The sequence below is a fragment of the Aeromonas sp. R2-1 genome (assembly GCF_040908425.1).
Lineage (GTDB): Bacteria > Pseudomonadota > Gammaproteobacteria > Enterobacterales > Aeromonadaceae > Aeromonas > Aeromonas caviae.
The window spans coordinates 111,836-169,506 of record NZ_JBFODR010000021.1 but is presented as its reverse complement, the minus strand read 5'-3'; the positions used below and the strand labels follow the sequence as shown (position 1 = coordinate 169,506).

Below are 57,671 nucleotides of genomic sequence, written 5' to 3'. Positions count from 1 at the left end.
CCACGCCTTCAAAACCCAGTTCAGCAATCCTTGCAGAGCGTCTTCGATCCTCAGCTGAACAGCCGGGCAAGACGCTTCCTGCGCAGCGCCAAAGCCGACTCCACCCTCAATGCCTATCAGGCAGATACCCGCATCTTTGTCTCCTGGTGCCAACTCCACGGGCTGGATCCCTTGCAGACGACACACCACGACATCATGAATTTTTTGGCGGATCAGGCCGACGGCATCCTAGCCAACTGGGTCTGGCTGGACAAAGAAGAAGGGAAGGGGGAGCTTCGCAACGGGGAACCTCGTAAACCGGCCACCCTGGTAAGACGGCTTGCCGGCATTCGCTATGCCTTCAAGCAGAAGGGGATCCACCCCATGCCGACCGAGCATGCGGAGATAAAGGAGATGATGCGGGGCATAGTACGGCTCGGTGATAACCGCAAACGCAAAACGGGGGCGCTGACCCTGAAACCATTGGCCTGCGTGCTGGACGAGATAGATACCAGCAACCTGGCGGGACTTCGGGATTACACCCTGTTGCTCCTGATGTTCAGTGGCGCCTTGCGCCGGTCGGAAGCAGCCAGGATCGAGGTGAATGACGTGCAGTTTGTGGGGCAGGGGATACGCCTTCGTCTCAAACCAAGCAAACATCAGCTCCATGAATCGGAGATAGCACTCATTCCAGGTACCCGGTATTGCCCAGTGTCTGCACTGCAACAATGGCTGAAAAAAAGCCGAATTGCTGAGGGCCCCCTGTTTCGCCGGATGAATCGCTGGGGCCAGCTGATGGCAGATCCCCTGGGGCCGCAAGGTATCAACCTGATGATCAAGCGGCGAACTGGTCAGGCCATCGACGATCTCCACGTCAGTGGCCACAGTTTGCGGCGGGGGTTCATCACCTCGGCGGTGACGGCGGGCAAACCGATGAACAAGATCATCGAGGTGACAAGGCACAAGGACATGCGCACCTTGCAGGAATATTTCGATGATGCACACAAGTTCTCCGATCACGCCCTGGATGGGTTGTTATAGCAAACCGCGCCCCTGCTTTTTTTATGTTAAATGATATCCTGTTGATCTGATGGTATATTCAATCCGTCCTCCACAGACATCATGACGGTGGGGGAGTCGTAATCCGATTTACTTTCGTAGAAGATGCCAACGAAAAATGAGAGATAACATTCACGATATAGACATGTCGGAAGGTCACGATAGCCAGGAATTGAAGAAAAGCGCCGCTCAAGAGAACGCCGAACGCCAGCGTCAACATGTAAAGCGCAAGCAGGAAACCCACAGCCGGTTGCAATGCTGGATAAGCAATCGTCATGCAGAGCGGTTGGCCATGCTGGGGCAACAACTGGAAGACAGTCAGGCCTCCATCATCGAGCAGGCCATCGATCTGCTCTATCAGCACGAACTGCAACAAACGACCAACGCGCAGCAGAGCGATATTCCCGAGTCGGCAGACATGCTCGAATAGACGATGCTATCGTGCCGTGCCGGTGTGATTGAAAAAGAAGACAAAAAAAGCCAGGTACGAATTCCTTGTACCTGGCATAGGGGAATTGGCTCCTTGCAGAGCCGTGCGCTAACTGGTATGCGGATAGCCTTAAGCTTAGACAAGGCTCTAGGCATTTCAAGAACCGGATAAAAGTTCAACCAGAGTGGGGGTTTTTCAGACTCGAACAGGCGCTGTTTTTGCTCGAGCAACCCCACTCTCATGCATTGAACAGGTTGTTGTCCCGTACCAGCTCCCGGGGCAGGGCATTCTTGATGCGACTCCCCACCCATTTCCCCATGCCGAGCGGGTGCCCCTGGTAACGAACGATCACTTCCCCAGTCCCGGCATCCTGCTCTGGCCAGACATCTCGTCCCATCATGAATTCACGGGCATTGGCGGCATCCAGCTCGACGCATCCCTTGCTCGCCTCATGGCCGTAAGCCAGAGCCCATTCATGGGTCAATCGATATCCCTTCTTGAAGGTTTCAGCCAGCTTGATGCCGATGCGATCGAAACGCAGCTTCCCCTGTACCTGCTCGAAGGCGTGAGGGAAGAGCCAGATCTCGTCATTGCGGCCAAACAGTTGGCCATGGGGCACGATGCCAAAATTCCCTTCAATCTCCCGCAGCATGGGGCCGGCCTCTTTCTCTGGCAGCGGTGAGAAGGGGAACTTGCCGAGCTTGCCAGGTTTGAACATGGTGTTGGGCACGGAGTGATGCTTGTGCAACCGGGCAACGAAAAAGCCCTCACTGTCGAAGATCTGGGGCCACACATGCAGGTATCCCTCCGGCGTACAGGCTTTCTCCGCTCCCGGAAAGAGATCGGCCAACGAGTCAAAGCTGAAGGCATCGCCGAACTTCTCTTGCAGTGACTGACAGACGTCCTGGTTCTCTTGCAGGCTCAGGGTGCAGGTGGAGTAGACCAGTACGCCGCCGGGTTTGAGGGCGTGAAAAGCACTCTCCAGCAGGCCACGCTGCACCGTGGCGATCTCCTCGATGCTCTCCAGGCTCCAGTTGCGCAGTGCGTCTTCATCTTTTCGCACCGTCCCCTCCCCGGAGCAGGGGGCGTCGAGCAGGATGGCGTCGAAGGTTTCCGGCAGCCATTGGCCAAAGACCTTGGCATCGAAATGGGTCATGCCGACGTTGGTCACACCGCAGCGCTGGATATTGGCGCTCAGCACTTTCAGCCTGCTGCTGGAAAACTCGTTGGCGATCAGCATGCCGCGGTTCTCCATCAGCGCCGCGATCTGGGTAGTCTTGGAGCCAGGGGCGGCGGCCGCGTCCAGCAACATGCCATCCCCTCTGGTTTGCTCACTGGCAAAGAGCGCCGTCACCGGCAACATGGAGCTCGCTTCCTGAATGTAGAAGAGGCCGCACAGATGCTCGGCCGTGTTGCCAAGGGGAACGCTCTCATCACTGCGGGTGAGCCAGAAGCCGGTTTCACACCAGGGCACGGGATCCAGTTGCCAGCCAAGCGGCGCCATGCGGGCGACAAACTCGGATACCGTAATCTTGAGGGTGTTGACCCGGATGCTGCGCCGCAGCGGCTGCCGGCAACTCGCCACGAATGCCTCCATGGAGAGATGGGATGGCATGAACTCCGCAATGTGACGCAGGAAGTGATCGGGGAGGTAGGTGTTGTCGTGCACGGCGCAATCTCGCTGACCCAAAATGAGGGGCGACATCTTACCACAGTGCGCGGCCCTTCTTGATGGGGGAGTCCATGAGGCCATAAAAAAACCGGCACAAGGCCGGTTTTTGACGAGCAGGGGAATAACTCAGGGCAAGATGCGGGGGCTCCACTCCAGCCACTCTTTTTCCGCCTTGGCATGAAGCGGATAACTATGACCCGCCTTGACGGTCGCGCCCATCTCCCGCTCCGGCGTATTGAAGGCAATCCCGCCCGCCAGCAGGCTTTGCACCGTTTCGACCTCGATGGTGCCACCGGTCAGCCCGATATCGGCCTTGACCCCGGAGACATTCCAGAAGCGGCTGTTGGCGCGTATCAGATGGGCGTACTGTCCATCCACATTCACATCGATCAGCACCTCGCTGCCATCCCGGGCCAGGGTCACGCCGGTGACGCTGCCCACCACCATCTTGCGAAACAGCAGGGGGCTGCCCACGCTGATGCCATCGACGGAGGGGCTATTGAGGGTCAGGGCAAGACCGGCGGGGCCACTCTGGCTCAAGGGGAAGGTCTCCTTGCCAGCCCCCCGGCCCGGTGTCGCCTCCACAAAGGCCCCCTTGATCAGGGTATCGAGGTGGGCAACGCCCCCCAGCCCGACCTTGGCCTGCACCAGGGCATAGCGCGCCCCGGATTGCAGGAAGCGCGCGGCATATTGCTCATTCAGCTCGGCCTTGAAGCTTACCTGGCCCAGGGTCGGATCCAGTTCCACCTGCTCCACCTTGCCGATGTCCACTCCGCGATAGCGGATGGGGCTGCCGACCCCGAGACCCGGGTTGTGATCCGCCGTGAGGGTGAGGGTGCGCACCTGGGAGCTTGCCTGCTCCTTGCTGTCAAAGAGCTGATGACTGCTGCGACCTGTCCCCAGCTTGTCGAATTCGATGGCGCCACGCAGCAGGGTGGCGAGGTTCCCCATCTTGACCTGCACGCCGTCGAGCCGGATCTTGCCGTCGATGGCGGCCTTCTTCCAGAACTGGGGTTGCTGCTTGAGCAAAGGAGCATAGATGGCATCGATCTCCAGGGTGATGGCCACACCGCGATCATCGGCATCCAGCGCCTTGACCTTGCCCGCTTCCAGTCCCAGGTAGAGGACGGGGGAGCCCACACCGATACCATCAGCCTGAGCGGCACGCAGCGTCCAGCTGACCGCTTTGGCATGGCGGCTCCCAAGCAGGGCCAGCTCCTGGCTGGGGTAGAGGCGGTCAATCCTGTCACCCTTCGCAGCCTGTACCAGCTTGATGCCCCCCGCCAACCAGGCACTGGCCGGGCTGGTCTCCACCTTGATACCGCTGAGGTCCGCCTCCACCTGCAAGGGGGCGGCGCGATAGAAGCGAGCCCGTTGCAGCAGATGGCGATAACGCTCATTCACCAGCAACTCGACACTGGCATTGCCGCCGGCATCCAGGGTCAGTGCCCCGAGCTGACCTATCTGCAACCCCTTGAACCAGAGCGGAGCCCCTTCGCTCAAACCGGCGAGATCCTCTGCCTGCAGGGTCAGCTTGATGCCGCCGCGCTGTGCCTGGCTCTCCAGGGTCATGGTGTTGACCCGTTCACCGGGTTCATAGTCCAGGCGAATGGCGGGCCCGGCCAGCAGGCGATCCGCATGCTTGATCCCGACAGGGGAGAGAGAGACCGTCTCCCACACCAGACGACTCTTGCCGGTCACCCGGAACGCCTGTTCGGGGTTGATGAGGGCCGTCACGCTCCGCCCCTGTTCGGTGAGACGAATGGGGTCGACTCGTCCAATCTCGATGCCCTCATAGAGGATGGGCATCCCTTCCTTGATGGGCAGAGTCCCCGCCTGGATGGTGATGCGCTCACCCCGGGCGGCCTCGGCCAGCCCCTTGTAGAGGATGAAATTGACCCCCTTTTGCGCCACGGGAGAATCTTTGGGGGAGTCAAACGCAATGCCGCCGCTCAGGATGGAGGTTAGGCTGCCCGCCTCCACGCTGACGCCAGCCAGGCTGAAGGAGCCCTTGATGCCGCTGATGTTCCAGAAGCGGGTATCCGCCTTGACGAGGTGCTCGAAGCGCGGCTCGATCACCAGATCCAGGATCACGTTCTGGTTCTCTTCCCCAAGACGGGTGTTGATGACACTGCCCACCTCCAGCCCGCGGAAATAGATCTTGGCGCCGATGCCCACAGACCCCAGAGAATCGGCTGTCAGGTGCAGGGTTCGCCCCTGGGCCTGATAACCGGGGGGAGGGCCATCCAGGGCATCGAACTCATCCTCCAGCGGGTTGTTCTCCCGTCCGGGTTGCAGGTTGATGTAGTTGCCGGACACCAGGGTGTCTAGGCCGGAGATCTCGGTCAGTGACGCCTTCGGACTCACCAGCCAGAAGTCGGAGCCCTTGCGTATGAGGGTGCGGGCACGGCTGTCCACCTTGGCCAGCACCGCAATCTTGCGACCATCCTGTGCCAATTCCAGCTCCTGGACCACGCCGATGGCGACCCCCTGATAGCGCAACTGGGTCTTGCCCGGCAAGATACCGTTGCCCTGGGCAAAGTTGATGCGAATGAGTTGACCACTGCTCGTCCACTGCTGGTAGAGAAAGCCTCCCGCCAGCAAGAGGGCGATGAAGGGCAGCAACCAGACCGGGGATAACCAGCGGTGCTTCTCAATGACGGGCTCAGCCCCGACCATACCGACTCCTTACATTGGCTGTGATGCACAGCGCGTTCGACACAAAAAACATTAACGGGCCGCCTTGTCCCACAACAGGCGGGTATCGAGCATCCTGGCCGACATCATGGTGAGCACCACCACGCCGGCGAACGCCGTCGCCCCGGGGCCGGCACGCACGTTGAGCAGCACGCCGCGATCCACCAGGGCCACCATCAGCGAGATGACGAACAGGTCCAGCATGGACCAGCGTCCGATGAAATCGATGATGCGGTACATGACGAGCTGGCGTTTGCGGCGCACCGGCTTGCTGCGCTGCAACTGCCAACAGATCCAGCCAAGGCCCAGGATCTTGCCGATGGGCACGATGATGCTCGCGGTGAGCACTATGGTGGCGATGCCGGACATCTTGCTGCGATAGAGCGCCATGATACCGCTGAAAATGGTATCGGACTGCAATAATCCCTTGTTGTAGAAGTGGGTGATGGGCAGCAGGTTCGCAGGCAACAACATGAAGGTGGCCAGCGCCAGCAGGCCCCATGACCAGGCGAGGGAATGGGGAATGCGCATCTGCAAGGGGGTATGACAACGAGGGCAGCTCATGCCGTGTTGATGGCGCACCAGCAACCCGCAGGTATGGCAGCGGCAAAGCCCCAGTTCACGGGCGCTGATCGGGGACATGGTCCGGCTCCCGGGAGGCATGTTGCAGCGGAATCCGCTCCCAGTAAGGGGCAGGATCAAAAAGGATCAGCAGCGTCATGTTGAGCAGCATCAGACAACCCAGGCTCAGCAGACCGCCTCCCAGGCGCACGTCGGCGATGTCGATAAGCTTGAACAGGGCGACCAGCAGGCTGACGATGTACACCTCCAGCATGGCCCAGTGGCGAAAAACCTCGACCGCTTTGAGGGTCCACGCCAGCAGATGCCAGCGCTTGGCCAGGCCGGAGGCGAGGGCAAAGATCCCGAGCAGCAGCCCTGTCGGCGCCAGCACGGCGCACCAGAGCACCAGTGTTGCGACCCAGAGCTCGCTCTCGGCATACAGCATCATAATTCCCTTGATCAGGTTGGCGTCCGAGTTCACGCCCGCCAGACGAAGATAGATCAAAGGCTCAAAAAACGCGGAAGGCAGCAACAGGAATCCGGTGATGGTCAGCGCCATCAACTGGGAAGGGCGAAAGGCATAGCGCCCATACAGATGCTGATGACAGCGGGGGCAATGGGCGTGACGGCGCAGCGGCAGCAACTTGCGTTCGATCAGCAAGTCACAGGCCGGACAGACAATCACCGAGTGCGGATCCGACATACGATTCAACCTGTTGAAGGAATTGATGAAATTTACCTTAAAACGCCTGCCCTGTCTTGCCGCGCTGCACACCCCCCTTTGAAAAGACGTGTTTTCCGCTGTGAACTGGCCGCCGCCAGCCAAGCAGGAGCTGGCGATGCATGCCGACATGCTGAGGGTATTTGCAATACTGTATATACGTACATATACTTGCAATCACTATCATCAGGAGGGCGCCGCGATGGCCGTTGAGATCAAGTATGTTGTGGTACGTGGGGGAGTGGAGAAGATGACCTTTGCCAGCAAGAAAGAGGCGGATGCCTATGACAAACTGCTGGACACCGCCGATGAGCTGATGACACTGCTGGCGGGTGCGCCGGTCGCGCTTGCACCGGAGCAGCAGGAGAGTCTGGCCTTTTATCTGGCCGAGCAGCGAGATCAGTTGCAGCAGGTATTGCGCGGTGGAAAAGGGCAGGGGAATTCCCCCAAAGAAGACAAGCTGGATACTGAACTGCCAAAGGGGAAGCCCCTGAAGAGCGTGGCTTGAGACGAAAGGGCGGGGAAGGGGATGTGAGGCAGAAGCCGCTATCTCATTCATGAAAGTGCAACTTAAGTCATTGTCACGACTCTTTTCCCCGAGAATTTTCCAACCACACCGCATATTTATTGAATATGCCGATTGCTCGTCATCATGGGGTATCACAGCAAGATGCCTCAGGTCGTTGCCCCCAAGGCGCACTGCAAGCCCTGATGCCGATAACCCCATTTATCGGCATCAGGGGGGTGCGGCCCCGTTCAAAACATTCAACCGACATCACACACCATCATGACTCAACCAGCACTTCCACCCGCCATGCCGCTGTTCGATAGCGTGGACCACCTTGAGGCGGGCAATCCCCAGGTCAACCAGTACCTCGCCACCCTGAGTCTTGGCAAGGTCCCCGACGCGGGGATCGTGTATGAGCTGGCCGTCGACTGGCTGCTGGAGCAGCGCCACAGCGAAAACAACTACAAGACCTATCGCAGTGAGCTGACCACTTTTTTGCACTGGTGTTTTTGCGAGGTGGCCATCAGCCCCAGGGATCTCACCAGGCGCATCATGATGCGCTATCTCGACTATTGCCAGGCGCCACCGTCCGGACTGATTGCCTATCGCAACGTCGCCCAGTTCGTGCTCGACAAGGAGTGGGGGGAACGGTTGCCAAACCCCCTGTGGCGTCCGTTTCTTGGCAAGCGGGAACTGGGCCGGGAGCTGCCGTATCGACTGAGTGAGCAGGCAATGAAGACAAAACTCGCCATTTTGTCCGCCTTCTTCCAGTTTCTCATACAGGAGGAGTACATGGATCGCAATCCGGCTCTCCTGCTGCAGCGGGTTAAACGTGCGGGCCCCCAGGAGGCTGGTGAAGACGCGCAATCCTTCACCGAACTGCAATGGTCCTATGTGATGCAAGCCGCCGAACAGCTCGCTGCCGAATGCCCGGCACAACATGAGCGCAGCCGCTTTCTCATCTGTCTGATGTATGCCTGTTATCTGCGGATTTCCGAGGTGGCGGCCAGGCCGGGTTTCAGCCCCGTCATGGGCCAGTTTCGACGTGACGCCAAAACGGGCATCTGGGGTTATGACATTCCCCGCAGCAAAGGCGGTAAACGTCGCACCGTGGCCGTTTCTCAGGCTCTGCTCGAAGCCCTGGCTCGCTATCGTACCTTTCTTGGCCTTTCGCCACTGCCGGCCCCCGGAGAGCAGACCCCGCTGTTCGTACGCCACAAGGCGGCGGCCCATGGCCGCGAACAAGGCGAACTCAATGCCAATCTGGGTATCCGCCAGCTACGAGACCTGGTAATGGCGGTATTTGAACAGGCCGCAAGCCTTGCCGAACAAGATGGTTTTGATCAGGATGCTGCTGAAATGCGAACCCTGACGCCGCACTCCATTCGTCACACCGGCATCACCCATGACATCAATCTGCACGGACGGCCTTTATCCCACGTACAAGCCGATGCGGGACACGACAGCATCGACACCACCTCCAAGTATCTGCACACCGGCAACCGGGAACGTCACGAGAGTGCCAGCCGCAAGCCGCTGGACCACTTGCTCGGCCAGGACCGAAATATGATTGATAACCAGTGGTGAACAAATAAAGCTGCACTCATAACCAAGATGTTGGACCTAAAGGCAATCCTTGATTGACCATGCCTTGGGACTCATAAATCCGACACTGCGCATAATGTCGCGTTTGGTTAAATGCCCATGTGAAGCCCGCCGATAAGCCAGCCCACGCAATTTTGCTGGTTTATCAGGTATTTACTTGGATGGAACGAGAGTTGACCAAAAACTTCATTTTTCGTTGGTTTGAATGCGGTTTATCGGAAGAGGAGACGGCAAATCTATGTTTCGTTTCTGTGAGGCAGGTCACAAATTGGGATAAGGGTAAAGAGATCCCACCTGTCTATAAACGGCTTATGCGTATGGCATCTGGGCGGGAGCTGCCCACGATTTTCAAGGAGTGGCAGGGATGGCGGATGAAGAATGACTGCCTGATCGCACCGAATGGCGTCATGTTCGACAGGAGGAGGATCGAGGCGCTGGCCATCATCCAGGCCGAGCTGTCAGAGAAGCAGAGGGAAGCCTTCCACTGGCGGAAGAAGCTAGGCATCCAGTAGACAGGGGAGGGGGCGCAAGCCCCTTTTTCCTGACCTGGACAGGCTTGCAAACGTTTTCAGTTGAATGCAAGATAATTCAACATACACATAAAAACATGGGAATAAGTTCGGATGGGGCCCGTTATTGCTCATGGCAAACATATCTCCAGCATTTCTGAACAAGTGATCCAAAGCCAACTGATAGGGGCGTTCAACTCGGAGGGGTGCAGGATTTGGGTTGACAGCATCAAGACCCTCATCGCCAGCCTTGACGGTCATCCGTTCTGCTTCCTTGTCGATACAAGAAGCTACGAAGGCGGCACCGATGAGGCTCTCAGTACAGCTAATGACTTCAATGGTTGGCTCAACGGTCAGAAGATGGTCGCTAAAGCTCATGTCATCAGATCCCAGGTACTACACGACATAGCGATTGAGCGAGTACCCAACATAAAGCAGCAGAATGTCAGAACCTTCAAGAACCAGGAGGACGCCATGACTTGGTTGATGGAAGAGCTGAGGCTATCCGCAGTCGACCAAGCATGAATACCGCATCCACCTGGGGAACTGCCCAGGAAGGATGGCGGAAGAAGCTAGACAGGGTAGGGCAGGGGGCGCAAGCCCCCTTTTTCATGGGCGCAGCATGATATGTCGTGAAAGCCTGACCAGGTACGCTGGAGCGCAGCACAAACCACTAAAGATGTGATCCGTGGTGTCATCAGGCTCTGTGAAACGAATTCCCCCCGTATTACTATACGGGGGGGCAAACGAAGGAAGCTTTCATGGATATTCTATATAAATATTTATCAGAAAAATTAGATTTAGACCAATATTTAAAAGAACCAACGCTTAGAATATCCCAACTTGTTACATTAAATGATCCGTTTGAAGGTCGAATAAATAAAAAAGCAATTGGTATTCTCTCAGAAAAATTATGCAAGCAAATTTACCCGGATGAAAAATGGCATACTCTATCGATGCTGCTTGCAGAACAAAGCATTGATAGCATAATTAACACCTATGGGGTTATTTCACTCAGTGAGACACATCGAAATCTATTAATGTGGGCTCATTATGCATCCGAGCATCGTGGTGTATGTATTGGTTATAAAAGTAATGTTTTAAGCTCTGATGATTTAATAATCTCAGAATCAGAAAAACTAACACCATATAAGTTAGTAAAAGTTAATTATGATGATATTATTTTTGATCATGAGTATATTGATGCATTTCAAAAATTCGATTTCGATCAAGAAGAGCAATTTCAAAAAATGTCAATGAGGGCATTGACCACAAAAAGTGAAAACTGGTCATATGAAAAGGAACATCGTTACGTAGTTCATCTTGAGCTTTCCGATAAAATAAAATTCTTCAAACCTTTCGATAGCTTACCCGAGAGTATAAAAAAACTAGTAAATGGGAGTGTTATTCACGGCACGCACAAACTTTACAAAGGGGATAAGTATACGCAATTAACTTCCACACTTAGAGATGTAGAAAAGTGTGGATATATTTACAACATTACCTCCGTAGAAAACAAATTCATCAACAATAAAGAAGCATTTTTCTTAAAAGATATAGAAAAATCAAAAATCGCATCTATTTATTTTGGTGTTGAATCAGACCCGTCAATAATTGAACATGTAATTCATAATGTGATAGCTAATGATGAGGAATTAAAACACATAAGGGTTTATAAATATAAGCTCTCTGATGAACGCTATGAATTAGTTCCAATTCAATTGCATCCATTTAAAAAAGATATATAAAAATGCGAAATAATTGGCAGAGTGCTGCGCTGTAGCGGTTATTTTTCTTTGTAACTAGAAACCCTCAAAAGCCGGTTTAGCAGGGAAGGGAAGGGTCACAGTCTCACAGAAGCACTCAAAAGAAGTTTCGGCGAGCCCACCACCTTCCCAACAATGAGCCTCAGAGAATCGCCTTATAGGGGCTCACGCCCCTGGGGTTCAGTGGCCAGCCTTGAGACGCGCGGCAGCAGAGCGGGCACGGCGTTTTGCCCGGCAGTGGTGCTGCCACTTCACCTCCAGCTCGATAAGGTAGCCCCCAAAAAGCCAGAGCAGGGAGGCAGCGAGAACAGCACCACCAGGGCAACGCAGGCCCAACGAGCCTCGGCGGAATAGCTAGGATTGCTCCCTATGGCTATCAGGATGGCAATATCAATGCAGACAGCAATGATGCCAACCACAGTAACCCCCGAGCTGTATTTATGTCCGGTCATCGATAGGCGCCCCGTCATTCTTGGCACCAGCAAAGAGCGCACCATTGACCCGCTTACGCAAAGCATCCCCGTCAGGGTCGCAATAAACGTCCACTGGCTGCCCCTGGTACTGGATAACCGCATGACACGCCGTCATGGGCTTCAAATCGACGAAGAACTGCGGCCACTCCTCGGCGTAGATAGCTTGCTCGTCGTCACCTTTGCGCAGGGCGAAGCAATACTCGACGTTGTAGACGTCTCGATCACTTTTGGTCAGCACATGGCAGTTGATGATCATCCGGTATCCGGCGAACGGGCCTACAGCAAAGACGCCAGCAGCATCCGCAGCAGGAGCGCCACCAGGACGTACACTAGCAGCGGGCGCAGCACCCACTTGCCCAGGAACCGAAACAGCGGCGTCAGCGGGCGCAGAAGCCACCACAGGGGCTTTAGCAGACGAGTCAATATATTCAGGCTTGATGAAACCAAAGAACATACAGAGTCCCCAAATTGCCAGAACAATGAGAACTTTAGGATCTCGAAGCATCGAGCTGCCTGCGATTGTATCCGAGACTTTACCGGTTGTAGTCGAGTCATAAAGTTTGAAAACATATTTTGGCACCTTATTAAATGGCTTGGCTTGCAGCACATCAGACATGGATGTACCGGAATTATCGGAAAGGTGAAGGACGGTCTTATAACGGCCACCGATCCCCAATATCGCCATATTGGTATGACGAATCGCCGTCTCGGCCGCAGCTCGAATAACTTGGTGAACCTTTTTGATGTTCGGGGTTGTTAATACGAAATCCCAGTTATGGTGACGGTGCATATCAAAGGCCACGTCGATTGTTTCCGGTCGGCCATCCTCTTTCGCCTTATCCGGCCCACCAGGATAATCGAGTTTATCCAGGTCACTCTGGCGCCATGCTGGCGGAAATACCCGCTGCACCTCATCGACCAGGAAGAATGCCCCTTTAGGTGCCCAGTGATAGAAACGAGCCAGAAGATCACGCCCTTCCTGGGATTCTGTCTCGACGTAGAGCACCTCAAAGCTGTCTGGCACATCCTTCCCCAGCACTTCACGGCAGCGCTCAACAGAGAAGCCGCGCACGTTGGTAATGATGTAGCGACCCGCCTTGATGGCCGGGATCACATCGGTGTGAATAGCGCCGCTTGATTTATAAGACCCTGGCGCACCGTGATGGATTTTGATGGACATGGATCACCACCCGAAGATATTCAGTAGAAAGCGCGTCACAAACGCCTGAGTAATAACGGACAAGCCCTTATCAAATTTCAGATAGAGCAAGATATCCCGCACCGACGCTGGAAGACTGTTAAAGGAGGACGATATCAAATCGCTGAATTGCAGGTTTATCAAGATTTCCCTGGCAACGTCCCATGAAAATACCAGCAGGAATATTTTGAACTCAACCCATTGAATCGCCAGTTTAACCGAAATCCAGGCCGTTACCTGGACAGCGAGATTATATATATCGTTAAACAACCCACTGAATAAATCACCTAGCCATTCCATCGGTCACCTCTTAGCAATAATCATGAAAGCAACAAAGTAGAAGATAAACATCATCAATGCGGCCAGGAACTCCCAATAGCCGTCAGCATCAGGGCACACTTGATAAGCCTTGCCATACATAGAGAACATATCGAAGCATTTAGGAACAGAGGCGGAGCCATAGAACTGATATTTAAACATATCGGTCATTTCATTTTTAATAGAAAGATACTGGCTTTTTAAAGCCTCCTTATGCTCATCATATACTTTCGTTATCTGCTCCAGGTCAAAGGCACAACTAGCGTCATCCGAGCAAAGCGGTGATTCATATTCAGCCTTTGCAATATGCATAGGATTTGATGCCGAGCCAGGCATTTGAGAATAATCAATATTAAAGTCGCCAGACCCACCTTGCCCACCACCAGAGTTTCCCCAGCCATTCTTTAAACCATCTTGGAGCATGTATTTAATGCCGTAAAGATTGTCATTCATCTGGCTTAGATAACCAGACTGGCTAGATATGTTGGAGTTAACCGAATTAACCGAACCTTGAAGGCTCCCAATAGCACCAAGCATACTCCCCATATTGGATGACATGGAGCTTGTATTGCCGCTAATAGAGCCCAGAGTTGACATAGCCGATTGTTGCATTGCTTTCAGCGAAGCTACATCACCTTTGATTGCAGATAAATCAACAGTAGAAACGGCACCACTTGTACCACCAGAAGAACCCATACTATCAGCAATTTTCTTTAACTGAGCATTAGCTAAATCAAAATCAGCCTCCATACGAGACAAATAAAGATTAGTCCCCTCTATTCGACCAGGAGTTTCCCGTATATAAGTTAACGCCTGATCAAGCTTGTCATTAACGTCAGACAATTCGAGCTGGGTCTTAAATGTATTACCAGCAATCTGATTGGAATAATCCTTCAAACCAGAAAGCCTAGAATTAACCCCCGCAAACTGCTTACCTAAATTAGTATTAATCTTTGAAAGGGTATAACCCACTGTCTGATAACCGTAATGATTAAAATACTGCCAACCAGCAATATTATCGGTATCACCAGGAAGGCTACCATCCCCGCCAGGACTGCCCCCAGTATCACCACCACCGTCGCCACCAGTGCCAGTGCCAGTGCCCACAGTACATTCCACACCGTTAGACTGTATGGGGCCCATGGTGCCCGTAGATGGCGTCTCAACACAGACTCCAGGGCAAACGACCTGACACCCGCCCAGAGTGGAGGACTCCCATTTAACGCAATAGGGCATTGCTGTACCTATAGGCACATTTTGCAGATTGAGCCCTGCCGGACAGCTCGCAAACGCCCCCAGCGGCACCAGGAACAGCAGATAAAGCAATCTCACGCGACCCCCAATAAAAAAGGCGACCGAAGCCGCCTTGTGTCATATGGAAAACGATGCCCTGTACCCTTCAACAAAGAACAGGAACCACAACGTCCCAATGAGCAAAGACACGATTAGGCTTTGCGCATCAGGCCGATCAGGATGCCAGCACCGACGACCGTGGCCACGACCATCATCACCTTGGGCGCGGTGATAGTGACGTCAGACTGGGCATTATCCAGCGCAGCAGCAGCCGCTGCCGCCATGGATGTATCAGCAGCATTGGCACCGACGGCAGCCATAGAACCCACCAGGGCGATACAGCCATTGCGATAATAGTTTTTCATACTCGTTTATCCTCTTTTTGCACCTACAATTACGCGGGCAATAGCGCCCACTTTTAAACCCAAAGCCCAGAGAACAATGCCAGAGCTAAAGGCAATTCCCACATCCGCTATATCGAATTGAAACCAGTTGGATATATCGGTGAGTTTGGAATGCTCCTGGACAGTCAGGAGCACGTATTTACACGAATCCCCCTCAGAAAGGCGGGTATATCCTTCGGAGGTAATATCTAGGCAAATCATTATCGCGCCCTCGTCGTCGGTCGCTGCGCGCCCTCGCTCCTCCTCCTCGTTGCGCGCCGATTACAGCGGCTTTTTAGCGGCTTGGTAGCCAACGACAACGTTACGGGTCGGATTCTGGGGATCCGCTTCCAGAATAAGATCAATCGCCACCAACTTGGGGCAATCAGCCATTTCCTTGATAGTCGGCGCATCATTGCGAAGGGACAACTGGCGAACCTCATAGCCCCAAGAGTTGATATTGCACTCGGGCTTGTTGACGTTGTTTGCCGGAGCCAAATATTCAACTTGGGCAAAGTCGTAAGGCACCGGAGCGCCAGACTTGCGGGAAACACCGTAGCCATGGGTCACGCGAGTGACCAGAACACCAGACAGAATAGACATAGTTATTACCTCGTTGAAGAACCTTGGTTAGGTCGAAAATACTGGCAGCTCATCCAAGTCAGGAGGGAGCGGCATTCTTAATCGCGCCGGAATATCACTTTCTTCCAGGTGCGCAGTTAATTGGTTAACAATCTTCTCCGGCGATAACCCCTCGATGTTCGCTAACCAATTAACAAGGCGACCCGCCATGCGGGACATATTAAAGACGGCATTATCCCTGGACGTTTTGAACTTATTTTTAAAGGTGGTCAGTCTGACGGGCTTTATTTCCGCTTCCTGGATAGCAGCCAGCCATTTATCAAATTGCGGATACATCCCCGCAAAATAGGGGTCTGGGTTTACCAGAACGTCCAGCGGGATAATGCGGTCCTTATTGTGCAGCTCGCCTTCGGCGCGTACCCAATTCGGATACTCTGCCGACTGCATCTGTTTGCCCTTTTCGTATACCCGGGCGCACTTACCGTTGATGCGGCTGCCCACGTAGAACGAGCAGCCCTTGGTCGGCACCATGCCAAAGCGCTTGGCGATGCCCTTGGCAACCTCGGTGATCACGAACTCACCCGATTCAATCTTCATCCAGGACGGAGCGCGGCCCCGCTGGGGATGGAACTCGCCGGCTTCCGCGCCGGCAATGGCACCCTGGTAGGTGATGTGCTCGCCGCTGTAGTCATCCAGGGCGAGATCCACCCGTGTGATGCGCACGCCTGGAATGTGAGAGATAACATCATGCAAAGCCTGGAAATCCAGGGCGGCACAACCCACACCAGAAAAACTCACCATGCAACCATGGTTTGCCGCACCCCAGCCAATCAGGCCGCAGGGGATGCCGTCACACAGCAGGTCAGCCGAATTGGCGTAACCGTGCAGGCCAGAGCGGCGAGGGCGCATCGTGAAGCGCGGCTCGGGGATGGGGACACCAATGCGGGTATTCAGCTCCTCTAACCACAGCTCCAGCTCGTTGCAGCAGAGGGCATCCAGGAACTGGACGCCGTAGCAGTCGATCAAGTCGTTGTAGGCTTCCCAATACTTGGCACCCTCGACAACCTCGAACTCGGAGAACTTGAGCAGGGCAGTGCAGACCGCCTTCAACTCCTTACGAATGTCGGCACGGTCCTTGTAACCGGAATGCAAAGCACGCTCCATCATTTCGGTCATGGATAGCGTCACGACAGGGGCAGGGGACTTAGGCACCCCCTGGAGGCTTAACCGCTCAGTGGTCTTGTCAAATTCAACGGTTGGGGCAGGGGAGACCCCCAGCCGTTCGGCCTTGCCGCACAGGCGTTCTGTCACCTTGTCAAAACGGGCGAGGGGAGCGAAGCCAACCGGACGCTTCCAGAGATAACGCAGCCCCTCGACAGGGGGTTCAGAAATGGCCGCTTGCAGGGCCTTCACCTTGGTATCGAAGCGCGGGATAGCCTTCAAGAGCGCCCCTTGCTTGGCAAGCTCCTTCATCTGGATCAACTCGGTCGGTGCCCAGGTGAAGGACAGATAATCGATCAGGGTTTTGTTGCCGATAACCCCATTTATCGGCATCACGGAGCTATGACCAGCCATCAGAAGAAATCCTCCGGTGCGTCATAGCCTCCGTGGAGCTGCTCGTTAAAACACTGAGGGCAGATAAGAAGGACTACGCCAGGGTTATCCTCTGAGGCCAAGCGGCTAAGGGTGTCGGACTCACAACCGCAGAAGTGGCAGACCCCAGCCAATGGCATATCCGGAGTAACAGGGTTATGACCAGTCATCGAAAAACACTCCCTGGTCATAGAAGCCGCGCCAGGTGTCCTCGGTGACTTCCACCAGTTCGAACACGGTATCGGGGTACGTCATCGACAGATAGACCCGCAGCTCATGCAGGTCGCGGAACATCTCGACCTGACCCGCGATGCAGGCGGAGTAATCGCCAGTCGGCTCTGCCTGCCAATAGACCTTGCGCTCAATGAGCGCGGGCAGATCCTGGTTTTGTGGGCTAGAGTGGGTCATAGATCAATCACTTGAGTTAGTAGGCAAGTGCATTTGATCAATTTCCCAAGTAAGTTTCAACGGGCCTTTTTGACCGCAAAATGGTTATGATACGGCCATTGATAAACTGAGGAGTTAAGGCAAATGGACTCTAAAACGCTGATCCAGGCCTACATGAGAGCCAAAAAGTTCACCCAGTTTCAGGAAGTCGCTGTAGAGCTTGGCTTTACACAATCTCACGTCTCACGCTTGACCAAAGGCAAAGCGCAACTCACTGATGAGACTGCAAAAAAGATTGCCGAGGAAATCGGCCTAGACGTCAAAGAAGTGCTAATAAGCCTTGCGGCTGTCAGAGAGACCGATCCCGAGCTGAAACAGGCTTGGTACGATATCCTGGCGAAGTATTCGAAAGGAGCTGGCACGGCGGTAGCCCTTGCGGCGGCTGTGTTTCTGTCTCCACTGAGCGGGCCTGACCATACCGCGCATAATGTATATTATGTTAAATTGAATATCTTGGTATTCTGTCACCCTCAACCGAACTGTGTATAATGGTGGCAATTGATCCTATCCCCGACCGGATGTCTTAAGTGGCTGAATTAACATCAGAACAATTAAAACCCGCTTTCTCGATTGAGCAGTTCCCCACACTGGGCGAACTCGACCCCATTCCGTTTGCCGCCCTGCAACCCAGAGCGATTTCGGGTATCAAACGGCTGGCCAGTTTTGATGGTGACTGCCCGGTCATGATCCTCAATGGTTTCCCCGGTGCAGATTACGAGAATGTCTGCCAGACCCTGATTGCCTCTTCGAATGGCAAGGATGGCGACCTGTTCGATCTCTGTTATACCGAGAATCTCAACAACCCTTTCAAACCCATCTGGCTGCGCCTGCAACCGGGCTCGGGTTTCGAGTTCTGCGAGATGGTCGGAGAGCTGCTCAAGCTGATGAGCCACCATCTCGACGCCGAGCGGCTGGTCACCCGGATCATCCGCAAACAGAACAACGACCCCAAGATCGTGGATTTCCTCTCCGATCTGGCCGCCCATGTCGCCCAGGGCCTCGAGTTCCAGCACCCGGTACTCATCAACCTGCTGATCCATCATGAGGATCAGCAAGCCCCTGTCGTCTACGGCCGCGACCTGAACTGGGATACCTTGTTCGGTTCCATCAACTATCAGACGGAACAAGGCTCCGTCTACGCCAACCAGCATCTTTTGGAACCTGGTCTGCTGCGGGAAGCCAACGGTGGTTACCTGGTACTTCAGCTTGATGAGCTGCTGGATCAGCCTCATCTCTGGTTCAAGCTCAAGAACGCCATGCAAAAAGGCGAGCTGGACTGGAATGCCTATCAGGAAGGCAAGACGCTGACGCCCTTCTTCACCCCGGAGGCGACCCCGATCCGGTTCAAGTTGATCCTGGTCGGTGACAGGCTGGACGTGGCGGAATTCCAGATGCTGGACAGGGACATGGCGGAGCGTATCTTCCTGCGTGCCGATCTGGTCTCCGAAGTGAGCATCGAGGAAGATCTCCCCGCCTTCCTGCAATATCTCGCCTGGCTGCGAGCGCGCTGGGCGCTGCTGGATTTCACCCCAAGTGCCCTCCTCGCCCTCTGTCGCCATGCCAGCCGCCTGTGTGACCACCAGGAGTGGCTATCCCTCTCCGAGGTACAGCTCGGCGCCATCATGCGCATGGCCGACAGCCTGGCCCGCGAGCTGGAAGCGACCTGCGTCACTGACGAACATATCCTGCTCGCCCTGGAAGAGCAGGATTACCGCCTCAACTATCTGGTGGAGCAATCGGATCAGGGTGTCATCGACGGCCAGATCCTGCTGCAGACCGACGGTGAAGAGGTTGGCCAGATCAACGGCCTTTCCGTCATCCAGGTGGCCGGCCATCCCTATGACTTCGGGGAGCCGGTACGTCTCACTGCGACCGTCCACCTCGGGGATGGCGATGTGGCTGACATCGAGCGCAAGGCGGAGCTCGCCGGGCACATTCACGCCAAAGCCATGATGATCATCCACGGCTACCTCTCCAACAAGTTCGGCGCAGAGAACCCCTCGCCGCTCTCGGCCAACCTGGTGTTCGAGCAGTCATACCACGAGATAGATGGTGACAGCGCCTCCCTGACCGGCCTGTGTGCCCTGCTCTCCGCCCTCGCCCGCCAGCCCATCTACCAGCACTTCGCCGTGACCGGTGCGGTCGACCAGTTCGGCAATGTGCAGGCCGTTGGCGGCGTGAACGAGAAGATTGAGGGCTTCTTCCGGGTGTGCAAGATCCACGGTCTCACCGGCAAGCAAGGCATTCTGCTGCCAGGCACCAACGCCCAGCAGCTCAACCTCTCTGATGAAGTGATCGCGGCAGTAGAGGCCGGCCAGTTCCACATCCACCCGGTGGATCACGTGGAAGAGGCTATCGAGCTGCTCACCGGCTGCGTTGCTGGCGAACCGGACATGCCGGATACCCTGTTTGGTCGCATCCAGGAGAGACTGGACGAACTCAATGGCACGGCAACCAAGAGTGGCGGCCTGCTGCGCAGCCTGCTGGACCGGCTGCTTGGCCGTTAAATGAAGTGATCGGAGTTGTTTAGCGAACATCTGTAAGCTAAATTGGCCCGGCTTTGACCCATATGAAGGATAAACAGCGTGACCCTAGATAACGACACCACTGATCCCCGCCTCTCCCTGTGCGAACAAGGCAAAGAGTCCTTTACCCGTGAAGAGCTGCTTGCCTGCAGCCGTGGCGAATTATTTGGTGAAGGTAACAGCCAGCTGCCCGCCCCCAACATGCTGATGATGGATCGCATCGTCAAGATCAACGACCATGGCGGCGAGCACGGCAAGGGTGAAATCCTGGCTGAACTCGATATCACGCCGGATCTCTGGTTCTTCAACTGCCACTTCCCAGGCGATCCCGTCATGCCCGGCTGTCTGGGCCTGGATGCCATGTGGCAACTGGTCGGCTTCTTCCTGGGCTGGAAAGGGGGTCCTGGCAAGGGACGTGCGCTGGGTGTCGGTGAAGTCAAGTTCACCGGCCAGATCCTGCCGACGGCCAAGAAGGTCACCTACAAAATCACCTTCAAGCGCGTCATCAACCGCAAACTGGTCATGGGCATTGCCGATGGCGTCGTGGAAGTGGATGGTCGCCCCATCTACAGCGCCACCGACCTGAAAGTGGGCCTGTTCAAAGACACCACCGCATTCTGATCCTGCTCCTGGGTGAGCAGAGACAACGTAAAGGGGCCACGATGGCCCCTTTCCTTTTGTAATGAGTGATGAAGTATCGGTTACTTCATGAAGAGGCCTGAGCCTCGCCCTTCCATGGCATCGCGCCAACCACCAAGCCAATGGCCCCTGGCATCCAGGCACTGGTACGGACACGCTTCTTTCTGTTTGCCGACTACGCCAGCCTGATAACCACGAGCGCGAGCTCTCTCCAGACGGTCCCGTTTCTGTCTCTTCATCATCTACGACCCTCTTCGTGGAACAAAAAAAGCGACCAGTTTTTCACCGGTCGCCTTCATCTTTACCCCAGGGGGGAGGCAGGGTCAAACAAAAAATTCCATGCTATTCAGGGGTTGTGACACAAGATACTGAACTGCATTAATTTTTGATGACACTTATTTATCGCTGATAGCGACGCAGCCAGGCAAAGGGCAGCGCCAGCAGAGTCAACCAGAACAGGCTGCCGCCACCACCCTCGCCGCCATCCTGACCGGTCTGGTTGTTGACCGGCGCATTGCTGACCACATAGCTGGCCGGGGCATTGCCCTGATAATCCGCCACGGCCGGCGTCAGTTTGACGGCGACCACGGTGGCGTTGGCGCGTTTGTTGAGGTCGCTCTCGCTGTCATAGCGATACGCCGTCGCGGCAATGGTGCCGTCGCTGCTGATGCCGCTGGCATAAGCGATGTGATAGTACTTGCCGTTCTGGGCACACTGCTTGTTGCCGGCGTCATCCTTGCCACAGATGAGATCATTCAGATACCAGCTGTTGGCCGGGGCGGCCGCGTTCAGCAGGAAGGCTTCCTGCATGCGGTTGGTGCCATTGACCACCGGTTGGGTCTGATGGCGGGAGTCGCGCCAGCCGACCACCATGTTGTGCTCGTTGATGGCGGCCGCTTCCGAGCCTGCCCCCGAGACCGGCTTGTCCTGGAGAGGAAGGCTGGCGGCAGTACCAGGCTTGCTCAAGTTGAACAGGAACATCTCCACCGGGCGGTTCTGGCCCTTGTTGATGCGATAGCGCTGGTTACCGATCACATAGCCGTTGTCGTTGACGGCCACGGCCCAGCTGTGTTGCAGCTTGGCATCGTCCTTGCCAGGCTCGCCATCCGGCAGCGGGATGATCTTGGTGGTGCCCACGGTACCGGCAGCCGTATCCAGGGTCCAGTAGCTGGCGAGGTTGCGGCCATCCAGATCACCGGTGCCCACCTCGCCGGTGGAGCTGTAGCCCACGCCGTAGAGGGTGCCGTTGTACTTGGCCACGCCCAGTGCAGAGGCGGTTTGCAGCACCTCGTCACGCTGATGGCCATAGGTGCCGGCCTGCATCAGCTTGTTGAACCCGCCCGAACTGTTGAGCAGCCAGAAGCTCGCCTGGGTATCGACCCCGGGGCAGTAGCGGAAGTCACCGTACTGGCTGTCATTGCCCGTCTCGAAACACCACTTGTAGAAGTCACCGCCCACCTTGTGGCGATACTTGTCGCTGGCCGCGGTACCGGTCACCAGATACTGACCGTTGTCCAGCTTCTTGATGGAGGTGGGGACGCTCAGGCCGTGGGTGCTGGCCGCATCCTTGAGCTCGACCGGGTTGCCGTCATTGACCACGGCAAAGGCGGTGCGCAGCTTGCCATTCATCTTGTAACCGACCCGATCCTCCGGAACATCCCCGAGGGCCGTCACCAGGCCATCGACCTCGGAGCTGGTCACGTAGCCCAGGTTGCTGCGTTGATCCACCTTGTCCAGGAAGTCGCGACGCCACTGGTAGGCAAAGCCCGAGTTGTCGCTCCAGAAGGAGTTGCAGACCGAGTTGGAGAGCATGCAACCCTGCTCGAAACGGAAACGATCGACCAGGAAGTCGGCAAACCGCACGGTGGAGAAGTATTCCGCCATGTTGTTCTTGGTGTTGAGCCCGATGAGGCCGTTGGCATCGCCGCTGATCCCGCTGGCATAGCCTTTGACTTCGTCATCGACGATGGTGAAAAAGGAGCTTTGTGCCGCCTGCGCGTTGAGGCTGGCGCCGACCAGGATGGCCAGCATGGATAATTGCTTTTTCATCTACTTCCTTAGTCTTGATGTTTCAACGCTTCCAACTCCTCCCAACGGGAGAAGGCGTGTTCCAATGCGGCCTCTGCCGCATTCAATGCATCCAGTTTGGGCTGGGTCTGCTCTGCTGGCAGGGAGAAGAAACCGGGGTGGTTAATCTCGGCCTGCAGGGCATCGAGGTCCATTTCCAACTGTTCCAGCCGGGCTGGCAGATTATCCAGCTCCAGTTGCAACTTGTAAGAGAGTTTTCGTGTTTTTTTCGCAGGCTCCGCTGCCGACGCGACAGGCTCTGCCACCTTGACCGGGGCCGGCTTGGCCGTCTGTTGGGCGGCCTGCAAGGCTCGTGTGGCCATCATGTCGGCGTAGCCCCCGACATAATCGCTGATCCGTCCATCCCCTTCAAACAGCCAGCAGCCGGTCACGGTATTGTCGATGAAACGGCGATCGTGGCTGACCAGCAGCAGGGTGCCCGGATAATCGGTGAGCAGCTCTTCCAGCAATTCCAGCGTTTCGACATCCAGGTCGTTGGTTGGTTCATCCAGAATCAACAAGTTACTGGGCTTGAGGAAGAGTTTGGCCAACAGTAGACGGTTTTTCTCGCCCCCTGACAAGGCCTTGACCGGGGTGCGCGCCCGCTTGGGCTCGAACAGGAAGTCCTGCAGATAGCCGAGGATGTGACGGGAGCGGCCGCGAACCATCACCTCCTGCTTGCCCTCCCCCACGTTGTCCACCACCGTCTTTTCGGGATCGAGCTGCTCACGGTATTGATCGAAGTAGGCCACTTCCAGGTTGGTCCCCTGGCGCACCGAGCCACGGCTCGCCTCGAGCTGGCCCATCAGCAGCTTGATCAGGGTCGACTTGCCGCAGCCGTTGGGGCCAACCAGAGCAATCTTGTCCCCGCGCAGCACCTGCAGATCCAGTCCCTGGAACAGGGTGCGATCACCAAAGTCCAGCCCCAGCCCCTCGGTCTCGAACACCAGCTTGCCGGAGCGGCCCGCCTCGTCCAGTTGCAGCTTGGCCTTGCCCTGCAGTTCCCGGCGCTGGGTGCGCTCCATGCGCATCGCCTTGAGGGCCCGCACCCGTCCCTCGTTGCGGGTACGACGCGCCTTGATCCCCTGGCGCACCCACACCTCTTCCTGGGCCAGCTTGCGGTCGAACTCGGCGTTTTTCAGCTCCTCGACCCGCAACCACTCCTCCTTGCCTTGCAGATATTCGTCGTAGTTGCCGGGCCAGGAGGTGATCACGCCGCGATCGAGATCGATGATCCGGGTCGCCAGCTTGTGGATGAACTCCCGGTCGTGGGAGATGAAGACTATGGCGCCGCGAAAGTCCTTGAGGAACTCTTCCAGCCAGTTGATGGCATCGATGTCCAGGTGGTTGGTCGGCTCGTCCAGCAGCAACAGATCCGGGTCACACGCCAGGGCGCGGGCCAGAGCCACCTTGCGCAGCCAGCCGCCTGACAGACTGTCGAGCGTCACATCAGGGTCGAGATCGAGCAGGGTCAGCACCTGATTGATGCGGGTTTCGTACTGCCACCCGTTCTGATAGTCGAGCTGCTCCTGCAACTGGCTCATGGTGCGAATGTTGGCATCGGAAGGGTCGTGCGCCAGGGCGTGGGAGACATGGTGGTACTGCTTGAGCAGCTCCCCTACCCCGGCCAGCCCTTCTGCGGCGTAATCGAACACGGTGATCTCGCTCGAGGCGGGCGGATCCTGCTCGAGGCGGGTCACTTTCAAATCTTGTTGCAACACCAGACGGCCGTCGTCCAGCGGCAATTCGCTGGCAATCACCTTCATCAGGGTAGACTTGCCCGCCCCGTTGCGACCCACCAGACAGAGGCGCTCGCCCCGCTCTATGGTGAGCTCGGCATGGTCGAGCAGCGGAAAATCACTGAACGACAGGGACGCGCCGTGCAATGTCAAAAGAGCCATGTTTGTTCCTTGTTGCTTATGAAAAAACGGGCGGCAGCGTGAGTCTGCCCCCGTTTTGTCGTCAAATCCTGCTCACCCCTGTGCCAGCCAGCCTTGCAGCTCTCCCAGGGTGAAAGGCCAGCCCAGCTCCCGGCCGGCACTGTCTTGCAGCACCGGGATGCGCACCCGGTAAGCCTCGAGCCAGGCCTCCTCCTCCAGGATGTCGCAGCGGCGGGTCTGCGCGGCCATCCCGGCCTGTTCCACCAGCGTCCACGCCTGTTCGCACAGGTGGCAGCCGTCGGTGTGAAACAGGGTCAGCATCAGCCTTGTGCCTCGGCGTGGGTGATGATCCAGCAGTTGTGGATATGCTGGTTGCGCTCGAAGTCCTTGGGCCGAGTCTTGTTCGTGATGTTCTGCGCCTTGAGACCGATGGCGTCAAGGCCGGCCAAGTCCATCTTGAAGTGGCGCTTGTTGTTGGAGAAGACCAGGGTGCCGTCCGCCGCGAGCAGGCGCTTGAGGTGCTGCATCAACAGCAGGTGATCCCGCTGCACGTCGAAGCTCTCGTCCATCCGCTTGGAGTTGGAGAAGGTGGGCGGATCGATGAAGATGAGGTCGTACTGCTCGTCGGCTTCCGACAACCACTTCAGGCAGTCCGCCTGCACGAACTTGTGCTCACGGCCCACCAGCGAGTTGAGGCGCATGTTGTCCTGGGCCCAGTTGAGGTAGGTGCGCGACATGTCCACCGTGGTGGTTTCGCGGGCGCCGCCGAGCCCCGCGTGCACGGTGGCACTGCCGGTGTAGGCAAAGAGGTTCAGGAAGCGCTTGCCCCGAGCCATCTGGCCCAGCATGCGGCGGGTCTGGCGGTGGTCGAGGAAGAGGCCGGTGTCCAGATAGTCATAGAGGTTGACCCAGAGGCGTGCACCGTACTCCTGCACTTCCATCCGGTGCTGCTCTTCGGAGAGCTTCTGGTACTGCTGTTTGCCTTCCTGGCGCTCGCGCACCTTCAGGATCACCTTCTCGCCGTCCATGCCGGTCACCTTGATGGCGGCCTGCACCATGTCCAGCAGACGCTGGCGGGTCTTCTGGGCTGGAATGTCCTTGGGCGCCGCGTACTCCTGTACCACCAGATAGTCCTGATAGCGGTCGATGGCGGCGTTGTACTCCGGCAAGTCCGCGTCATAGAGGCGGTAGCAATCGAGGTTCTCCTTGCTCGCCCATTTCTCGAGGGTCTTCAGATTCTTGCGCAGACGGTTGGCAAAGTCCTGGGCCACCTCTTTCTGGGAAGCGACGGCATCGAGGGCGATCTGGTAGTTGCGCAGCTGGCACTCGAGGGCGCCGTTGAACAGGCGATACTGCTTGTCGGCACGCAGGCGCAGGCAGCTCAGGAGTTCGGGAGAAGCGGAGAGAATGGTGACCTTCCACCCCTGGAAGCCACGGCGCAGGGCATCGCCAAGGGCCTGATGCACTTCCAGCAAAGCCGGGAACTCCCCAAGACGCTCGCCATAGGGCGGGTTGGAGATGAGCATGCCGACCTGACGGTTCTCCCCTTCCACAGCCGGCATCGGCAGCGGGTTTTCCAGCTTGGTGACATCGGCCTGCTTGAAGGTGATGAGATGGGCCACGCCGGCGGCCTTGGCGTTGTCACGGGCCTTCATCAGGACCCGGGTATCCGCATCGCAACCGAACAGTTTCACCTCGCAGCGCTGCATGCCGCGCTTGGCACGCACCTGGGCTTCCATCATCAGACTCTGCCACAGTTCACCATCGTGTTGCAGCCAGCGATCGAAACCGAAGCGCTCGCGGCGCAGGGCCGGCGCCATGTCGGCAGCGATGAAGGCCGCTTCAATCAGCAGGGTACCGGAGCCGCACATGGGGTCCATCATGGGTTCGCCGGCCCAGCCGCTGCGGGCAATCATGGCCGCAGCCAGGTTCTCTTTGAGGGGCGCCTCGCCGGTGCCCTGGCGATAGAAGCGCTGGTGCAGCGCCGGGCCTGACAAGTCCAGCGTGATATTGGCCTTGCCTTTGCCAAGGTGCGCCATGATGCGAATGTCCGGGGACTTCTTGTCCACATCCGGGCGCACGTGACCGCGCTTGGTGAAGCGATCGACGATGGCGTCCTTGATCTTCAGGGCGCCGTACTGGGTATTGCGAATGGAGGCGTTGGTACCGGTAAAGTCCACCGCGATGGTGGCGGTACCGGAGAAGTGATCTTCCCAGGGAATGGTATGGGCCCCGAGGTAGAGGTCCAGATCGTCGTTCATCTGGAACTCGGAGAGCACCAGCACGATACGGGAGGCAAAGCGGCTCCACAGACAGGCCTTGTAGCCGATGGCCAGTTCGCCCTTGAAGTGGACGCCGGCCACGGTCTCACGGACCTGCTCCGCACCCAGATTGGTCAGCTCGACGGCCAGCAGGTTTTCCAGCCCTTTGGGGCAGGTTGCAAAAAATTCTTTCATCACGCTCACGGGGATGCCATAAAAATAGTGCCGCATTATACCTTATCGGCCCGCGCTCGGCACTCGAACCTTGGACAAAGGCGCCATATAAACGGCAAGAGGCGCGGCAAACGCTCCCCTCCCCCTTGCGGGCGACAGGATCCCGCTCCTGGCTGGCAGTTGTCTACCATCACATTCGTAAAGAATTCGAAAATCTTGCCCGGACCAGGCAGAAAATGGTCGTGACGACCAGACGAAGGAGAAAATACAAATAATGGAACAAGAGAGAGACTGAGCGCTTAAATATCAGACCAATATAGCAGGCCTATAACGGACTTATTCGTCGCCATATAACGGCCCCGTCGTCAGCCCACTTCCCGATATTGTGTCTGTGCCCGAACTCTGGCTTGCATCCGGTTATTCATCACCTTGATCACGGCAAAGCGCGGCAGCGTCTTGCTGTTGGTCAGCACCAGCTCGTCGGTCAGGTTCAGGCAAACACTCGCCTGATCGCCGGCTTCGATGACCATGAATTCCCCCCGACCATGGGGCGTATCCATCCACACCAGGGATCCCATATCCGGAAAAACGTGAGCCTGCTGTTCATGAAAGAACCAGCTTTGCGGCATCAGGGGTTTATAAAAACGGCTGACGGCGATGGCATTGAGGACCAGCTGGACCTGGTGGGGCGTACTCCAGTCGAGTTCAGCGGCCTTGTCCATCAACTGGTAATAGAGGGCGGCATCATCCACACAAAAAGGCTGGGTGGTGAAAGAACAGGGAACAAGTTGCCGACCTTTATATTCGGTGGCAAATATCATGCGATCGGACAAATCCAGCATCAGGCGATCATCCTGAGCGTCATAATGCCACTGCCAATTGTCATTGGGTTGAATACACATGGTGGTGCCCTTATCTAAGCCGTCCCTCGACTTTATTCCATGTCGAGAATTTGAGCAACGTTAAATAAGGGCAACCGGTTATTTTTTAAATATGGGTAACGATCTCTTTGACCAGACTCGGCCCTTTATAAATAAAGCCGCTGTAAATCTGGACAAGACTGGCACCCGCCGCCAGTTTTTCCCGAGCCGCCATGGCGCTGTCGATACCACCCACACCGATAATGGGCAGGGCGCCGTCGAGGGCCTTGGCCAGGTGGCGGATCACCTCGGTGCTCTTGTGCTGGAGCGGACGACCGCTAAGCCCGCCGGCCTCTGCGGCATGGGGCATGTCATATATCATCTCCCGCTCCAGAGTGGTATTGGTGGCGATGACACCGTCAATACGGTTCTTGATCAAAGAGGCGGCTACCTGATCTATTTCATCGAGTGACAGATCCGGGGCAATTTTCACGGCCAGCGGCACATACTTTTTATATTTCTCGGCCAGCTCCTGTTGGCGCTGTTTCAATGCGGCCAGCAGTTCATCCAGTGCATCGCCATATTGCAATTGACGCAGACCCGGGGTGTTTGGCGAGGAAATATTGACCGCAATATAACCGGCGTGGTCATACACCTTGTCCATGCAGAGAAGGTAATCATCCTTGCCCTGCTCGATGGGGGTGTCCTTGTTCTTGCCGATATTGATGCCGATCACCCCCTGATATTTGGCCTCTTTCACCTTGGCCACCAAGTGATCGACTCCCTTGTTATTGAATCCCATGCGGTTGATGATCCCCTCGGCCGGGATCACCCGGAAGAGACGAGGCTTGTCATTGCCGCTCTGGGGTCTGGGGGTCACGGTACCGACCTCGATGAAACCGAACCCCATGGCGCCGAAGGCATCGATGCACTCCCCGTCTTTATCCAGACCGGCGGCCAACCCCACCGGATTGGCAAAATTAAGCCCCATGACGGTGACGGGGCGTTTGGGCAGAGAATGGCGGAAGAAACAATCAAGCGGGGTACCGAGAAGGCGGGGCAAATATTTGATGGAGAGATCGTGAGCCTGCTCCGGATTGAGTTTGAACAGAAAATGCCTGGCGAGTGGGTACAGCATGCTTGCTCCTTAAAAAAAGCCCCGGCAACTGGCCGGGGCTTTTGGGGTTATGCCGAGGTTCGGCAATTCAACTGGAGCAGGTTCAACTCTCGCAAGGCCACCGAGAACTTGGCGAACTCGTGCGTGCTCGTGGTCTTGAAGTCGGCCAACATGTGGGTCCAACGGGACAAGAGTTGCTCATGCTCCGAAATCCAGTCGGCCAGTATGGTAGCGCATTCCCCCTGCTCTTTGCACCCTTCCAGTACCACGGAGGTGAGGCTGCGTTGCTGCCAGTCCAGATCTTCGCGGAAGGAAGCCCGCGCCATCGCCTGCCAGTGGTTGCCCACCGGCTGATGGTTGATCTGCTCGAGGAACCAGTGCAGATCCAGCTTGGCGCCCAGGCGATAGTAGACGTTGGCAACCCGCAGGATGTCGGTCTTGTGCTCCGCGGCAATCTGCGCCAGATCCAGGCAGGAGAAGAGGCTGCTCATGTGTGCCACGCGACGGGCGATGGCCTCCGGCACCTGTTTCTCCATCAGGGCGGCGACAGCCTGGCTGTGTTCGGCCACTTCGCTCTCGTCCATTACCTCATAAAGGTGCTGACTCAAGGTCTCGAAGGCCGGGCGGAAGAAGGCGATGTTCTCGCCGATGCTCCAGCTGCGATTGCGGGCGCGCAGGAACCAGCGGGTGGCGCGGCGCACGATGCGGCGGCTGTAGAACATCAGCTCGAGCTGGGTCTGGGCATCCACCCCGTTGTCACACCCTTCGATGTCACGCCACAGGGCGCCGAGGCCGAACACTTCCCGGGCCATGGCGAAGCAGCAGGCCACTTCCGCCACCGAGGCACCGGTCTCGTCCTTCATCCGGCTGGCGAAGTTGAGCCCCATGTCGTTGACCAGCATGTTGGCCACCCGGGTCGCGATGATCTCGCCTCGCAGTGGATGCTGGGCCAGGGCCGCACCAAATTGCTGCTGCAACTGGGTCGGGAAGCTGGTGACCAGCATGTTGGCGAGGAAGGGCTCTTCGGTCACTTCCGGGCAGTTGAGCTGCTCTTTGAGCACCATCTTGCCATAAGCCACCAGCACGGCGAGCTCGGGTCGGGTCAACCCCTGCCCTGCCGCCATCCGCTCGGAGAGCTCCTCGTCGGAGGGGAGGAACTCGAGCGCCCGGTCCAGCTTGCCTTCCCGCTCCAGCCCCTGGATGAAGCGCTGCTGCTCTTTCAGCTGCTCGGCACCACGGAAGGCGGTCACCGAGATGGACTGTGACTGGCGATAGGCGTTGGTGATGACCACCTGGGCCACCGCATCCGTCATCTCGTAGAGCATCTGGTTGCGCTGCTTGAGGGTCAGATCCCCGGCGGCCACCAGTTGGTTGAGCAGGATCTTGATGTTGACCTCGTTGTCGGAGCAATCCACCCCGCCCACGTTGTCGGTGAAGTCGGTGTTGATGCGACCACCCTGACTCGCGTACTCCACCCGGCCAAGCTGGGTGAAGCCCAGGTTGCCACCCTCGCCCACGATGCGGGCACGCAGATCGCGGCCATTGACCCGCAGCACGTCGTTGCTGCGATCCCCGACATCGGCGTCGCTCTCGCGGGCGCTCTTCACATAGGTGCCGATGCCGCCGTTCCAGAGCAGGTCGACGTTCAGGCAGAGCAGCGCCTTGATCAGCTCGTTCGGGGCCATGCCGCTCTTGTCGGTGCCGAGCAGGGTCTGCATTTCCGGGCTCAGCTTGATGGACTTGGCAGAGCGCAGGAAGATGCCGCCCCCCTTGGAGATGAGTTCACGGTTGTAGTCATCCCAGCTGGAGCCTGGCAGCTCGAACAGGCGCTTGCGCTCGACGAAGCTCCTGGCCGCATCCGGGGTCGGGTCGACGAAGATGTGCATGTGGTTGAAGGCGCCCACCAGCTGGATGTGCTCGGAGAGCAGCATGCCGTTGCCGAACACGTCGCCGGCCATGTCACCTATCCCCACGCAGGTGAAGTCGGTGGTCTGGCAGTTGATGCCAATCTCACGGAAGTGGCGCTTGACCGATTCCCAGGCGCCGCGGGCGGTGATGCCCATCTTCTTGTGGTCATAGCCCACCGAGCCGCCGGAGGCAAACGCATCGCCGAGCCAGTGGCCGTATTCGAGGCTTATCTCGTTGGCGATGTCGGAGAAGGTCGCGGTGCCCTTGTCGGCGGCCACTACCAGGTAGTAGTCATCCTCGTCGTGACGCACCACGGATTTTGGCGGGATCACCTCGCCCTGGATGATGTTGTCGGTCACATCGAGCAGGCCGCGGATGAACAGACGGTAGCAGGCCTTGCCCTCCTCCTGGATGACGGCACGGGGCGCTCCCGCTGGCATCTGCTTGCAATAGAAGCCGCCCTTGGCACCCACCGGCACGATGACGGTGTTCTTCACCTGCTGGGCTTTCACCAGACCCAGCACTTCGGTGCGGAAGTCCTCTTTGCGATCGGACCAGCGCAGGCCGCCACGGGCCACCTTGCCCCAGCGCAGGTGTACCCCTTCCACTCGCGGGGAGTAGACGAAGATCTCGAACTTGGGCAGCGGCAGCGGCATGTCGGTGATGCTGGAGGGGGCCAGCTTGAAGGAGATGTAGGGCTTGATGTTGCCCGCCTTGTCCAGCTGGTAGTAGTTGGTGCGCAGGGTGGCGTCGATCATCTCCACATAACGGCGAATGATGCGATCGTCATCCAGGTTGGCGACTTGATCCAGCTTGGCCGCAAGCTCCTCGTGCAGCTTGGCCTGCACCTTGGCATCCTGCTTGATGGCCGGATCCAGGCGCTGTTCGAACAGAGTGAACAGCAGCTGGGCGATGTCCGGATAACGGGTCAGGGTCTCCTCGATGTAGGACTGGCTGAAGGAGACGCCGGTCTGGCGCATGTATTTGGCATAGGCCCGCAGCACGGATACCTGACGACCGGTGAGGCCGGCCCCCAGTACCAGACGGTTGAAGCCGTCATCTTCCAGGGTCTTGTTCCAGATGGCGGCGAAGGCCTGCTGGAAGCGCTGCTGGCTCTGCTCCAGATCGAACGGTTGCTCACCGCGCAGCAGCATGGAGAAATCGAGGATCCAGAACACCTCGCCGGTGGGGGTCCGTACCTGATACGGTGTCTCGCCGATGACGCGCAGCCCCATGTTTTCCAGCATGGGCAGGACGTCGGAGAGGTGGATGGGTTCGCTTCGGTGGAACAGCTTGAGGCGTACCCGGCGATCGTTCTCCTCCTCCTGGGCGCGGTAGAACAGCATGCCAAGCGGCTCGGCCTCGCTCAATCCATCCAGGGCCATGATGTCCGCGACGGCAGAGCCCGGCAGCACATCTTCCTTGTAGGCGCGGGGGAAGGCGGTGCTGAAACGGCGGCGCAGCTCGTTGCCGCGGGCCTCGCCATAGTGGGAAAGCAGCACGGAATCCAGGCGGTCATCCCAGCTGCGGGCCGCTTCAATCAGGTTGTTCTGTACTTCGTTCACATCCACATCCACGTTGTTGTTGTTGACCCGCACTATGTAGTGGGTCCGTGCCAGCACGCCCTCGGTGAAGTAGACGTTGAACTCCACATCGATGCAGCTGCCAAAATATTTCTGCAAAATCTGCTGGGTCTTGACCCGCAGCGCCGTGTTGTAGCGCTCCTTGGTGACATAGACCATGCAGGAGAAGAAGCGGCCGTAGACGTCGCGGCGCACGAACAGGCGCAGCATGTCCCGCTCCTGCATCTCCAGCACCCCGAGACCGGTGGCCAGCAGCTCCTCTTCACGGGCCTGGATCAGCTCGTCGCGCGGGTAGGTTTCCAGTACGTTCAGCAGCGCCTTGTAGGCATGGGAGCCCGATTCAAAGCCGGAGGCGGCCATGATGCGCTCGAGGCGGTGGCTGATGAGGGGGATCTGGGTCGCACTGGTGTTGTAGATGGAGGAGGCATACAGGCCGATGAAGCGATCCTCTCCCACCACCTTGCCGTGCTCGTCGAAACGCTTGATGCCGATGTAGTCCACATAGGCCGGACGATGCACCCGGGACTTGCTGTTGGACTTGGTGAGGATCAGCAAGTCGGAACTGAGGGCCGCGTGACGGGCGCTGGCGGGCATGGTGCCGAGGCGCTGGCCTTCGTCCTTGATGGAGTTCTTCATCAGCCCCAGGCTGGACTCGGGCTGCGGCAGGATCTCGTGATCCCCCTCCACCGCCTTGACGTCGTAGCGACGATAACCCATCAGGGTGAAGTTGTGGGCGGCCACCCATTTGAGGAAGGCGACGCAGGAGTCAACCTCGGCTTGGCTGACCGGGTTCTTGCGTTTGGGCAGCTCCTCGATGATCTCGTTCAGGCGCGCCAGCATGGGCTGCCAGTCTCCCACCGCCAGGGCCACTTCCCGCGCCACCGAGTTGAGCTCGGCAGTCAGGGCGTCCATCTCCTCTTCACCGGTCAGGTGATCGATTTCGATGAGGAAGGCGGTTTCCACCGAGGTCTGCTCTGCGGTGTTGTCCAGATCCAGGATGGCGCCAATCTTGCCGCCTTCGCCGCGGATCAGGTGCAGCGGCTGGTGCAGCATCATGTGGGCGGTGATATTGAGACGCTTGAGCGCCATGCGGATGGAGTCCACCAGGAAGGGGGAATCCTGCAGGATGATCTCGACGATGGTATGGGGAGACTGCCATCCGTGGCGGGTCAGCTCGGGGTTGTAGACCCGGATATAGGGCTCGATGCCGGTACGGTGGTTGAGGGCATTCCACAGACTGAGGGCCGCGCCATAGAGATCGCTGTCATTGCGGTCATGAAGATCAGTGCTGGCCATGTTGCCGTAGAACTTGGCAACGAAACATTCGACCAGGGAGGCACTGTTTTTCGGCAATTTCTGGTGGATCAGACTGAGAACGTTTTCGAGCAGAACGGAGGTAGGGGCGTCTTTCAATGCCATTGCTAGTTTCCTTATCGGACGACATCACAGACACGGCGACATCCACCCAGGATGCCCACCGGTACAGAGTTGCAGCGAAGTGTAATGGCTTGGATCAAGGAAGGCGAGCAAAGGTGATAACGGGATGTTAAAAACAAGGGACAGATCACGGCTTGGGTTGTGATAAATTTTGCCAAGTTGGCAAAATTCAGAAAATCCCACTGGATGCCGCGCCATTTACCGGATAGATAGTGACTTAAAGCAGATATTTACCCGGATTGATGTTCAAGTTTTGTTAATTTATGCGTTCCAGGGAAATGAAGCGATGATCGTCCTGGGTTTTCAGTCGAAAGTAGCCGTGAACGCCGCTCTCCGACACAAAACGCCGGATTTTCTCCAACCCCAGCTCCAGGGTCAGACCCTGCTCGGTACGTACCACCAGGCGGTTCACCTGCCCCTGGTACATCAGCATGATCTCGTCGCGGCCAAGGGAGAGCCGAAAAGTGTATTGCCTCATGTCACCTCCTGGTCATCCATGAAAAACGGGCAGGAGAGCCAGGCTCCCCTGCCCGCCGTCGTGACGCTTACTGTGCCAGCGCCTTGCTCACCTTCTCGAACAGATCCCGCGCCAGCCCGTCCAGGTTGGCCAGGCGGGTCAGCTCGGCGCGAACCAGCGCCTTGCGCCCCTCATCGAGCCGCTTGAACTGGATAAGCGGGGTGATGAGGCGGGACGCCACCTGGGGATTGACCTCGTTGAGCTCGATCAAGAGATCGGTCAGGAAGCGATAGCCGCTGCCATCGGCGGCGTGGAACTGCACCTGGTTGTTCATGGCGAAGCTGCCGATGAGCGCCCGCAGCCGGTTCGGGTTGCGGATGCTGAAGGTCGGGTGCGCCATCGCCTGCTTCACGTCATCGAGCACATCCTTGGCCGGCGTGGCCCCCACCAACCGCAGCCAGTTGTCCAGTACCAGGCCATCATGGGCCCACTTGCCTTCGAAGTCGGCCAAGAGCGCGGCGCGGCACGGCAGCAGATGGCTGTTGGCCACCTGGAGCGCCGCCAGGGTGTCGGTCATGTTGTCGGCAGCCCCGTACTGCTCGCGCACCAGAGTATCGGCCTTCGCGGCATCCAGCGCCGCCAGATAACCCAGCACCACACCCTTGAGGGCCCGCTTGGCCATGTCGGCATGGACCACCTGATAAGCCGGCAGACGCAGGCTCTCGTAGCACGCCAGCAGGCGGTCGCCGAAGGCGTGGGCCAATGCGGTCTGGATCCCGTTGCGCACCTGGTGGATGGCGTCGATGTCGGCCACCTCGAACAGCTCGGCCAGGGTCGCCTCCCCCGGCAGGGCCAGGATCTCTGCCTTGAGGGCGGGATCCAGTGCAGCCTCGTCCAGAATGGCGACAAAGGCCGCCAGCAGGGTGTGGGAGAGTTCAATCCCCTGCCCGTGCTGGACCCGGGCCACCCCGTCGATCACCGCCTTGTTGATCAGCATCTGGGCGGCGTCCCAGCGGGCAAACTCGTTGCGGGCATGACGCATCAGGAAGGCCAGGGCCTCGTCGCTGTAGTCATAGTGCAGCTTGACCGGGGCGGAGAAGTCTCGCAACAGAGAGGGTACCGGTCTGACCGGCACTCGATCGAATTCGAACGTCTGCTGTGCTTCCAGCACGTCCAGCACATTGCCGATGGCCTTGCCCTGGTATTGCAGCGGGATGACGGCCCCCTGCTCATCGTAGAGCTCGATGTCGAGGGGGATATGCAGCGGCAGCTTTTGTGGCTGATCCTGGGTCGGCGGCGTGTGCTGGCTCACGTGCAGACGATAGACACCGCTTTCGGCATCGTATTCGTCGGTCACGGTGAGCTCGGGGGTGCCGGACTGGCTGTACCAGCGGCGGAAGCGAGCGAGATCCACCCCGGAGGCATCCTCCATCGCCTGCACGAAGTCGTCGCAGGTGGCAGCAGAGCCGTCGTGACGCTCGAAGTAGAGGCGCATGCCCGCCTGGAAGGCGTCCTCCCCCAGCAGGGTGTGCATCATGCGGATCACTTCAGAGCCCTTCTCGTAGACGGTCAGGGTGTAGAAGTTGTTCATCTCGATCACCACATCCGGGCGGATGGGGTGGGCCATGGGGCCGGCATCTTCGGCAAACTGCGGACCGCGCACGGTGCGCACGTTGTTGATGCGGTTGACGCCGCGCGACCCCAGATCGGAGGAGAACTCCTGATCCCGAAACACCGTCAGCCCCTCTTTGAGGCTGAGTTGGAACCAGTCGCGGCAGGTGACACGGTTGCCGGTCCAGTTGTGGAAGTATTCGTGGCCGATCACCCGCTCGATGCCGTGGTAGTCCGCATCGGTGGCAGTGGCCGGGTTGGCCAGCACGAACTTGGAGTTGAAGATGTTGAGCCCCTTGTTCTCCATGGCCCCCATGTTGAAGAAGTCCACCGCCACGATCATGTAGATGTCGAGGTCATACTCGAGGCCGAAACGCTGCTCGTCCCAGCGCATGGAGTTGATGAGGCTCTCCATGGCGAAACCGGCGCGGTCCAGGTTGCCCTTGTCCACGAAGATCTCGAGCGCCACCTGGCGGCCGCTTTTGGTAATGAAGTGGTTGCGTTCCACATCGAAGTCACCGGCCACCAGGGCAAACAGGTAACTCGGTTTGGGGAAGGGATCCTGCCACTGCACGAAGTGGCGACCGTCGTCCAGATCGCCGCTCGCGACCTTGTTGCCATTGGAGAGCAGATAGGGGTACTTGGCCTTGTCGGCGGTGATGCGGGTACTGTAACGGGCCAGGATGTCCGGCCTGTCCATGTAATAGGTGATACGACGAAAGCCCTCGGCCTCGCACTGGGTGCAATAGGCATCGCCGGATTTGTAGAGCCCCTCCAGTGCCGTGTTGGCGGCGGGATCAATGTCGGTGACCACGGTCAGCACGCACTCGGCCGGCAGGTTGAACAGGGTCAGGCTACTCTCTCCCTGCTCGTATTGCTGATAGGGCACGCCATCCACACTGACACTGACAAGGTCAAGCCCCTCGCCGTCCAGCACCAGGGGCTCGTTGTGATCGCCGCTGCGACGCAAACGGGAGATGGCGGTGACCCGGGTCAGGGGCTCTTGCAGCTGAAAATCGAGATCCAGGCTGTCACACCAATAGAGGGGAGCCTGGTAATCCTGGCGATATTTGGCCGTCATGGTCTGAGGTTGTTCAGTCATTATTGTGTGCTTCCACGCTTTGTTATTGACGTGTCAGAGGCTGTCACAAGGCTCGGACAGGGTCAAATAGTTTGCATTCAGGCAAAAGAAAGGGCGACCCGAGTCGCCCTTGTCATTTCGTTGCCAGCATCAGCTCTTCTTGCTGAGGGTGGCCAGATCCGCCGTGATGTTGGCCGCTTCCACCTGGTATTCGTCAGGTGCCTCGAAATCGGTCGGCAGTTCATCCAGGCTCTTCACCGTCGGCTTGCCAAGACGGGTCAGCCGCTCGTTGGCTCGCGCCAGCGCCTTCTCGTCCTGTTTGGCCTGTTCAGCCAGCCGCTCGGCTTCGTTCAGGGAGACCGACTTCTTGTCCTTGTCCGCCTGATACTCCTTGATGTCCTGCAGCACATAGGCAAATTCCGGATCCTTGGTGATCCGCGCCTCGTGGGCCGATTTCAGCTTGGGCAGCAAGCTGGAGAAGTCCCCCAGTCGCTCGTAGCTGGCCGAGGCAATCTTGTCCCAGGGCAAGGCGTTGAACTCGCGGCTCTCCCCCGTCTCACCCGGCGCCACTGCGGTCGGGAAGGCGATATCGGGTGCAACCCCCTTGTTCTGGGTACTGCCGCCATCGATACGGTAGAACTTGGCGATGGTGTACTGCACGTGACCCAGCGGCTGCTCGTAGAAGTCATAGACCTTGGCGAGACTGCGATGCTGCTGCACCGTCCCCTTGCCGAACGAGTTTTCGCCGAGGATCAGCGCACGACCATAGTCCTGCATGGCAGCGGCGAAGATCTCGGAGGCCGAGGCGCTGTAGCGGTCGATCATCACCGACATGGGGCCACCGTAGTAGACATTGCCGTCGTCGTCGCCGTTGACGGTGATGCGACCCATGTGATCACGGATCTGCACCACGGGGCCGCTGGCGAAGAAGAGACCGCTCAGGGCGGAGGCTTCCGTCAAGGCACCGCCGCCGTTGCCGCGCAGATCGACGATGAGGCCGTCGATCTTCTGCTTGTTGAGGCTGGAGATCTCCTTGATCACGTCGTCGTGCAGGTTGACGTAGAAGCTCGGGATCTCGAGCACGCCGATCTTCTTGCCCTCGGCGGTGATCACCTTGGACTTGGCGGCTCTGTCTTCCAGACGCACCTTGTCACGCACCAGCTCCACCAGCTCGGTCTTGGCGGTCGCGCCCTTGCCGCGCTGGATCTCCAGCTTCACCTTGCTGCCCTTGGGCCCCTTGATGAGCTCGACCACGTCGTCAAGACGCCAGCCTATGACATCCACAATCTTGCCGTCGTCCTGCCCCACCCCGGTGATCTTGTCATCGGGTTTCAGGTGATTGGACTTGGCCGCCGGGCCACCGGGCACCAGGGAGCGGATGACGGTGAAGTCATCTTCCGCCTGCAGCACGGCACCAATCCCCTCCAGCGAGAGGTTCATCTCGGTGTTGAACCGATCGGCACTGCGCGGAGACAGATAGCTGGTGTGCGGTTCGATGGCGCGGGCGAAGGAGTTCATGAAGAGCTGGAACACGTCCTCGCTCTCGGTCTGGGACATCCGCTTGATGGCGTTGTTGTAACGCTTGCCAAGCAGCTCCTTGATCTCGGGCCACTCCTTGCCGCTGAGCTTGAGGCTCAGGGCATCGAACTTGACCCGCTGACGCCACAGCTCGTTGAGCTCGGCTTCATCCTTGGGCCAGGGAGCCCCTTCCCGATCGAAGACGTAATTGTCTTTCTGGGTAAAATCGAAGGGAGTGTCGAGCAGTTTGAGGGCGTATTCGAACCGCTCGTACCGCCGCTGCTGACTCAGGTTGAACATCTCGTAGGCCGGAGCCAGCCGCCCTCGCTCGAGGTCGGTGTCAAAACCGGTACGATATTTCTCAAAACGGCTGATGTCAGAGGCCAGAAACAGGTTGCGGCTGTAGTCCAGATTCTCCAGATACTTGTCAAAGATCACGGAGGAAAAGGCGTCGTCCAGCTTGAACTGTTTGTAGTGGGAGCGGGTAAACAGATTGGCAATTCGCTTGCTGGCCGTAGCATGTTGGCTCTCTTGAGCCAACACAGGCAAATCACTTTCCTTGAGCACCGGCTCGATGGCCTGTGCGAGCCCGGCAAGCGCCAGGCTACAGGCAACGAGTGAAAAACGAATCACGCCATGCTTCAACATTCGTCTCCTTAGAGAACCAGATGCTCGAACTTGACCCGCAACATCATGCCGGTCTGCAATTGAACCTGTACGTCATCCTTGGTCACTTCCTTGATGGTCGCAGGCACAGGGGACTTGCCCAGCACGACGCGCACGCCCTGCTCGACTTTCAGAGTAGCGGCATCCACTTTCACCAGCGGCGCATCAGCGACCGGTGCAGCCTTGGGAGCAGGGGCGGACTTGGGCTTGTCGGAGCGGGGAGCGTCAGCCTTGCGCGGCGCGTTGCGACGCGGCTGCTTGGGCTTGTCTTCCTTCTCCTTGGTGTTGGTGCGGCGGCTGGCAAAGACACGTTCCTTGCTCTCCTTGAGCGCCTGTTTGGCATGCTCGATGTGCTCTTCGGTGAGCAGCTCGCCCGGGTTGCCGTCCAGATCGACACGGGCCTGGCCAGCCTTGAGGCCATGCAGGTAACGCCAGCTGGAGGTGTATTGACGCAGAGCAGAGCGCAGCATGGTCTTGGAGACTCTCTCGTCATCAGCAAGACGCGCGGCCAGATCCTGGAAGATGCCAATCTTGAGTGGCTTGGCCTCTCCTTCAGCGATGAAGCAGGCCGGGAATTTCTCGACCAGGTAGGCGACGATCTCTTTACTGTTCTTCAGCTTTTCAGTGTTTTCCATGTATAACCTTGGCTTTCATATAGACGCACGGGCATGCCCGAACACAACAAAGGCCCCATTATAGAGAGCTTGGGACCTTTTGCGAACCATCTAGCAATGACTTAGAGCATGCTTTCCAAAATTTGCACCGTTTCTTCGAGGCCAATCCGGTCCTGCTCGTCAAAGCGGTTAAAGATTGGGCTGTCGATGTCCAGCACCCCGATGATCTCCCCGCCACGGCGCAGCGGGATCACGATTTCCGAGTTGCTGGCACCGTCGCACGCAATGTGCCCCGCGAACTGGTGAACGTCGTCCACCAGCTGGGTCTTGCCCTCGGCAACCGCAGTGCCACAGACGCCGCGCCCGACCGGGATGCGCACACAGGCCGGCTTGCCCTGGAACGGGCCGAGCACCAGGGTCTCGCCCTGCAGCAGGTAGAAACCAACCCAGTTGATGTCAGCCAGTTCCTGATTGAGCAGGGCAGACAGGTTTGCCAGGGTGGCGATCATGTCGGGTTCGCCCTCCAGCAATGCCTGGGCCTGCTGGTTGAGCGTGCGATAAAATGCTTGTTTTTCAATCATGATTAAATGAACTTCACTCCTTGATAATCAATGCAAGGTACCGTCCTGCCTGAAAATTTCAAATCAATTTTCAATTATCCCCCCTCTTGGGTCCCGATGAGAGGCCGTTCAACGTGCCGCCCCCAACGTCAGTTGATGGCGCTGGCCATTGCTCCACTCGATGGTCAGGAGCCAGTCCATCGCCTCGGTCGTACAACTTCCCACCTGGGTCACCCCTCGCCACCCCGCTTGGCTGGGTTCAAACTGCACGGGGATGAGCCCCATGAACATCTCCTTGCCCTCGAGCCAGGCCTTGACCGGCGTGATGGCCGGCACACCCCCTTGAAGGCGCAGGACAAAGTCATGTTCAGGGCGGATCGGCAAGCCATCGATGCTGACCGTCAGCGGGCGATCCCCGACGATGAGGCGGCAGGGGCTGTGGGACAGATCACAAATCTGAACATTGGTGCCCTCTTCATGATCGCTTCCTGTGCCTGAAAACCAGGTTCGATAGGCCATCAGGGAGAGCAAAATGACCAGCACCATGGACAGGTGGACGATTTTGCGTGAAGTGAGTCTCTCTTTCATGAAAAAACAGCTCTGTAAGGTACGTTGAAAATGTAATTTTCGTGATCTGGCGCAAGGTAAAAACTGGCGGACATGAGACCCGCTGGAGCCAAATATATCACTGTTTGTACTGTTATTTTACCGGTCATTTCAGTATCATTCTCAATGGATTTTCATTTAACCACCTTTTGCTTTTCCTTTTATTAACAGATGTTAACGAGAGGATTTTGCAAAACCGGGGTGAAAATGGCCCAGGACACCGGGCAACACAAACAACAGCATCGGAAGCGGAATACAACGATGAGCCATACAACAAACCACCCTGAGTACAACTACACCGTTGTGCGCCAGTTCACCGTCATGACGATTGTCTGGGGTATCGTCGGCATGTCGGTGGGTGTATTGATTGCAGCCCAATTGATCTGGCCTGCCCTCAACTTCGACACCCCCTGGCTGACGTACAGCCGTCTGCGTCCCCTGCATACCAATGCGGTCATCTTCGCATTTGGTTGCAGCGCCCTGATGGCCACCTCCTTCTACGTGGTGCAGCGCACCTGTCAGGTCCGACTGTTTGGTGGTCCCCTCGCCTCCTTCGTGTTCTGGGGCTGGCAGGCGATCATTCTGTCTGCAGCCATCTCGCTGCCGCTGGGGTACACCACCTCCAAAGAGTACGCCGAGCTGGAGTGGCCCATCGACATCGCCATCGCCGTGGTCTGGGTGAGTTACGCCATCGTCTTCTTCGGCACCCTGGTCAAGCGCACCACCTCCCACATCTATGTGGCGAACTGGTTCTTCGGTGCCTTCATCATTACGGTGGCCGTGCTGCACATCGTCAACAACATGGAAGTGCCCCTCTCCGGCATGAAGTCCTACTCCATGTACTCCGGTGCCATGGATGCCATGGTGCAGTGGTGGTATGGCCACAACGCGGTGGGCTTCCTGCTGACGGCGGGCTTCCTTGGCATGATGTACTATTTCGTGCCCAAGCAGGCGGGTCGCCCCGTCTACTCCTACCGCCTCTCCATCGTGCACTTCTGGGCGCTGATCTCCCTCTATATCTGGGCCGGTCCGCACCACCTGCACTATACCGCCCTGCCTGACTGGGCCCAGTCGCTGGGCATGGTGATGTCCCTCATCCTGTTCGTGCCCTCCTGGGGCGGCATGATCAACGGCATCATGACCCTCTCGGGTGCCTGGCACAAGCTGCGTTATGACCCCATCCTGCGCTTCCTGATCGTCTCCCTGTCGTTCTACGGCATGTCGACCTTCGAAGGCCCCATGATGGCGATCAAGACCGTCAACGCCCTCTCCCACTACACCGACTGGACTATCGGTCACGTTCACTCCGGTGCCCTGGGCTGGGTTGCCATGGTGTCCATCGGTGCCGTCTACCACCTGATCCCGAACCTGTTCGGGCAGGGGCGCATGTACAGCATCAAGCTCATCAACGTCCACTTCTGGCTGGCCACCGTGGGCACCGTGCTCTATATCGTCGCCATGTGGATTTCCGGTGTGATGCAGGGCCTGATGTGGCGTGCGGTCAACGACGACGGCACCCTGACCTACAGCTTCGTGGAGGCGCTGCAAGCTTCCTATCCCTTCTACTTCGTGCGCTTCCTGGGTGGCTGCTTCTTCGTCACCGGCATGCTGCTGATGGCCTACAACGCCTATCGCACCGTCACTGCGCCCAAGGGTTCCCTGGAACCCGTCGCACAGCCAGCCTGATTTGAAAGGGTTTAAAGCATGAGCAACAACAACCGTCACGAGATTTTTGAAAAAAGCGTCCCCATGCTGGTCATTGGCATCATCTTCGCCATCAGCCTGGGGGGCCTGGTGGAGATCACCCCCCTGTTCTTCCAGAAGCAGACCAACGAGCCGGTGGAGGGCCTCAAGCCCTATACCGCCCTGCAGATGGAAGGACGCGACATCTACATCCGCGAAGGCTGCACCGTCTGCCACAGCCAGATGATCCGCCCGTTCCGCGCCGAGACCGAGCGCTACGGCCACTACTCGGTTGCCGGCGAGAGCGTGTGGGAGCACCCCTTCCTGTGGGGCTCCAAGCGTACCGGCCCGGATCTGGCCCGGGTCGGCGGTCGCTACTCAGATGACTGGCATCGCGCCCACCTCATCAACCCGCGCGACGTGGTGCCCGAGTCCAACATGCCGGCCTTCCCCTGGCTCGAGACCAATGTGCTGAGCGGCGAGCTGACCGGCAAGAAGCTGGCTCTGTTCCGGGATCACTTCGGCGTGCCCTATACCGATGCCGACATCGCCGGTGCCGGTGAGGCCGTCAAGGGCAAGACCGAGCTGGATGCGCTGATCGCCTATCTGCAATCACTGGGCCATGCCCTGAAATAAGGAGTCGGGATATGGATTACGGCACATTTCGCGGCCTGTACACCCTGCTGCTGATGGTCATCATGATTGGCATCATCGTCTGGGCCTACAGCAAGCGCCGCAAGGCTTCTTTCGACGAGGCCGCCAACCTGGTTTTTGCCGATGACGAGCAACCCAGTGCTGATAACAAGAACGCAGGAGCGAAGCAATAATGAGCACTCTGTTTAGCATTTTTGTGACCGTCATAAGCCTTGGCACCATTCTCGGCTGCTTCCTGCTGCTGGCCTGGTGCATGAAGGACAAGATGGGGGCCGAAGAGGGCAAACCCATGGGTCACACCTTCGACGGCATCGAGGAGATCAACAATCCCCTGCCGAAGTGGTGGTCCTATATGTTCCTCTTCTTCATCGTCACCGGGCTCATCTACCTGCTCGCCTTCCCGGGCCTTGGCAACTTCAAGGGTCTGCTGGGCTGGCAAAGCTCCAACCAGGATGTGCGTTCCCTGGCCGAGTCCAAGGCGGCGGCCGAGTCTGCCAAGGCCGAAGGACGCGCGGTGGAATACGACCGGGAACTTGCCAAGGCCGACGAGATCTACGGCGCCAAGTTCCGCGAGCTGACCTATCAGGCTGACGGCAAGAGCTACAAGGAGATCACCGAGATCGCCAAGGATCCGGAAGCCCTGAAGGTGGGTCAGCGCCTGTTCCTGCAAAACTGTTCCCAGTGTCATGGCTCCGATGCCCGCGGTGGCCGCGGTTTCCCGAACCTGACCGACAGCGAATGGCAGTGGGGCGGCGCCCCCGACCAGATCAAGACAACCATCATGGGCGGTCGTCAGGGGATCATGGCCGCCTGGGGCGAGATCCTGGGTCAGGACGGGGTGAAGGAGGTGGCTTCCTATGTGCTGAGCCTCTCCGGTCGCAAGGTTGATCTGGTGGAAGCCAAGAAAGGGGAAGCACGCTTTGCCATGTGCGCCGCCTGCCACGGCCCGGATGCCAAGGGCGGCATCGCCTTCGGCGCTCCCGACTTGACCAACAACATCTGGCTCTATGGCGGCTCCCGTCAGGTGGTCGAACAGACCATCACCCACGGGCGCCACGGCGTGATGCCGGCCTGGAAGGACATTCTGGGGGAAGACAAGGTACACCTGCTCGCTTCCTACGTTTACAGCTTGTCCCACAACGATCGGCAAAATCAGCAGTAACATGTGATAAGCACGTGATTAATCAGCAAAAAGCCTCGACTCTTCGAGGCTTTTTGTTATCTTGTGTTGGCTGAATTACCGCCATTTCGTTAACCATTTGTTTCGGTAGCATCATGACCCAACCCTGGTATCGCCAATTCTGGCCCTGGTTCATCATCGCCCTCCCCTGCGCCGCCGTGGTAGGCAGCATCGCCACCGCCATCATTGCCAGCAAGGATGGGGTCAACCTGGTAGCGGAGGACTACTACAAGCAGGGCAAGGAGATTAACCAGGATCTCAGCAAGTTCGATCGCGCCGAGGCGCTCGGCATCCGTATCGCCCTCAATGTCAGCGACAAAGAGCTGACTTTGACTCCCCTGGCAGGGAAGATCCCACCAGGGCAAGCACTGCACCTCTCCCTGTTTCATCCCACGTTGGCGGGCCTGGACAGCGAACATCTGCTGACGGCCGATGGCAAGGGAGTCTATCGACTGATTCTGGACAAGCCCCTCACCGGCAAGTGGCACGTGCGGGTCGATGCCTTCAACCATGAGTGGCGCCTCCAGGAGACGGCACAACTGCCGACTCAGGCAGCGATTGAGCTCGATCCCAAGGGACGTTGAATCACGAAGGCAGGGTGATCGGCACGCCGGTCAGCCGCCCTTCTCCCCGACCCGGCCTGCAGGGCTGCATCAAAGAGGGATGATCACCATGACCGGCTGTTTTCACTGTGGTGAACCGGTTCCCACTGGCAGTAACTTTACTCTCGAGATCAAAGGCATCGTTCAGCCGATGTGCTGCCCTGGCTGCCAGGCCGTGGCACAGACCATTCTCGAATGCGGCCTCGCCAGTTATTACGAACACCGCACCGCTCCCGGCATCAAGGGGGAGCTGGTGCCCGAAGAGCTCGCCGCCCTCACCCACTACGATCTGGCGGAGGTGCAGCAGGAGTTCGTCACCGACACCGGTACGGGTCGCGAAACTACGCGCGAGATCCAGCTGACGGTGGAAGGCTTGACCTGCGCCGCCTGTGCCTGGCTCATCGAGCGGCACCTGATGACCCTGCGCGGTCTGCGTTACATCAACGTCAATACCACCACCCATCGCGCCCGCATCAAGTGGGATCCGGCCCAGCTCTCTTTGAGCGACATTCTCAAGGGCTTTGCCAGGGTCGGCTATCGCGCCTATCCCTTCCAGACTCATCAGCAGGAAGCGCTCTACGCCAAAGAGGTGCGCAGCTACATGTTCCGCATGGCGCTGGCCGGGCTTGGCTCCATGCAGGTGATGATGTGCGCCGTGGCACTCTACATGGACCTCTTCATCAGCGTGGAAGAGGAGTTCATGATCTACTTCAAGTGGATAAGCCTTCTGCTCTCCACCCCCATCATGATCTACTCGGCCCAGCCTTTTTACGTGGGGGCATGGCGCAGCCTGAAGCAGGGGCACCTCTCCATGGATGTCTCGGTGTCGCTGGCACTGATCGGCGCCTTCGTCGCCTCCATCTGGGCCACGGTCTTCAACACGGGTGAGGTCTATTACGACTCCATCACCATGTTCGTCTTCTTCCTGCTGTTGGGCCGTCTGCTGGAACTGCGAGCGAGGCGCAAGGCGTCGGAATCGAGCTCCAACCTGGCGCGCCTGGTGCCCATCATGGCGACTCGCATCGATGATGACGGCGAACACGAGGTGGCCGCCAAGACGCTGCGAGTCGGAGACAGGGTGCGGGTACTCGCGGGGGCCACTCTGCCAGCCGACGGCATCGTCACCCTGGGCCAGGCCAGCCTCAACGAATCCATGCTGACTGGCGAACAGTTGCCCCTGCTCAAACAGGCCGGGGATCCCGTCTATGCAGGCACCATCAACACCGATGCCCCCCTGGAGATCCGGGTCAGCCATTCCATTGAAGAGTCGCGCCTGGCCCAGATCATGCGCCTGCAGGATCATGCTCTGGACGACAAGCCCGCCATCGCCCAACTGGCGGACGTGCTGTCGCGCCACTTTATCCTGGTGCTCCTGATCATTGCGGCTGCGGTCTGGACCTTCTGGCATTTTCATCAGCCCGAACGGGCCTTCTGGGTCACCCTGGCGGTGCTGGTGGCGACCTGTCCCTGCGCCCTCTCGCTGGCCACCCCGACCGCACTGACCTCGGCCACTGCCAACCTGACCCGCAGCGGCATCCTGCTGCGCCGCGGCCACGTGCTGGACATTCTGACCCGGGCCAACCGCATCGTGATGGACAAGACGGGAACCCTGACCACGGGCAACATCAGCCTGGTGAGCACCCAGCCCCTCGGCGAGCTCGACGCAGCCCGCTGCCTCGCCCTCGCCCAGGCCCTGGAGACCTACTCCGAGCACCCCATCGCCCGTGCGTTTCGAAGCAAACCACTGGCGGACGGGGTGCCGCTCACCGCCAGCGACGTCACCCCCGTCATCGGCCACGGCATGCAGGGGGTGATTGAGGGCAAGCATTACCGCATCGGCAGTGCACGCTGGCTAGAACTGGCGCAGGAAGAGAATGCCGTTCAAGGGCTGGCTATCTATCTGGCCGATGAACACGGACTGCTGGCCCGTTTCATCCTGGCCGACACGCTGCGCCCCGATGCCGGTGCACTGATCCAGGCCTTCAGGGAGGCAGGCCTGCAAACCACCATTCTCACCGGCGACGGTTCGGACCAGGCGGACATGCTGGCCCGCGAGCTGGGGGTCGATGAGCTGGTAAAAGGGGTCACCCCGGACGGCAAGCTGGCCTATCTCAAGGCCCGGGAAGCGGCCGGGGATATCAGCATCATGGTGGGAGATGGCATCAACGACGCCCCTGTGCTGGCCGGCGCCCACGCGTCCTTTGCCATGGCGGGGGGCACGGATCTGGCCAAAAACAGTGCCGACGCCATCCTGCTGGCCGACGATCTCTCCCGTCTGCTGGCCGCCCGGGCCCTGGCCCTGCGCACTCGCAAGATCATCAAGGAGAACTTTGCCTGGTCCATCGGCTACAACCTGCTGGTGCTGCCGCTGGCGGCCAGTGGCTGGCTCCCCCCTTATCTGGCGGCGGCAGGCATGTCCCTGAGCTCCCTCATCGTGGTCACCAACTCCATGCGGCTCAACCGGTGAGCAGCCGTCTGGCATCCTCCCGGGTGGCGGCACCTCTTGCCTCGCCGGGTTATCATCCCCCTTTCACCACAGGGTCCGCGCCATGAACATCATCTTCGTCCTCATCCCCATCGCCATCCTGTTCGTTGTCATTGCAGGAGCCGTCTTCTTCTGGGCCATCCGCTCCGAGCAGTTCGAGGATCTCGACAGGCAGGGCTCCAACATTCTGTTTGACGAGGAGCAGCGCCCCTTGCCCCCCCGTGAACAACACCCAGAAGAGGAAAACAGTCCCCATGACCAGCAGCCTTGACCTCATGGGCGCCCTGCTGGTCGGGCTTGCCGGTGCCGGCCACTGCATCGGCATGTGCGGCGGCGTGTCTGCAGCGCTCTCCATGGCCATACCTGCCGAGAAGCAGCATTTTTGGGGCAGGCTCGGTTATCTGCTCAACTACAACCTGGGGCGCATCCTGAGCTATGTGCTGGCGGGCGCGCTGGTGGGCGGCTTGCTCGCCACCACCACGGAGATAGGCGCCGGCAAACACGCCCTGGCAGGGCTTCGCCTCATCGCCGCCCTGCTCATGATAGCGCTCGGCCTCTACTTGGCTGGCTGGTGGCATGGCGTCTTGCTGCTCGAGCGCATCGGTGCGAAGTTCTGGCCTCTCATCAAGCCGCTGGCAGGCAGGTTTCTCCCGTTTACATCAGCCTGGCAGGCCCTCCCCTTTGGCATGGTCTGGGGCTGGCTCCCTTGCGGCCTCGTCTACTCCATGCTGACCTGGAGCGCTGCCGCAGGCTCCGCGAGTGGCGGGGCACTCATCATGCTCTTTTTCGGCCTCGGCACGCTGCCGACCCTGTTTGCGCTGGGGGGGCTGGCAGACCGATTGCGCTACTGGCTCACCCTGCGCAGCCTGCGCCTTGGGGGCGCCTTGCTGCTTATTGCCTACGGGATCCACACCCTCTGGATAGGGATGGCGTCCTTTTGAAACCCTATCCAAAACGGATGAGATGGTGGTAAACTTGTTTGATATAAATCAATTATTCATTTGAGCCTATGATCCCGGACAAGAAACCTGGCAGACGTATTCAGAGCGGTGGCTGTGCAATTCATTGCCAGGATTGCAGCATCAGCCAGCTCTGCATCCCCTTCACCCTGAACGACAACGAGCTCGATCAGCTCGACAGCATTATCGAGCGCAAAAAGCCGATCCAGAAGGGTGAAGAGTTGTTCAAGGCCGGCGATGAGCTCAAGTCGCTCTATGCCATCCGTTCCGGGACCATCAAGTCATACACCATCACCGAACAGGGTGACGAACAGATCACCGCCTTCCACCTCGCCGGTGATCTGGTCGGTTTCGACGCCATCCACAAGCAGGCCCACCCCTCCTTCGCCCAGGCGCTGGAAACCGCCATGGTGTGCGAGATCCCATTCGATGTGCTCGACGACCTCTCAGGCAAGATGCCCAAGCTGCGCCAGCAGATCATGCGGCTGATGAGCAACGAGATCATGGGCGACCAGGAGATGATACTGCTGCTCTCCAAAAAGAACGCCGAAGAGCGCCTCGCTGCCTTCCTGCACAATCTCTCGGTTCGTTTCTCCGAACGCGGCTTCTCCGCCAAGGAGTTCCGCCTCTCCATGACCCGTGGGGACATCGGCAACTACCTCGGTCTCACCGTCGAGACCATCAGCCGCCTGCTGGGCCGTTTCCAGAAATCCGGTCTCATCAGCGTCAAAGGCAAATACATTACTGTACTGGACAACGTTGCCTTGGGCGTCATGGCCGGAGCCACTCGTCCTCCCTGCGGTTAATCCCCGTTTATTCCCTTTTTTGCCGGATCGGATCACCCTGAAATTTGATCCGGCACACCTTCCCGTCTCCCCCCTTGGACTAAGCTGTAATAGCTAAAGAGTTGCCATCATTGGCCTTTTTGCCAAGGAGGAGAACATGGTCAAGTACCGAAACATTCTGGTGGTGATCAATCCCGAGGAGGAGCGCCAGATCGCGCTCGAGCGCGCGGTCAAGGTCGCCGAGCTGGATGAGGGCGCCCAGCTGACCCTGCTCCTGACGATTTACGACTTCTCTTACGAGATGACCGCCATGCTCTCGGCAGACGAGCGGGAAGAGATGCGCCATGGTGTCATCGCCCAGCGTCGGGAGTGGCTCGACGAGATCCTCACTCCCTATCGGGCCAGAGGGCTGGAATGCGAAGTGAAAGTGCTCTGGCACAACCGTCCCTTCGAGTGCGTCATTCAGGAAGTGCTGGAACAGCGTCACGATCTGGTCGTCAAGGCGACTCACAAGCACTCCTTCCTGCAAACCTTCATCTTCACCCCCACCGACTGGCACCTGCTGCGCAAATGCCCCTGTCCGGTTCTGCTGGTAAAAGAAGGGCACTGGCAACGGGGGGGCAACCTGATTGCCGCCATCAACTGCTCGAGCGATGACAAGGAGCAGAAGGTGCTCAACGAGCGGATCACCCGCGAGGGGATCGCCATCGCCGAGCTGCTTGGTGCCAGTCTCTATCTGGTCAACACCTACCCGGGCACCCCGGTCAATGTCGCCATCGAACTGCCAGAGTTCGATCCCAACGCCTACAACGATGCCATTCGCAAACACCATGAAGATCTGCTGCGGGAGCATGCCGATCAGTTCGGCATCAACCACATGTGGACCAAGGTGGCGGAAGGCTTGCCGGAGGAGGTGCTGCCGGACATGGCGGACGATCTGAATGCCACCCTGATGATCATGGGATGCGTCGGCCGTACCGGCCTCTCTGCCGCCCTGCTTGGCAACACCGCCGAGCACGTGGTGGACAGGCTCAACTGCGACATTCTCATCCTCAAACCCGACGATTACAGCTGCCCTGTGGATGACAGGCGTCATCCTGCATAAGCGTTTCTTGCCCTCCCCCGGGACATGGCTATAATAAGCCGCTTATTTTTGTCCCGGGTTTGAGGCCATGCTAGAAGAGCTTAACGCCAAAGAGAAATACAGTTTCAACAAGCTGCAGAAACGCCTGCGGCGCAACGTGGGCCAGGCCATCGCCGACTTCAACATGATTGAAGAGGGTGACAAGATCATGGTCTGCCTGTCTGGCGGCAAGGACAGCTTTGCCATGCTCGACATCCTGATGAGCCTGAAGGCCAGCGCCCCCATCCATTTCGATCTGGTGGCCGTCAACCTGGATCAGAAGCAACCCGGCTTCCCCGAGCACGTGCTGCCCGAATACCTGAGCACCCTCGGCATCGACTTCAAGATCGTGGAAGAAGATACCTACTCCATCGTCAAGGAGAAGGTTCCGGAGGGCAAGACCACCTGCGCGCTCTGCTCCCGCCTGCGCCGCGGCATTCTGTATCGCACCGCCCAGGAGCTGGGTTGCACCAAGATCGCCCTTGGCCATCACCGTGACGACATCCTCGAGACTCTGTTCCTCAACATGTTCTACGGTGGCAAGCTCAAATCCATGCCCCCCAAGCTGGTGAGCGACGATGGCAAGAACGTGGTGATCCGCCCCCTGGCCTACTGCAAGGAGAAAGATCTGGTGCGCTATGCCGAGGTCAAGGCCTTCCCCATCATCCCCTGCAACCTGTGCGGCTCCCAGGAGAACCTGCAGCGCCAGGCCATCAAACAGATGATGCAGGAGTGGGATCGCCGCTTCCCGGGTCGTCTCGAAACCATGTTCACCGCCATTCAGGACGTGATCCCAAGCCACCTGCTCGATCACCAGCTGTTTGACTTCAAGAGCATCAACCGCGACTCCGGCATCATCGACGGTGGCGACAAGGCATTTGATCCGCCCGAGCTGCCCAAGGCGCCGCTGCTGGACATCGACGAGATGGACATGCTGGACGTGATTGAGGTGCGCTAAGCCCCGTCACCCACAAAAAAGGAGCGCCAGGCGCTCCTTTTTTCATTCTGGCAATCTGCGGACTCGGGTCGCTACCCCTTGTGCAGCCAGGGGGTCAGACGCAGGATCTCCCCTTGCAGTTGCAGCTTGCCCTGGGCAAACCCCTTCAGCTGCGCATTGCTGAGCAGCAGTTGCCCCTGCTGCCAGGAGACGGCCTCCTGACGGGCACCCTCCACAAGGTAGGCTGTGCCTGCGGGCGCCACCATGGAGATCCGCACCCCTTCCATCTTGGGCAGGAAATACTGGCCGACCATGCCGGCCATCTTGTCGAGCAATCGCTGCATCTGCTGCTGGCGCGAGACAAGCTCGGCCAGCGGCACCTCGGGTGTGGCGGGGGCGTCGGCCATCACCTGTACCGACAGATCGCAGGCGGCATGGGCCTCGGTGAGCCCCACCACCACGATCGCCTTGTCGAGGTTGAGATCTTCGTCATAGGGCAGACGCAGTTCGCCATCCACCGTGACCCCGGCGGGCACATCCCTGTCCGGGGTCGAGACCCGGGCCGAGGTGAGCCCGCAGCGCCGACCGTTCTGTTGACTGGCCAGATAAAAGCCCAGTCTGGCGTGGCCGAACTCCCCCTTGGCGAAGGTCTTCATCTGGCTGTAGAAGGTGCCGTAGTCGAGTTCAAGGGACGGCTCAGCCTGTCCCAGCATGGGTACCAGCAGGAGCGCCGCCATCCCGTATCGCTTGTTCATATGCCATCCTTTTGCATCACGCTCCGGGCGGGTCGACACCGGCTGACCCCCTGGTATCCCGTTATGCGTTGAAATGATCCGGGCCCTGCCCGCCGTTGCCACTGGCAACCTCGGTCACTTCGACTGCCACCCCACACAGATCCCGGTAGAGAATGCCCTTGCAGTTGAAGTAGAGCGGCGCCACCCAGATAAGTCCCAGCCCCATGGGGATGAGCGCCAGGAAGAAGAGTGCCAGCATGACCCCATGCAGCAGCACTATGCTGGGCCAGCCCCGGGCAAAGAGCTTGAGGGAGACCAGAATGGCCTGAGCCGGGGAAAGACCGCGCTCCAGCACCAGAGGTACGGTAAACACCAGCCCCATGCCCACCAGGGCGGAAGGGATGAAGGCCAGCATCACAGGCACGCCCAGCAGCTCGAACAGGGGTCCAAACAGGCTGGTGATGAGGCTGCCGAGCAGACTCAGGCTGCCCAGGCGCAGGAAGTGGCGGAAGAAGTCGAATACCTGGCTCGGCCGGGCGCGCACCCCCACCGACTGCTGCAACCCCAGCATGTCGAGGGAGGAGGTCATGGGTGACATGATCACCGTGACCAGCAGGCTCAGGATCAGGGCCATATCCATATCCCCTCCTTCACGGGCGACATAGGGCGTCAGCAAGGTATTGCTCAGCAGGATCCAGATTGCCATGACCCCGGCGATGGCCAGCGCCAATCCGAAACCGGTGCGACGAGTCTGTTGCCACCCCTCTTTCAACACCCCTTGCAGGTCCAGACGATATCCCTGGCTGAGGGACTGTTCGAGGGTTCCACCGATCCGCATTCTATTACTCAATTGACTGTCCAACATTCACTGACGACTGATCCAAGGTGGCACATTATAGCGGTTTGAACCGGCATGCGTAGCCGTTTTTCCTGTTATCTTCCGTTCAGAAAGCCATTGATACCAAAGGCCTTGCAGCCCTTCTTGATGAGGTTCCCCTCACCCTTGGCCCCTCTGTCCAACGGGGGTAGGATGATGGCGCGCGCTGGCGAACGAGATGTCCACTGGCTCTTCTCTCTCACACAAGGAAAACGGTCATGTCCGAACTGACGCTCTATCTTGCCCCGGGTACCTGTGCCATGGCGGTGCGCATCGCTCTGGTGGAGGCCGGTGCACCTCACCTTGTCAAGCGCCTGGATCTGGCCGCTGGTGAACAGCGCAGCCCCTACTACCTCGCCATCAATCCCAAGGGGCGAGTCCCGGCACTGGTGACGGAGCATGGCGTGCTGACCGAAACACCGGCTCTGCTGCTCTACGTGGCCCAGCGTTTTCCTAACGCCGGGCTGGCCCCATTGGATGACCCCTTCCTCCTGGCCAGGATGCAGGAGGTACACAGTTTCCTCGTCTCCACCGTCCATGTCGCCCATGCCCATGGACGCCGTCCCGGCCGCTGGGCCGACGATGAACAGGCCATGGCTGCCATGCAGGCCAAGATGCCCCAGAACATGCGCGATGGCTTTGACCAGATTGAGCGCCACTATCTGGCCGGCCCCTGGGTACTGGGGGAGCGCTTCAGCCTGGCCGACATCTACCTCTTCGTGATTGCAGGCTGGCTCGAGAGCGACGGGGTTGCCATCAGCGAGTTTCCCAAGGTGGCGGATCACTATCAGCGCATGCTGGCCCGCCCCGCAGTCCAGGCGGCGCTCGCCCTCTGATCTCCTCGCGCCGGGTACGCCTTTTTGTACGGGCAACATCCAGCGACGCCTCTCAGACGGGTGCTCTTCTGGCACCCGTTTCTTCTGAAATTGCCCTGTCACTGAGATCGTTTTCACATTTTCGTCATCACTACCTAGACCCGTTAACGGTTAACACCTATCTTTCGCCCTAATGACGCAACCGGTTGCGTAACCGATTGCCCAACTCAATATCCATATGCGGTCCCAGGCCGCCGAGGTGCTGTATGAAACGAGGCAAGCTGCTCAATGCTCCCTTAAGCGCGCTGGTCGCGCAGATGGGCCACACCGACGAGATCACCGTCTGCGACGCTGGCCTGCCCATTCCAGCAGGCCCCGAGCGCATCGATCTGGCGCTGATGGCGGGCACCCCCAGCCTTGAAACCGTACTGACCGCCTTGCTCACCGATCTGGTGGTGGAGAAGGTGATCATGGCAACAGAGATCAAGCAGATCAGTCCCGCCGCCCATCAGGCGCTGGTGGATCAGCTGGAGGCGCACGCCGCGGCTCAAGGCAAGCCCATCACCATCGAGTACTGCCTGCACGAAGCGTTCAAGGCTCGCTCCCGCCAGAGCAAGGCAATCGTGCGCAGCGGCGAGGTGACTCCCTACGCCAACCTGATCCTCTGCGCCGGTGTGGCGTTCTGAATTCTTCAAAGAAGGCCTCTTCAAGGAAGCTGCAAATGAGCACAACCTCCCCCCTCTCACCCATTCTGGAGCTGACCGGGATCGTCAAGACCTTCCCCGGGGTACGCGCCCTCGACGAAGCGGGTCTTCGGGTCTATCCGGGCCAGGTGATGGCCCTGCTCGGCGAAAATGGCGCCGGCAAATCGACCCTGATGAAGGTACTGACCGGCATCTACCAGGCCGATACGGGCTACATCAGCTATCGCGGCCAGCCGGTTCACTTCAAGGGCCCCCGCGACTCCCAGGATCAGGGGATCAGCATCATCCATCAGGAGCTGAACCTGCTGCCGGAATTGTCGATTGCCGCCAACATCTTCCTCGGCCGCGAGCCCCGTACCCGTTTTGGCAGCATCGACCACAAGCAACTGCGCGAACGAGCAAGCACCCTGCTGGCACGGCTTGGCGTCAAACACGGCCCGGATACCCGACTCGGAAGTCTCTCCATCGGTGAACAGCAGATGGTGGAGATAGCCAAGGCGCTGTCGTTCGATGCCAGCGTCATCATCATGGACGAGCCCACCGATGCCCTCACCGACACCGAGACCGAGCAGCTCTTCACCGTCATTCGTGAACTGCGCGAGCAGGGCTGCGGCATCGTCTACATCTCCCATCGCTTGAAGGAGATCTTCGAAATCTGCGATCGGGTCACCGTGCTGCGCGATGGCAAGTGGATCGGCGAGCAGGCGGTGAGCGATCTCGATGAAGACAGGATCATCGAGATGATGGTGGGTCGCCGGCTGGAAGAGCAGTACCCGCGCCTCGCCCGCGAGCTCGGCCCGGTCAGCCTGCAGGTGAAGGATCTGGCCGGCCCCGGCGTGCGCGGGGTGAGCTTCTCCCTGCGTCAGGGGGAAATTCTGGGCTTTAGCGGCCTGATGGGCTCCGGCCGCACCGAGCTGATGAAGCTCATCTACGGTGCCAGCCCCATCAGCGCTGGCCAAGTGACGGTGGATGGCCACGCCCTGGTCCCCAAGAGCCCGGCCGATGGTCTGGCCGCCGGCATCGCCTATATCTCCGAGGATCGCAAGGGCGACGGCCTGGTGCTGGAGCTGTCGGTGCGCGAAAACATGAGCCTGTGCGCCCTCGGCGAGTTCATCCGTGGCGGCAAGATTGACGGCAAGGCCGAGCGCCAGGCGGTAGGGGACTATGTGCGTCTGTTCAACATCAAGACCCCGAGTCAGGATCAGCTAATCAAGCTCCTCTCCGGCGGCAACCAGCAGAAGGTGGCCATCGCCAAGGGGCTGCTGACCCGGCCCAAGGTGCTGATCCTGGATGAGCCGACCCGCGGCGTCGATGTCGGCGCCAAGAAGGAGATCTATCAGCTCATCAACCAGTTCAAGAAGGAGGGGATGAGCATCATCCTGGTCTCCTCCGAAATGCCGGAAGTGCTCGGCATGAGTGATCGCATCCTGGTGATGCACGAAGGGCGCATCAGCGCAGAATTCAACACCCGCGATGCCAATCAGGAGAAGCTGATGGCAGCGGCAGTCGGTAAACAGTGGCAAGCAGAGCAAGAGGCAGCACAATGACAACCCAAACCCTTTCCCGCCGCGGCGTCATGAGCAAGGCCTGGTGGATCGAGAACAAGTCCCTGGTCGCGCTGCTGGTGCTGATCGGCGTGGTCTCCTTCCTGAGCCCCAACTTCTTCACCGCCGACAACCTGCTCAACATCCTGCGCCAGACATCGGTCAACGCCATCATGGCGGTCGGCATGACGCTGGTCATCCTCACCGCCGGCATCGATCTGTCGGTCGGCTCGGTACTGGCCCTGTGCGGCGCCCTGGCCGCCACCATGGTGGCCATGGAGCTGCCCATCGGCCTGGTGATCCCCCTCACCCTGGGGGCCGGCGCCCTGCTTGGCAGCATCAGCGGCCTCATCATCGCCAAGGGCAAGGTACAGGCGTTCATCGCCACCCTGGTCACCATGACCGCCCTGCGCGGCGTCACCATGGTCTACACCGAGGGACGCCCCATTTCCACCGGCTTCAGTGACGGCGCCGATCACTTCGCCTGGCTCGGGACCGGCTACCTGCTGGGCCTGCCGGTGCCCATCTGGCTGATGGCCATCGTCTTCCTGCTGGCCTGGTACCTGCTCAACCACACTCGCCTGGGCCGCTACATCTATGCCCTCGGCGGCAACGAATCGGCCACCCGCCTCTCCGGTATCAATGTGGATCGGGTCAAGCTCGCGGTGTATGGTCTGTGCGGCATGCTGTCGGCACTGGCCGGGCTCATCGTCACATCCCGCCTCTCCTCCGCCCAGCCCACCGCCGGCATGGGGTACGAGCTGGATGCCATCGCCGCCGTGGTGCTGGGGGGCACCAGCCTGATGGGGGGCAAGGGCCGTATCATGGGTACCCTGATCGGTGCCCTCATCATCGGCTTCCTCAACAATGCCCTCAACCTGCTCGACGTCAGCTCCTATTACCAGATGATCGCCAAGGCCAGCGTGATTTTGCTTGCCGTGATGATCGATAACAAAAGCAACCGTTAACAAGCCACGCCACACACAAGGAATGAAATGATGAAAAAGCTCAATACCCTGCTCGCTGCCGCCATCATGACCGTGCTGGGCACCGCCCAGGCCGCGGATCACACCCTGGCGATGGTGGTCTCCACCCTCAACAACCCCTTCTTCGTCACCATGAAGGAGGGCGCCGAAGCCAAGGCCAAGGAGCTTGGCTACGAGCTGGTGGTGCTGGACTCCCAGAACGACCCGGCCAAGGAGCTCTCCAACGTGGAAGATCTCACCGTGCG

Annotated in this window: 53 protein-coding genes (2 of these 53 running past the window's edge); 26 read left to right on the top strand and 27 right to left on the bottom strand. The window is 58.6% G+C overall.

What is annotated here, in order from left to right; translation table 11 throughout:
- Both AB5Y80_RS06140 and AB5Y80_RS06135 read left to right on the top strand, forming a co-directional pair.
- On the top strand, positions 1-1,020 hold the 3' portion of the coding sequence (locus AB5Y80_RS06140; RefSeq protein WP_041215162.1) for a site-specific integrase. The gene continues 9 nt to the left of window position 1, outside the view; the window shows 1,020 of its 1,029 coding nt (coding positions 10-1,029); its start codon lies off the left edge, out of view; the stop codon is at positions 1,018-1,020.
- A 163-nt stretch (positions 1,021-1,183) separates the two neighbouring features.
- Entirely contained in the window at positions 1,184-1,468 is a 285-nt protein-coding gene (locus tag AB5Y80_RS06135; protein ID WP_183148419.1) for a RepB family protein, read from the top strand.
- A 238-nt stretch (positions 1,469-1,706) separates the two neighbouring features.
- Here the strand turns inward: AB5Y80_RS06135 and rsmF are convergent, their stop codons facing one another.
- The 4 genes from rsmF to AB5Y80_RS06115 form a co-directional block, all read right to left on the bottom strand.
- A complete protein-coding gene (gene rsmF / locus AB5Y80_RS06130) occupies positions 1,707-3,137 on the bottom strand; it encodes a 16S rRNA (cytosine(1407)-C(5))-methyltransferase RsmF (protein WP_183149989.1) in 1,431 nt (476 codons plus the stop codon).
- A 129-nt stretch (positions 3,138-3,266) separates the two neighbouring features.
- Complete coding sequence (locus AB5Y80_RS06125) at positions 3,267-5,819, bottom strand: MlaD family protein (protein ID WP_368172663.1); 2,553 nt, start codon at positions 5,817-5,819, stop codon at positions 3,267-3,269.
- 51 nt (positions 5,820-5,870) lie between these two features.
- On the bottom strand, positions 5,871-6,479 hold the full coding sequence (locus tag AB5Y80_RS06120) for a paraquat-inducible protein A (RefSeq protein WP_010674753.1): 609 nt from the start codon (positions 6,477-6,479) through the stop codon (positions 5,871-5,873).
- Complete coding sequence (locus tag AB5Y80_RS06115) at positions 6,457-7,101, bottom strand: paraquat-inducible protein A (RefSeq protein ID WP_010674754.1); 645 nt, start codon at positions 7,099-7,101, stop codon at positions 6,457-6,459. The genes AB5Y80_RS06120 and AB5Y80_RS06115 overlap by 23 nt, the downstream gene beginning before the upstream one ends.
- A 220-nt stretch (positions 7,102-7,321) precedes the next feature.
- Here AB5Y80_RS06115 and AB5Y80_RS06110 point away from each other — a divergent pair, with 220 nt between their 5' ends.
- From AB5Y80_RS06110 to AB5Y80_RS06090, 5 genes are all read left to right on the top strand, one after another.
- Positions 7,322-7,627 carry a YebG family protein gene (locus AB5Y80_RS06110; RefSeq protein WP_010674755.1) on the top strand — a complete coding sequence of 102 codons (306 nt, stop codon included), beginning with the start codon at positions 7,322-7,324 and terminating at the stop codon, positions 7,625-7,627.
- 279 nt (positions 7,628-7,906) lie between these two features.
- Positions 7,907-9,214 carry a tyrosine-type recombinase/integrase gene (locus AB5Y80_RS06105; RefSeq protein WP_368172662.1) on the top strand — a complete coding sequence of 436 codons (1,308 nt, stop codon included), beginning with the start codon at positions 7,907-7,909 and terminating at the stop codon, positions 9,212-9,214.
- Between the two features lie 179 nt (positions 9,215-9,393).
- Complete coding sequence (locus AB5Y80_RS06100; protein WP_201893947.1) at positions 9,394-9,744, top strand: DUF3653 domain-containing protein; 351 nt, start codon at positions 9,394-9,396, stop codon at positions 9,742-9,744.
- Between the two features lie 111 nt (positions 9,745-9,855).
- Positions 9,856-10,266, top strand: a complete 411-nt coding sequence (locus AB5Y80_RS06095) for a hypothetical protein (RefSeq protein WP_323945495.1) — start codon at positions 9,856-9,858, stop codon at positions 10,264-10,266.
- Positions 10,267-10,502: 236 nt separating this feature from the next.
- Positions 10,503-11,489: a DUF2971 domain-containing protein gene (locus AB5Y80_RS06090; RefSeq protein WP_368172661.1), complete on the top strand. Its 987-nt coding sequence runs from the start codon at positions 10,503-10,505 to the stop codon at positions 11,487-11,489.
- Between the two features lie 456 nt (positions 11,490-11,945).
- On the opposite strand, the gene AB5Y80_RS06085 is transcribed toward AB5Y80_RS06090, so the two are convergent.
- From AB5Y80_RS06085 to AB5Y80_RS06055, 7 genes are all read right to left on the bottom strand, one after another.
- Positions 11,946-13,160 (bottom strand): zonular occludens toxin family protein, encoded by a 1,215-nt coding sequence (locus tag AB5Y80_RS06085; RefSeq protein ID WP_368172660.1) that lies wholly within the window; start codon positions 13,158-13,160, stop codon positions 11,946-11,948.
- Positions 13,161-13,163: 3 nt separating this feature from the next.
- On the bottom strand, positions 13,164-13,478 hold the full coding sequence (locus tag AB5Y80_RS06080) for a DUF2523 family protein (protein WP_183148413.1): 315 nt from the start codon (positions 13,476-13,478) through the stop codon (positions 13,164-13,166).
- Positions 13,479-13,481: 3 nt separating this feature from the next.
- Entirely contained in the window at positions 13,482-14,603 is a 1,122-nt protein-coding gene (locus AB5Y80_RS06075; RefSeq protein WP_368172659.1) for a hypothetical protein, read from the bottom strand.
- Between the two features lie 338 nt (positions 14,604-14,941).
- A complete protein-coding gene (locus tag AB5Y80_RS06070) occupies positions 14,942-15,154 on the bottom strand; it encodes a major coat protein (protein WP_039040802.1) in 213 nt (70 codons plus the stop codon).
- A gap of 300 nt (positions 15,155-15,454) precedes the next feature.
- Entirely contained in the window at positions 15,455-15,775 is a 321-nt protein-coding gene (locus tag AB5Y80_RS06065; protein WP_323952817.1) for a hypothetical protein, read from the bottom strand.
- A 27-nt stretch (positions 15,776-15,802) separates the two neighbouring features.
- A complete protein-coding gene (locus tag AB5Y80_RS06060; protein ID WP_368172658.1) occupies positions 15,803-17,329 on the bottom strand; it encodes a replication initiation factor domain-containing protein in 1,527 nt (508 codons plus the stop codon).
- Positions 17,330-17,503: 174 nt separating this feature from the next.
- Entirely contained in the window at positions 17,504-17,755 is a 252-nt protein-coding gene (locus AB5Y80_RS06055; protein ID WP_039040799.1) for a hypothetical protein, read from the bottom strand.
- Between the two features lie 123 nt (positions 17,756-17,878).
- On the opposite strand from AB5Y80_RS06055, the gene AB5Y80_RS06050 reads away from it, so the two are divergent.
- The 3 genes from AB5Y80_RS06050 to fabA all read left to right on the top strand — a co-directional run bounded on the left by AB5Y80_RS06050 (position 17,879) and on the right by fabA (position 20,940).
- On the top strand, positions 17,879-18,283 hold the full coding sequence (locus tag AB5Y80_RS06050) for a helix-turn-helix domain-containing protein (RefSeq protein WP_368172657.1): 405 nt from the start codon (positions 17,879-17,881) through the stop codon (positions 18,281-18,283).
- A 38-nt stretch (positions 18,284-18,321) separates the two neighbouring features.
- Positions 18,322-20,301, top strand: coding sequence for a Lon protease family protein (locus AB5Y80_RS06045; RefSeq protein WP_219603620.1), 1,980 nt, complete (start codon positions 18,322-18,324; stop codon positions 20,299-20,301).
- A 78-nt stretch (positions 20,302-20,379) separates the two neighbouring features.
- A complete protein-coding gene (gene fabA, locus AB5Y80_RS06040) occupies positions 20,380-20,940 on the top strand; it encodes a 3-hydroxyacyl-[acyl-carrier-protein] dehydratase FabA (protein ID WP_368172656.1) in 561 nt (186 codons plus the stop codon).
- Positions 20,941-21,020: 80 nt separating this feature from the next.
- Here fabA and rmf read toward each other — a convergent pair whose 3' ends face one another.
- The 14 genes from rmf to AB5Y80_RS05970 all read right to left on the bottom strand — a co-directional run bounded on the left by rmf (position 21,021) and on the right by AB5Y80_RS05970 (position 41,340).
- A complete protein-coding gene (gene rmf, locus AB5Y80_RS06035) occupies positions 21,021-21,197 on the bottom strand; it encodes a ribosome modulation factor (RefSeq protein ID WP_010674759.1) in 177 nt (58 codons plus the stop codon).
- 160 nt (positions 21,198-21,357) lie between these two features.
- Positions 21,358-23,007 carry a DUF3466 family protein gene (locus AB5Y80_RS06030; RefSeq protein ID WP_010674760.1) on the bottom strand — a complete coding sequence of 550 codons (1,650 nt, stop codon included), beginning with the start codon at positions 23,005-23,007 and terminating at the stop codon, positions 21,358-21,360.
- A gap of 8 nt (positions 23,008-23,015) precedes the next feature.
- Entirely contained in the window at positions 23,016-24,926 is a 1,911-nt protein-coding gene (locus tag AB5Y80_RS06025) for an ABC transporter ATP-binding protein (RefSeq protein WP_368172655.1), read from the bottom strand.
- A 72-nt stretch (positions 24,927-24,998) separates the two neighbouring features.
- The gene (locus AB5Y80_RS06020; protein ID WP_010674762.1) at positions 24,999-25,226 is read right to left on the bottom strand and encodes a glutaredoxin family protein; all 228 of its coding nucleotides are present in this window, start codon (positions 25,224-25,226) and stop codon (positions 24,999-25,001) included.
- Positions 25,226-27,397: a bifunctional 23S rRNA (guanine(2069)-N(7))-methyltransferase RlmK/23S rRNA (guanine(2445)-N(2))-methyltransferase RlmL gene (gene rlmKL / locus AB5Y80_RS06015; RefSeq protein ID WP_368172654.1), complete on the bottom strand. Its 2,172-nt coding sequence runs from the start codon at positions 27,395-27,397 to the stop codon at positions 25,226-25,228. The genes AB5Y80_RS06020 and rlmKL overlap by 1 nt, the downstream gene beginning before the upstream one ends.
- 308 nt (positions 27,398-27,705) lie before the next feature.
- Positions 27,706-28,242, bottom strand: coding sequence for a cell division protein ZapC (locus AB5Y80_RS06010; RefSeq protein ID WP_041215146.1), 537 nt, complete (start codon positions 28,240-28,242; stop codon positions 27,706-27,708).
- Between the two features lie 85 nt (positions 28,243-28,327).
- Positions 28,328-29,338: a quinone-dependent dihydroorotate dehydrogenase gene (gene pyrD, locus AB5Y80_RS06005; RefSeq protein ID WP_039040791.1), complete on the bottom strand. Its 1,011-nt coding sequence runs from the start codon at positions 29,336-29,338 to the stop codon at positions 28,328-28,330.
- Positions 29,339-29,385: 47 nt separating this feature from the next.
- Positions 29,386-34,227, bottom strand: coding sequence for an NAD-glutamate dehydrogenase (locus AB5Y80_RS06000; protein ID WP_368172653.1), 4,842 nt, complete (start codon positions 34,225-34,227; stop codon positions 29,386-29,388).
- Between the two features lie 274 nt (positions 34,228-34,501).
- Positions 34,502-34,723, bottom strand: a complete 222-nt coding sequence (locus AB5Y80_RS05995; RefSeq protein ID WP_010674767.1) for a DUF2835 family protein — start codon at positions 34,721-34,723, stop codon at positions 34,502-34,504.
- A 67-nt stretch (positions 34,724-34,790) separates the two neighbouring features.
- Entirely contained in the window at positions 34,791-37,415 is a 2,625-nt protein-coding gene (gene pepN, locus AB5Y80_RS05990; RefSeq protein WP_368172652.1) for an aminopeptidase N, read from the bottom strand.
- A 129-nt stretch (positions 37,416-37,544) separates the two neighbouring features.
- Positions 37,545-39,560 (bottom strand): carboxy terminal-processing peptidase, encoded by a 2,016-nt coding sequence (gene prc / locus AB5Y80_RS05985; protein WP_045524882.1) that lies wholly within the window; start codon positions 39,558-39,560, stop codon positions 37,545-37,547.
- An 8-nt stretch (positions 39,561-39,568) separates the two neighbouring features.
- Entirely contained in the window at positions 39,569-40,213 is a 645-nt protein-coding gene (gene proQ, locus AB5Y80_RS05980) for an RNA chaperone ProQ (protein WP_010674770.1), read from the bottom strand.
- 101 nt (positions 40,214-40,314) lie between these two features.
- Positions 40,315-40,773 carry a GAF domain-containing protein gene (locus AB5Y80_RS05975; RefSeq protein WP_010674771.1) on the bottom strand — a complete coding sequence of 153 codons (459 nt, stop codon included), beginning with the start codon at positions 40,771-40,773 and terminating at the stop codon, positions 40,315-40,317.
- A gap of 108 nt (positions 40,774-40,881) precedes the next feature.
- Entirely contained in the window at positions 40,882-41,340 is a 459-nt protein-coding gene (locus AB5Y80_RS05970; RefSeq protein WP_279955893.1) for a hypothetical protein, read from the bottom strand.
- Positions 41,341-41,619: 279 nt separating this feature from the next.
- Here AB5Y80_RS05970 and ccoN point away from each other — a divergent pair, with 279 nt between their 5' ends.
- The 11 genes from ccoN to ttcA all read left to right on the top strand — a co-directional run bounded on the left by ccoN (position 41,620) and on the right by ttcA (position 51,787).
- On the top strand, positions 41,620-43,044 hold the full coding sequence (ccoN, locus tag AB5Y80_RS05965; RefSeq protein WP_010674773.1) for a cytochrome-c oxidase, cbb3-type subunit I: 1,425 nt from the start codon (positions 41,620-41,622) through the stop codon (positions 43,042-43,044).
- Between the two features lie 18 nt (positions 43,045-43,062).
- Complete coding sequence (gene ccoO, locus AB5Y80_RS05960) at positions 43,063-43,677, top strand: cytochrome-c oxidase, cbb3-type subunit II (protein WP_010674774.1); 615 nt, start codon at positions 43,063-43,065, stop codon at positions 43,675-43,677.
- An 11-nt stretch (positions 43,678-43,688) separates the two neighbouring features.
- Positions 43,689-43,868: a CcoQ/FixQ family Cbb3-type cytochrome c oxidase assembly chaperone gene (locus tag AB5Y80_RS05955; protein ID WP_010674775.1), complete on the top strand. Its 180-nt coding sequence runs from the start codon at positions 43,689-43,691 to the stop codon at positions 43,866-43,868.
- The gene (gene ccoP / locus AB5Y80_RS05950) at positions 43,868-44,857 is read left to right on the top strand and encodes a cytochrome-c oxidase, cbb3-type subunit III (protein ID WP_039040785.1); all 990 of its coding nucleotides are present in this window, start codon (positions 43,868-43,870) and stop codon (positions 44,855-44,857) included. Before AB5Y80_RS05955 ends, ccoP begins: the two co-directional genes overlap by 1 nt.
- Before the next feature lie 113 nt (positions 44,858-44,970).
- The gene (locus tag AB5Y80_RS05945) at positions 44,971-45,459 is read left to right on the top strand and encodes a FixH family protein (protein ID WP_368172651.1); all 489 of its coding nucleotides are present in this window, start codon (positions 44,971-44,973) and stop codon (positions 45,457-45,459) included.
- A gap of 88 nt (positions 45,460-45,547) precedes the next feature.
- Complete coding sequence (locus AB5Y80_RS05940) at positions 45,548-47,944, top strand: heavy metal translocating P-type ATPase (protein ID WP_368172650.1); 2,397 nt, start codon at positions 45,548-45,550, stop codon at positions 47,942-47,944.
- An 82-nt stretch (positions 47,945-48,026) separates the two neighbouring features.
- Positions 48,027-48,233: a cbb3-type cytochrome oxidase assembly protein CcoS gene (gene ccoS / locus AB5Y80_RS05935; RefSeq protein ID WP_201926273.1), complete on the top strand. Its 207-nt coding sequence runs from the start codon at positions 48,027-48,029 to the stop codon at positions 48,231-48,233.
- Positions 48,217-48,903: a sulfite exporter TauE/SafE family protein gene (locus AB5Y80_RS05930; RefSeq protein WP_045524886.1), complete on the top strand. Its 687-nt coding sequence runs from the start codon at positions 48,217-48,219 to the stop codon at positions 48,901-48,903. Before ccoS ends, AB5Y80_RS05930 begins: the two co-directional genes overlap by 17 nt.
- 68 nt (positions 48,904-48,971) lie before the next feature.
- Positions 48,972-49,727, top strand: a complete 756-nt coding sequence (locus AB5Y80_RS05925) for an FNR family transcription factor (protein ID WP_041215139.1) — start codon at positions 48,972-48,974, stop codon at positions 49,725-49,727.
- Between the two features lie 136 nt (positions 49,728-49,863).
- Positions 49,864-50,811 (top strand): universal stress protein UspE, encoded by a 948-nt coding sequence (gene uspE / locus AB5Y80_RS05920; protein WP_039040780.1) that lies wholly within the window; start codon positions 49,864-49,866, stop codon positions 50,809-50,811.
- Between the two features lie 67 nt (positions 50,812-50,878).
- Positions 50,879-51,787 carry a tRNA 2-thiocytidine(32) synthetase TtcA gene (gene ttcA / locus AB5Y80_RS05915; RefSeq protein ID WP_010674783.1) on the top strand — a complete coding sequence of 303 codons (909 nt, stop codon included), beginning with the start codon at positions 50,879-50,881 and terminating at the stop codon, positions 51,785-51,787.
- 71 nt (positions 51,788-51,858) lie between these two features.
- Here the strand turns inward: ttcA and AB5Y80_RS05910 are convergent, their stop codons facing one another.
- Both AB5Y80_RS05910 and AB5Y80_RS05905 read right to left on the bottom strand, forming a co-directional pair.
- Positions 51,859-52,521 (bottom strand): DUF2987 domain-containing protein, encoded by a 663-nt coding sequence (locus tag AB5Y80_RS05910; protein ID WP_323942119.1) that lies wholly within the window; start codon positions 52,519-52,521, stop codon positions 51,859-51,861.
- A 61-nt stretch (positions 52,522-52,582) separates the two neighbouring features.
- Complete coding sequence (locus AB5Y80_RS05905; RefSeq protein ID WP_053288443.1) at positions 52,583-53,338, bottom strand: hypothetical protein; 756 nt, start codon at positions 53,336-53,338, stop codon at positions 52,583-52,585.
- Between the two features lie 257 nt (positions 53,339-53,595).
- Between AB5Y80_RS05905 and AB5Y80_RS05900 the strand changes: the two genes are divergently transcribed.
- The 5 genes from AB5Y80_RS05900 to rbsB form a co-directional block, all read left to right on the top strand.
- Positions 53,596-54,213 carry a glutathione S-transferase family protein gene (locus AB5Y80_RS05900; protein ID WP_368172649.1) on the top strand — a complete coding sequence of 206 codons (618 nt, stop codon included), beginning with the start codon at positions 53,596-53,598 and terminating at the stop codon, positions 54,211-54,213.
- A 245-nt stretch (positions 54,214-54,458) separates the two neighbouring features.
- Positions 54,459-54,878: a D-ribose pyranase gene (gene rbsD / locus AB5Y80_RS05895; protein WP_113070245.1), complete on the top strand. Its 420-nt coding sequence runs from the start codon at positions 54,459-54,461 to the stop codon at positions 54,876-54,878.
- A gap of 35 nt (positions 54,879-54,913) precedes the next feature.
- Complete coding sequence (gene rbsA / locus AB5Y80_RS05890) at positions 54,914-56,443, top strand: ribose ABC transporter ATP-binding protein RbsA (protein ID WP_368172648.1); 1,530 nt, start codon at positions 54,914-54,916, stop codon at positions 56,441-56,443.
- Positions 56,440-57,408 (top strand): ribose ABC transporter permease, encoded by a 969-nt coding sequence (gene rbsC / locus AB5Y80_RS05885; protein ID WP_039040774.1) that lies wholly within the window; start codon positions 56,440-56,442, stop codon positions 57,406-57,408. Before rbsA ends, rbsC begins: the two co-directional genes overlap by 4 nt.
- A 30-nt stretch (positions 57,409-57,438) precedes the next feature.
- A protein-coding gene (gene rbsB, locus AB5Y80_RS05880) for a ribose ABC transporter substrate-binding protein RbsB (RefSeq protein ID WP_368172647.1) crosses the window boundary here: on the top strand, positions 57,439-57,671 show its 5' portion. The gene runs 643 nt beyond the window's last position; 233 of the gene's 876 nt are visible here — the first part of the coding sequence; the start codon lies at positions 57,439-57,441; its stop codon lies beyond the right edge, outside the window.

Coding starts and splice junctions, on each gene's coding strand:
- AB5Y80_RS06100 (WP_201893947.1), top strand. CDS start 9,394: ATGGAACGAGAGTTGACCAAAAACTTCATTTTTCGTTGGTTTGAATGC.
- ccoP (WP_039040785.1), top strand. CDS start 43,868: ATGAGCACTCTGTTTAGCATTTTTGTGACCGTCATAAGCCTTGGCACC.
- rbsC (WP_039040774.1), top strand. CDS start 56,440: ATGACAACCCAAACCCTTTCCCGCCGCGGCGTCATGAGCAAGGCCTGG.
- uspE (WP_039040780.1), top strand. CDS start 49,864: ATGGTCAAGTACCGAAACATTCTGGTGGTGATCAATCCCGAGGAGGAG.
- AB5Y80_RS06050 (WP_368172657.1), top strand. CDS start 17,879: ATGGACTCTAAAACGCTGATCCAGGCCTACATGAGAGCCAAAAAGTTC.
- ttcA (WP_010674783.1), top strand. CDS start 50,879: ATGCTAGAAGAGCTTAACGCCAAAGAGAAATACAGTTTCAACAAGCTG.
- AB5Y80_RS05955 (WP_010674775.1), top strand. CDS start 43,689: ATGGATTACGGCACATTTCGCGGCCTGTACACCCTGCTGCTGATGGTC.
- prc (WP_045524882.1), bottom strand. CDS start 39,560: ATGTTGAAGCATGGCGTGATTCGTTTTTCACTCGTTGCCTGTAGCCTG.
- pyrD (WP_039040791.1), bottom strand. CDS start 29,338: ATGCTGTACCCACTCGCCAGGCATTTTCTGTTCAAACTCAATCCGGAG.
- AB5Y80_RS06125 (WP_368172663.1), bottom strand. CDS start 5,819: ATGGTCGGGGCTGAGCCCGTCATTGAGAAGCACCGCTGGTTATCCCCG.
- pepN (WP_368172652.1), bottom strand. CDS start 37,415: ATGACTGAACAACCTCAGACCATGACGGCCAAATATCGCCAGGATTAC.
- ccoS (WP_201926273.1), top strand. CDS start 48,027: ATGAACATCATCTTCGTCCTCATCCCCATCGCCATCCTGTTCGTTGTC.
- AB5Y80_RS06070 (WP_039040802.1), bottom strand. CDS start 15,154: ATGAAAAACTATTATCGCAATGGCTGTATCGCCCTGGTGGGTTCTATG.
- AB5Y80_RS06000 (WP_368172653.1), bottom strand. CDS start 34,227: ATGGCATTGAAAGACGCCCCTACCTCCGTTCTGCTCGAAAACGTTCTC.
- ccoO (WP_010674774.1), top strand. CDS start 43,063: ATGAGCAACAACAACCGTCACGAGATTTTTGAAAAAAGCGTCCCCATG.
- AB5Y80_RS05900 (WP_368172649.1), top strand. CDS start 53,596: ATGTCCGAACTGACGCTCTATCTTGCCCCGGGTACCTGTGCCATGGCG.
- AB5Y80_RS06020 (WP_010674762.1), bottom strand. CDS start 25,226: ATGCTGACCCTGTTTCACACCGACGGCTGCCACCTGTGCGAACAGGCG.
- AB5Y80_RS06065 (WP_323952817.1), bottom strand. CDS start 15,775: ATGTCTATTCTGTCTGGTGTTCTGGTCACTCGCGTGACCCATGGCTAC.
- ccoN (WP_010674773.1), top strand. CDS start 41,620: ATGAGCCATACAACAAACCACCCTGAGTACAACTACACCGTTGTGCGC.
- AB5Y80_RS05995 (WP_010674767.1), bottom strand. CDS start 34,723: ATGAGGCAATACACTTTTCGGCTCTCCCTTGGCCGCGACGAGATCATG.
- AB5Y80_RS06025 (WP_368172655.1), bottom strand. CDS start 24,926: ATGGCTCTTTTGACATTGCACGGCGCGTCCCTGTCGTTCAGTGATTTT.
- proQ (WP_010674770.1), bottom strand. CDS start 40,213: ATGGAAAACACTGAAAAGCTGAAGAACAGTAAAGAGATCGTCGCCTAC.
- AB5Y80_RS06095 (WP_323945495.1), top strand. CDS start 9,856: ATGGGGCCCGTTATTGCTCATGGCAAACATATCTCCAGCATTTCTGAA.
- AB5Y80_RS06055 (WP_039040799.1), bottom strand. CDS start 17,755: ATGACCCACTCTAGCCCACAAAACCAGGATCTGCCCGCGCTCATTGAG.
- AB5Y80_RS05930 (WP_045524886.1), top strand. CDS start 48,217: ATGACCAGCAGCCTTGACCTCATGGGCGCCCTGCTGGTCGGGCTTGCC.
- rbsD (WP_113070245.1), top strand. CDS start 54,459: ATGAAACGAGGCAAGCTGCTCAATGCTCCCTTAAGCGCGCTGGTCGCG.
- AB5Y80_RS06105 (WP_368172662.1), top strand. CDS start 7,907: ATGACTCAACCAGCACTTCCACCCGCCATGCCGCTGTTCGATAGCGTG.
- AB5Y80_RS06030 (WP_010674760.1), bottom strand. CDS start 23,007: ATGAAAAAGCAATTATCCATGCTGGCCATCCTGGTCGGCGCCAGCCTC.
- rlmKL (WP_368172654.1), bottom strand. CDS start 27,397: ATGCGGCACTATTTTTATGGCATCCCCGTGAGCGTGATGAAAGAATTT.
- AB5Y80_RS05975 (WP_010674771.1), bottom strand. CDS start 40,773: ATGATTGAAAAACAAGCATTTTATCGCACGCTCAACCAGCAGGCCCAG.
- AB5Y80_RS05925 (WP_041215139.1), top strand. CDS start 48,972: ATGATCCCGGACAAGAAACCTGGCAGACGTATTCAGAGCGGTGGCTGT.
- AB5Y80_RS05945 (WP_368172651.1), top strand. CDS start 44,971: ATGACCCAACCCTGGTATCGCCAATTCTGGCCCTGGTTCATCATCGCC.
- AB5Y80_RS06010 (WP_041215146.1), bottom strand. CDS start 28,242: ATGTGTATTCAACCCAATGACAATTGGCAGTGGCATTATGACGCTCAG.
- rmf (WP_010674759.1), bottom strand. CDS start 21,197: ATGAAGAGACAGAAACGGGACCGTCTGGAGAGAGCTCGCGCTCGTGGT.
- AB5Y80_RS06080 (WP_183148413.1), bottom strand. CDS start 13,478: ATGGAATGGCTAGGTGATTTATTCAGTGGGTTGTTTAACGATATATAT.
- AB5Y80_RS05905 (WP_053288443.1), bottom strand. CDS start 53,338: ATGCGGATCGGTGGAACCCTCGAACAGTCCCTCAGCCAGGGATATCGT.
- AB5Y80_RS05910 (WP_323942119.1), bottom strand. CDS start 52,521: ATGAACAAGCGATACGGGATGGCGGCGCTCCTGCTGGTACCCATGCTG.
- AB5Y80_RS06115 (WP_010674754.1), bottom strand. CDS start 7,101: ATGTCGGATCCGCACTCGGTGATTGTCTGTCCGGCCTGTGACTTGCTG.
- AB5Y80_RS06090 (WP_368172661.1), top strand. CDS start 10,503: ATGGATATTCTATATAAATATTTATCAGAAAAATTAGATTTAGACCAA.
- AB5Y80_RS06110 (WP_010674755.1), top strand. CDS start 7,322: ATGGCCGTTGAGATCAAGTATGTTGTGGTACGTGGGGGAGTGGAGAAG.
- AB5Y80_RS06135 (WP_183148419.1), top strand. CDS start 1,184: ATGTCGGAAGGTCACGATAGCCAGGAATTGAAGAAAAGCGCCGCTCAA.
- AB5Y80_RS06060 (WP_368172658.1), bottom strand. CDS start 17,329: ATGGCTGGTCATAGCTCCGTGATGCCGATAAATGGGGTTATCGGCAAC.
- AB5Y80_RS05940 (WP_368172650.1), top strand. CDS start 45,548: ATGACCGGCTGTTTTCACTGTGGTGAACCGGTTCCCACTGGCAGTAAC.
- AB5Y80_RS06120 (WP_010674753.1), bottom strand. CDS start 6,479: ATGTCCCCGATCAGCGCCCGTGAACTGGGGCTTTGCCGCTGCCATACC.
- AB5Y80_RS05970 (WP_279955893.1), bottom strand. CDS start 41,340: ATGAAAGAGAGACTCACTTCACGCAAAATCGTCCACCTGTCCATGGTG.
- AB5Y80_RS06085 (WP_368172660.1), bottom strand. CDS start 13,160: ATGTCCATCAAAATCCATCACGGTGCGCCAGGGTCTTATAAATCAAGC.
- rbsA (WP_368172648.1), top strand. CDS start 54,914: ATGAGCACAACCTCCCCCCTCTCACCCATTCTGGAGCTGACCGGGATC.